49 protein-coding genes and 3 tRNA genes (1 of these 52 running past the window's edge) are annotated in these 57,671 nt (G+C 56.1%); 11 read left to right on the plus strand and 41 right to left on the minus strand.

The features are described from left to right. Positions 1 to 44: 44 nt before the first annotated feature. From QGM61_RS14740 to prmB, 16 genes are all read right to left on the minus strand, one after another. Positions 45 to 1,250 carry a DUF418 domain-containing protein gene (locus QGM61_RS14740; RefSeq protein ID WP_281133445.1) on the minus strand — a complete coding sequence of 402 codons (1,206 nt, stop codon included), beginning with the start codon at positions 1,248 to 1,250 and terminating at the stop codon, positions 45 to 47. A 56-nt stretch (positions 1,251 to 1,306) separates the two neighbouring features. After that, complete coding sequence (gene purF, locus QGM61_RS14745) at positions 1,307 to 2,815, minus strand: amidophosphoribosyltransferase (RefSeq protein WP_281133446.1); 1,509 nt, start codon at positions 2,813 to 2,815, stop codon at positions 1,307 to 1,309. A 30-nt stretch (positions 2,816 to 2,845) separates the two neighbouring features. Next, the gene (locus QGM61_RS14750) at positions 2,846 to 3,322 is read right to left on the minus strand and encodes a CvpA family protein (RefSeq protein WP_281133447.1); all 477 of its coding nucleotides are present in this window, start codon (positions 3,320 to 3,322) and stop codon (positions 2,846 to 2,848) included. A gap of 3 nt (positions 3,323 to 3,325) precedes the next feature. After that, a complete protein-coding gene (locus QGM61_RS14755; RefSeq protein WP_281133448.1) occupies positions 3,326 to 4,039 on the minus strand; it encodes an SPOR domain-containing protein in 714 nt (237 codons plus the stop codon). Positions 4,040 to 4,104: 65 nt separating this feature from the next. Continuing rightward, complete coding sequence (folC, locus tag QGM61_RS14760; protein ID WP_281133449.1) at positions 4,105 to 5,556, minus strand: bifunctional tetrahydrofolate synthase/dihydrofolate synthase; 1,452 nt, start codon at positions 5,554 to 5,556, stop codon at positions 4,105 to 4,107. Positions 5,557 to 5,559: 3 nt separating this feature from the next. Further along, complete coding sequence (accD, locus tag QGM61_RS14765; protein ID WP_237134410.1) at positions 5,560 to 6,438, minus strand: acetyl-CoA carboxylase, carboxyltransferase subunit beta; 879 nt, start codon at positions 6,436 to 6,438, stop codon at positions 5,560 to 5,562. 82 nt (positions 6,439 to 6,520) lie between these two features. Further along, positions 6,521 to 7,333, minus strand: coding sequence for a tryptophan synthase subunit alpha (gene trpA, locus QGM61_RS14770; RefSeq protein ID WP_237134411.1), 813 nt, complete (start codon positions 7,331 to 7,333; stop codon positions 6,521 to 6,523). Between the two features lie 26 nt (positions 7,334 to 7,359). After that, positions 7,360 to 8,535, minus strand: coding sequence for a tryptophan synthase subunit beta (trpB, locus tag QGM61_RS14775; RefSeq protein WP_272907336.1), 1,176 nt, complete (start codon positions 8,533 to 8,535; stop codon positions 7,360 to 7,362). Positions 8,536 to 8,590: 55 nt separating this feature from the next. Then, positions 8,591 to 9,259: a phosphoribosylanthranilate isomerase gene (locus QGM61_RS14780; RefSeq protein WP_411268769.1), complete on the minus strand. Its 669-nt coding sequence runs from the start codon at positions 9,257 to 9,259 to the stop codon at positions 8,591 to 8,593. Between the two features lie 240 nt (positions 9,260 to 9,499). After that, positions 9,500 to 10,291, minus strand: a complete 792-nt coding sequence (gene truA / locus QGM61_RS14785) for a tRNA pseudouridine(38-40) synthase TruA (RefSeq protein WP_281133450.1) — start codon at positions 10,289 to 10,291, stop codon at positions 9,500 to 9,502. Positions 10,292 to 10,306: 15 nt separating this feature from the next. After that, a complete protein-coding gene (locus tag QGM61_RS14790; RefSeq protein ID WP_281133451.1) occupies positions 10,307 to 12,841 on the minus strand; it encodes a FimV/HubP family polar landmark protein in 2,535 nt (844 codons plus the stop codon). A 42-nt stretch (positions 12,842 to 12,883) separates the two neighbouring features. Beyond that, complete coding sequence (locus QGM61_RS14795) at positions 12,884 to 13,903, minus strand: aspartate-semialdehyde dehydrogenase (protein ID WP_237134415.1); 1,020 nt, start codon at positions 13,901 to 13,903, stop codon at positions 12,884 to 12,886. A gap of 97 nt (positions 13,904 to 14,000) precedes the next feature. Next, positions 14,001 to 14,654, minus strand: coding sequence for a 3-isopropylmalate dehydratase small subunit (leuD, locus tag QGM61_RS14800; protein WP_237134416.1), 654 nt, complete (start codon positions 14,652 to 14,654; stop codon positions 14,001 to 14,003). Between the two features lie 2 nt (positions 14,655 to 14,656). Continuing rightward, entirely contained in the window at positions 14,657 to 16,087 is a 1,431-nt protein-coding gene (gene leuC / locus QGM61_RS14805) for a 3-isopropylmalate dehydratase large subunit (RefSeq protein WP_237134417.1), read from the minus strand. Positions 16,088 to 16,160: 73 nt separating this feature from the next. Beyond that, positions 16,161 to 17,246, minus strand: coding sequence for a chorismate synthase (gene aroC, locus QGM61_RS14810; RefSeq protein ID WP_281133452.1), 1,086 nt, complete (start codon positions 17,244 to 17,246; stop codon positions 16,161 to 16,163). Between the two features lie 36 nt (positions 17,247 to 17,282). After that, on the minus strand, positions 17,283 to 18,173 hold the full coding sequence (prmB, locus tag QGM61_RS14815; RefSeq protein ID WP_281133453.1) for a 50S ribosomal protein L3 N(5)-glutamine methyltransferase: 891 nt from the start codon (positions 18,171 to 18,173) through the stop codon (positions 17,283 to 17,285). A gap of 135 nt (positions 18,174 to 18,308) precedes the next feature. Here prmB and folE point away from each other — a divergent pair, with 135 nt between their 5' ends. Further along, complete coding sequence (folE, locus tag QGM61_RS14820; protein WP_237134420.1) at positions 18,309 to 18,875, plus strand: GTP cyclohydrolase I FolE; 567 nt, start codon at positions 18,309 to 18,311, stop codon at positions 18,873 to 18,875. Between the two features lie 11 nt (positions 18,876 to 18,886). Here the strand turns inward: folE and QGM61_RS14825 are convergent, their stop codons facing one another. The 13 genes from QGM61_RS14825 to QGM61_RS14885 all read right to left on the minus strand — a co-directional run bounded on the left by QGM61_RS14825 (position 18,887) and on the right by QGM61_RS14885 (position 32,262). Beyond that, a complete protein-coding gene (locus tag QGM61_RS14825) occupies positions 18,887 to 19,855 on the minus strand; it encodes a DUF4892 domain-containing protein (RefSeq protein ID WP_237134421.1) in 969 nt (322 codons plus the stop codon). After that, on the minus strand, positions 19,845 to 20,630 hold the full coding sequence (locus QGM61_RS14830; protein WP_281133454.1) for a DUF4389 domain-containing protein: 786 nt from the start codon (positions 20,628 to 20,630) through the stop codon (positions 19,845 to 19,847). Before QGM61_RS14830 ends, QGM61_RS14825 begins: the two co-directional genes overlap by 11 nt. Beyond that, entirely contained in the window at positions 20,612 to 21,670 is a 1,059-nt protein-coding gene (locus QGM61_RS14835; protein ID WP_237134423.1) for an NAD(P)H-dependent glycerol-3-phosphate dehydrogenase, read from the minus strand. The genes QGM61_RS14830 and QGM61_RS14835 overlap by 19 nt, the downstream gene beginning before the upstream one ends. A 29-nt stretch (positions 21,671 to 21,699) precedes the next feature. After that, positions 21,700 to 23,091 (minus strand): Si-specific NAD(P)(+) transhydrogenase, encoded by a 1,392-nt coding sequence (gene sthA, locus QGM61_RS14840; protein WP_237134424.1) that lies wholly within the window; start codon positions 23,089 to 23,091, stop codon positions 21,700 to 21,702. After that, positions 23,088 to 23,270, minus strand: coding sequence for a (Na+)-NQR maturation NqrM (nqrM, locus tag QGM61_RS14845; protein ID WP_237134425.1), 183 nt, complete (start codon positions 23,268 to 23,270; stop codon positions 23,088 to 23,090). Before nqrM ends, sthA begins: the two co-directional genes overlap by 4 nt. Continuing rightward, a complete protein-coding gene (locus tag QGM61_RS14850) occupies positions 23,267 to 24,343 on the minus strand; it encodes an FAD:protein FMN transferase (protein WP_281133455.1) in 1,077 nt (358 codons plus the stop codon). The genes nqrM and QGM61_RS14850 overlap by 4 nt, the downstream gene beginning before the upstream one ends. Before the next feature lie 120 nt (positions 24,344 to 24,463). Next, positions 24,464 to 25,690, minus strand: a complete 1,227-nt coding sequence (gene nqrF / locus QGM61_RS14855; RefSeq protein ID WP_237134427.1) for an NADH:ubiquinone reductase (Na(+)-transporting) subunit F — start codon at positions 25,688 to 25,690, stop codon at positions 24,464 to 24,466. A gap of 44 nt (positions 25,691 to 25,734) precedes the next feature. Next, the gene (gene nqrE / locus QGM61_RS14860) at positions 25,735 to 26,343 is read right to left on the minus strand and encodes an NADH:ubiquinone reductase (Na(+)-transporting) subunit E (protein ID WP_237134428.1); all 609 of its coding nucleotides are present in this window, start codon (positions 26,341 to 26,343) and stop codon (positions 25,735 to 25,737) included. After that, positions 26,343 to 27,011 carry an NADH:ubiquinone reductase (Na(+)-transporting) subunit D gene (locus QGM61_RS14865; protein WP_237134429.1) on the minus strand — a complete coding sequence of 223 codons (669 nt, stop codon included), beginning with the start codon at positions 27,009 to 27,011 and terminating at the stop codon, positions 26,343 to 26,345. Before QGM61_RS14865 ends, nqrE begins: the two co-directional genes overlap by 1 nt. Positions 27,012 to 27,022: 11 nt before the next feature. After that, positions 27,023 to 27,814: a Na(+)-translocating NADH-quinone reductase subunit C gene (locus QGM61_RS14870; RefSeq protein WP_237134430.1), complete on the minus strand. Its 792-nt coding sequence runs from the start codon at positions 27,812 to 27,814 to the stop codon at positions 27,023 to 27,025. Then, positions 27,804 to 29,021 (minus strand): NADH:ubiquinone reductase (Na(+)-transporting) subunit B, encoded by a 1,218-nt coding sequence (locus QGM61_RS14875; RefSeq protein ID WP_281133456.1) that lies wholly within the window; start codon positions 29,019 to 29,021, stop codon positions 27,804 to 27,806. Before QGM61_RS14875 ends, QGM61_RS14870 begins: the two co-directional genes overlap by 11 nt. 14 nt (positions 29,022 to 29,035) lie before the next feature. Further along, positions 29,036 to 30,394: a Na(+)-translocating NADH-quinone reductase subunit A gene (locus QGM61_RS14880; RefSeq protein ID WP_281133457.1), complete on the minus strand. Its 1,359-nt coding sequence runs from the start codon at positions 30,392 to 30,394 to the stop codon at positions 29,036 to 29,038. Positions 30,395 to 30,801: 407 nt separating this feature from the next. Next, positions 30,802 to 32,262 (minus strand): glyceraldehyde-3-phosphate dehydrogenase, encoded by a 1,461-nt coding sequence (locus tag QGM61_RS14885; protein ID WP_317622202.1) that lies wholly within the window; start codon positions 32,260 to 32,262, stop codon positions 30,802 to 30,804. A gap of 154 nt (positions 32,263 to 32,416) precedes the next feature. Between QGM61_RS14885 and mfd the strand changes: the two genes are divergently transcribed. Continuing rightward, the gene (mfd, locus tag QGM61_RS14890; RefSeq protein WP_281133459.1) at positions 32,417 to 35,869 is read left to right on the plus strand and encodes a transcription-repair coupling factor; all 3,453 of its coding nucleotides are present in this window, start codon (positions 32,417 to 32,419) and stop codon (positions 35,867 to 35,869) included. Positions 35,870 to 35,888: 19 nt separating this feature from the next. Here the strand turns inward: mfd and QGM61_RS14895 are convergent, their stop codons facing one another. Next, positions 35,889 to 37,283, minus strand: a complete 1,395-nt coding sequence (locus QGM61_RS14895; protein WP_237134435.1) for an alanine/glycine:cation symporter family protein — start codon at positions 37,281 to 37,283, stop codon at positions 35,889 to 35,891. 166 nt (positions 37,284 to 37,449) lie between these two features. Here QGM61_RS14895 and QGM61_RS14900 point away from each other — a divergent pair, with 166 nt between their 5' ends. Further along, positions 37,450 to 38,235 carry a CsiV family protein gene (locus QGM61_RS14900; protein WP_281133460.1) on the plus strand — a complete coding sequence of 262 codons (786 nt, stop codon included), beginning with the start codon at positions 37,450 to 37,452 and terminating at the stop codon, positions 38,233 to 38,235. A gap of 30 nt (positions 38,236 to 38,265) precedes the next feature. Here the strand turns inward: QGM61_RS14900 and QGM61_RS14905 are convergent, their stop codons facing one another. Next, the gene (locus QGM61_RS14905; protein WP_237134437.1) at positions 38,266 to 39,033 is read right to left on the minus strand and encodes an S-methyl-5'-thioinosine phosphorylase; all 768 of its coding nucleotides are present in this window, start codon (positions 39,031 to 39,033) and stop codon (positions 38,266 to 38,268) included. Between the two features lie 200 nt (positions 39,034 to 39,233). On the opposite strand from QGM61_RS14905, the gene earP reads away from it, so the two are divergent. Both earP and efp read left to right on the plus strand, forming a co-directional pair. Next, entirely contained in the window at positions 39,234 to 40,418 is a 1,185-nt protein-coding gene (gene earP, locus QGM61_RS14910) for an elongation factor P maturation arginine rhamnosyltransferase EarP (RefSeq protein ID WP_281133461.1), read from the plus strand. A 32-nt stretch (positions 40,419 to 40,450) separates the two neighbouring features. Further along, complete coding sequence (efp, locus tag QGM61_RS14915; protein ID WP_237134439.1) at positions 40,451 to 41,017, plus strand: elongation factor P; 567 nt, start codon at positions 40,451 to 40,453, stop codon at positions 41,015 to 41,017. 40 nt (positions 41,018 to 41,057) lie between these two features. On the opposite strand, the gene QGM61_RS14920 is transcribed toward efp, so the two are convergent. The 6 genes from QGM61_RS14920 to QGM61_RS14945 all read right to left on the minus strand — a co-directional run bounded on the left by QGM61_RS14920 (position 41,058) and on the right by QGM61_RS14945 (position 45,789). After that, a complete protein-coding gene (locus tag QGM61_RS14920) occupies positions 41,058 to 41,747 on the minus strand; it encodes an SOS response-associated peptidase family protein (RefSeq protein ID WP_281133462.1) in 690 nt (229 codons plus the stop codon). Between the two features lie 416 nt (positions 41,748 to 42,163). After that, a tRNA-Arg gene (locus QGM61_RS14925) sits at positions 42,164 to 42,240 on the minus strand. Between the two features lie 77 nt (positions 42,241 to 42,317). Then, positions 42,318 to 42,393 (minus strand) — tRNA-His (locus QGM61_RS14930). A gap of 21 nt (positions 42,394 to 42,414) precedes the next feature. Continuing rightward, positions 42,415 to 42,491 (minus strand) — tRNA-Pro (locus QGM61_RS14935). Positions 42,492 to 42,595: 104 nt separating this feature from the next. Then, on the minus strand, positions 42,596 to 43,993 hold the full coding sequence (gene cysS, locus QGM61_RS14940; protein WP_237134441.1) for a cysteine--tRNA ligase: 1,398 nt from the start codon (positions 43,991 to 43,993) through the stop codon (positions 42,596 to 42,598). Further along, on the minus strand, positions 43,990 to 45,789 hold the full coding sequence (locus QGM61_RS14945; RefSeq protein WP_281133463.1) for a glutamine--tRNA ligase/YqeY domain fusion protein: 1,800 nt from the start codon (positions 45,787 to 45,789) through the stop codon (positions 43,990 to 43,992). Before QGM61_RS14945 ends, cysS begins: the two co-directional genes overlap by 4 nt. A gap of 86 nt (positions 45,790 to 45,875) precedes the next feature. On the opposite strand from QGM61_RS14945, the gene QGM61_RS14950 reads away from it, so the two are divergent. Continuing rightward, complete coding sequence (locus QGM61_RS14950; protein WP_237134442.1) at positions 45,876 to 46,379, plus strand: peptidylprolyl isomerase; 504 nt, start codon at positions 45,876 to 45,878, stop codon at positions 46,377 to 46,379. Positions 46,380 to 46,419: 40 nt separating this feature from the next. After that, the gene (locus QGM61_RS14955) at positions 46,420 to 47,226 is read left to right on the plus strand and encodes a UDP-2,3-diacylglucosamine diphosphatase (protein WP_237134443.1); all 807 of its coding nucleotides are present in this window, start codon (positions 46,420 to 46,422) and stop codon (positions 47,224 to 47,226) included. Here QGM61_RS14955 and QGM61_RS14960 read toward each other — a convergent pair. Beyond that, positions 47,202 to 47,657, minus strand: a complete 456-nt coding sequence (locus QGM61_RS14960; protein WP_237134444.1) for a DUF1289 domain-containing protein — start codon at positions 47,655 to 47,657, stop codon at positions 47,202 to 47,204. The two genes, QGM61_RS14955 and QGM61_RS14960, sit on opposite strands and share 25 nt — an antisense overlap. A 138-nt stretch (positions 47,658 to 47,795) precedes the next feature. Here QGM61_RS14960 and acnB point away from each other — a divergent pair, with 138 nt between their 5' ends. Next, the gene (gene acnB / locus QGM61_RS14965; RefSeq protein WP_317622203.1) at positions 47,796 to 50,390 is read left to right on the plus strand and encodes a bifunctional aconitate hydratase 2/2-methylisocitrate dehydratase; all 2,595 of its coding nucleotides are present in this window, start codon (positions 47,796 to 47,798) and stop codon (positions 50,388 to 50,390) included. Positions 50,391 to 50,481: 91 nt separating this feature from the next. Next, positions 50,482 to 51,633 (plus strand): L-lactate dehydrogenase, encoded by a 1,152-nt coding sequence (locus QGM61_RS14970; protein WP_281133464.1) that lies wholly within the window; start codon positions 50,482 to 50,484, stop codon positions 51,631 to 51,633. 76 nt (positions 51,634 to 51,709) lie between these two features. Here QGM61_RS14970 and QGM61_RS14975 read toward each other — a convergent pair whose 3' ends face one another. Next, complete coding sequence (locus QGM61_RS14975; protein ID WP_237134447.1) at positions 51,710 to 52,063, minus strand: hypothetical protein; 354 nt, start codon at positions 52,061 to 52,063, stop codon at positions 51,710 to 51,712. Between the two features lie 462 nt (positions 52,064 to 52,525). Here QGM61_RS14975 and QGM61_RS14980 point away from each other — a divergent pair, with 462 nt between their 5' ends. Beyond that, positions 52,526 to 53,707, plus strand: coding sequence for a PQQ-dependent sugar dehydrogenase (locus QGM61_RS14980; RefSeq protein WP_281133465.1), 1,182 nt, complete (start codon positions 52,526 to 52,528; stop codon positions 53,705 to 53,707). A 142-nt stretch (positions 53,708 to 53,849) separates the two neighbouring features. After that, positions 53,850 to 54,425: a hypothetical protein gene (locus QGM61_RS14985; RefSeq protein WP_237134449.1), complete on the plus strand. Its 576-nt coding sequence runs from the start codon at positions 53,850 to 53,852 to the stop codon at positions 54,423 to 54,425. A 49-nt stretch (positions 54,426 to 54,474) separates the two neighbouring features. On the opposite strand, the gene pepN is transcribed toward QGM61_RS14985, so the two are convergent. Continuing rightward, a complete protein-coding gene (gene pepN / locus QGM61_RS14990; RefSeq protein WP_281133466.1) occupies positions 54,475 to 57,189 on the minus strand; it encodes an aminopeptidase N in 2,715 nt (904 codons plus the stop codon). A gap of 21 nt (positions 57,190 to 57,210) precedes the next feature. Further along, positions 57,211 to 57,671, minus strand: the 3' portion of a protein-coding gene (locus QGM61_RS14995; protein ID WP_237134451.1) for a DUF2797 domain-containing protein. Its footprint extends 367 nt past the window's final position; the window shows 461 of its 828 coding nt (coding positions 368–828); the start codon falls outside the window, past its right edge — the gene reads right to left on this strand; it ends in the stop codon at positions 57,211 to 57,213.

Genomic DNA, 57,671 nt, shown 5'->3' on the forward strand with positions numbered 1-57,671 from the left:
CGATCTGACACCCACCTCTCGGCCCGCTCCAGAATCAAGAGTACTTAAGAGCGGCGGAGCGGTTGCAGTTGGCCGTAGGTGAGCGATCTCCAGAGCCACTCCAGCGGACCGAACCGGAACGACCGCAACCAGATGGGCGACAGCCACAGTTGCAGCGCCCACACCCCAAACACAATGCTCAACTGCCCCCATCGCTCCACCTGCCCTATCAGCCCCAGCCCGTGACCGTAAAATATGAAGCCGCAGATCAGCGTCTGCATGATGTAGTTGGTGAAAGCCATCCGGCCGGTGGCTGCCAGCCTGTTGGTCAGCGTGCTCATCCTGTGTGATTTGAGCAGTAGCACGATGATGGCCATCCACATAAGGCTGACCAGCACACTGCCCCAATAGTTGAACTGCGAGCCGATAAACATGGATGTGAGTTGCCAGTTGTTGTTGAAGTTCCAGAAAATGCCGAATATGACCAGTGGCAGACCGACGGCAAGGCCCAGCCATATCAGGCGCAGGTAGACGACACGCTCTGCTCTGCCCGTTATGATGTCAGTCCTGAACAGCGCCATGCCCAGCAGCATCAGGGCACCGGCACGCCAGAAACCCCACATCAGCATGGCCAGTCCCTGCATTTCCTGTGTCATGGGAACACGCATTGCCATCTGGCTGATCCAGCCGCCCTGATAGGCCGCCAGCTCTGCTTGCATCTGCTCGGTCGTAGGTCGCCACTGAGGCATGATCTCGGCTGCGATCTCGTCGCCGGACATCGACTGCAGTCCAAGGCCGGTTAGCAGGTACAGGATGGAGGAAATCGCCAGGAAAAACACCGACAGCTTGATCAGGGTGCGAACTGGTTTGTTACGCAGGGGGTACAGCAGGCAGGCACAGACGGCATACAAAAAGAGGATGTCGCCAGACCACAGCAGATAGCCGTGCAGCAGGCCAAAAACCAGCAGCCAGAGGTTTCTACGGTAATAGTATTTGGCGACTGATCGCCCGGCAGCGTTGGCACGCTCACAGAACAGGACAATGCCCGCACCGAACAGCATGGAAAACAGCGCCATCATCTTCTGGTCGGTCAACAGATGACTGACACCCCAGACCATGCCATTGAGGCCATCCAGTGAGCCATAAGCGGAGGGATTGAGATAGGCAGCCATGGGCATGGCAAAGAACTGGATATTCATGACCAGAATACCCAGAACCGCCAGGCCCCGCAGGACATCAAGTGTGTCTATGCGTTGCGCCGTTGGTTGCATCGTCTAGAGCCCCTTTTTCCTTGAGTCTCTGTTTTATAGCACAAACGGCGCCGTTGTCACGACTCTTCGTTGGCAGGCTCGGCCTTGGTGTTGGCGCGGGCTTTTTTAGCAGCGTCATTACGGGCGGCTTCCAGTGCCTTGAGGTACTGCTGATCGACATCACCGGTGATGTATTCGCCGTTGAAGACCGCACATTCAAACTGCTTGATCTTGGGGTTGCCTTCATGGGCAGCGGCGATCAGATCAGGCAGATCCTGGAACACCAGCCAGTCGGCACCGATCAGTTCCTGCACCTGTTGTTCGGTGCGATCGTGGGCAATCAGCTCGGTGGCGGCAGGCATGTCGATACCGTAAACGTTGGGGTAACGCACGGGTGGTGCCGCGGACGCGAAGTAGACTTTTCGGGCACCGGCTTCGCGGGCCATCTGGATGATCTGGCGGCAGGTGGTGCCACGCACGATGGAGTCATCGACCAGCAACACATTCTTGCCGCGGAATTCGAGTTCGATGGCATTGAGTTTCTGGCGCACGGATTTACGACGCTCACTCTGACCCGGCATAATGAAGGTACGGCCGATGTAGCGGTTCTTGACGAAACCTTCGCGGTATTTGACGCCCAGATGGTTGGCCAGTTCCAGCGCGGAGGTGCGGCTGGTGTCGGGAATCGGAATGACCACGTCGATGTCGTGGTCCGGACGCAGGCGTTTGACCTTGTCGGCGAGGCGCTCACCCATTCTCAGTCGAGCCTTGTAAACCGAGATTCCGTCCATCAGGGAGTCAGGTCGCGCAAAATAGACATGTTCGAAGATACACGGGGCATAGGGCGCGGGCTCGGAGCAGATACGGGTGTGCAGATTGCCCTTGGAGTCGATGTACACGGCCTCACCAGGTGCCACGTCTCTCACCAGGTCAAAACCCTGCGAGTCCAGCGCGACGCTCTCTGACGCCAGCATGTATTCGGTCTGGCCGCCTGCCACTTCTTTCTTGCCAAACACCAGTGGACGAATGCCGTTTTTGTCACGGAAACCAACAATGCCGTAACCGGTGATCATGACCAGCGCGACGTAACCACCCCGACAGCGACGGTGCACACCTTCCACTGCCTGGAAAACATCTTCAGCAGTCGGCGCAACGCGGCCAACCTGCTGCAGTTCGTGGGCAAAAATGTTGAGCAGGACTTCGGAGTCGGAATCGGTGTTGATGTGACGCAGGTCTTCGGAATACAGTTCTTCGGAGAGTTTGGCGGAGTTGGTCAGGTTGCCGTTATGGGCCAGGCAGAGGCCGTAGGGAGAGTTTACATAAAACGGTTGCGCCAGCGCCGGACTGGAGCTGCCGGCGGTGGGATAGCGGACATGGCCAATACCCATCTTGCCGGTCAGGCGCCGCATATGTCGGGTTCGAAAGACATCTTTAACCAGGCCGTTGTCTTTGCGCAAATTCAGCTTGCCGTTATCGCAGGTTGCAATACCTGCCGCATCCTGACCGCGATGCTGCAACACCGTCAGTGTATCGTAGAGTGAAACGGCCACATCTGAGTTGCCAACGATGCCAACTAAACCACACATGCAAAATACTCCATAAACCAGCGTAAAAAATCAGACTGCGGCAGGATCGCTGCCGAGCATGGATTGTCCCCATTCGATAACACGTTCAATGTAAGGAATGGCAACAGACTCCTGCCACCAGAGCTCCAGGCTGTAGGAGCTGGCAGCAAAATAGACAACAATGGCAACAATGATCACACCGCGCGCCACCCCAAACACAGTGCCCAGCAACCGGTCGGTCATCTGCAGACCCACCATGCTGACCAGTCGCGCCATGAAATGATTGATGATGCCGCCGACGATCAGAGTAAGCAGACACAGCACGGCAAAGGCCAGCGCGTAACGGGCGGTTTCATTGTCAGTAACTGTAAAAAACGGTGCCAGATGCGGGCTGTAAAGCCGCGCCACAACGATGGCGGCGATCCATGCCAGCACGGACAGTACTTCGCGCACAAATCCGCGCGAGATACCAAAGACTGCGGAGATGCTCACCACGATCAGGATTGCTACATCGACCCAGTTCAGCATCTGTTACTCCTCAATCTGGTAGCGCACCACCAGCCCATTGAGCTCGTAATCGGAGCGCAGCATTTCCAGCAGACTCTGGGCTGCGGCACGGTCTACCAGTGGCCCGACAAACACAGCTGTCAACGGCCCCTGACTTGAATCGATCTGCCGTGTGTAGGCACGATGCCCATCTCCCACCAAGCGGTTCAACAGATTGCTGGCATTAGCCTGGCTGGAAAACGATGCCAGTCGCACACTCCACGCTTCGGGCAGTCCTCGATAATCAAGCGCCGACGTCACTTCTGCCTGCTGATCGGCCGGTGTCGCTTGTGTAGTTTCAGCAGCGGCCTGTGCAGTTTCTGGAGCGGCTTCAGCAGTCTGCGGCTCGGCTTCGGCGGTGTCGCTCGTTGTTGAGCCGGAGTCAGCCTGCGCGAGGCCTGCGTTGTCAGTGCCCGCTTCAGTCTGTTCGCTGACTGAAGCTGGCTCGTCCGTTGCTTGGGCGGGTTCTTGTTCAGGCTCGGTCTGTGGCCTTATGCGGATGGCATCCGTATCGGCTGTAATCACCGGTCGAGTCGGCATCTCCCGGGTAACATCGGGACGAGCTGGCTCTGCAGGAATATTGGTTTGCAGTGGTGGTTGGTAACTGCCTTCGCCGTCGAAAATCATCGGCAGTAATATCAGGGCGAGCAGGCCCAGTACCAGCGTGCCAATCAGTCGTTGACGGGTGTTCTGATTCAAAGCGGCAGGGCCTCTTTTTTAACAGTTGCTGTCACTGTCTGTCTCTGTGTTCCGGGCGACGCTGATCAGGTCTTCGGCGATAACCAGTGCAGCGCATCGGATACGGTGAAAAAAGAACCACATACAACAAGCAGATCATGCGGCGACGCTTCACGACAGGCTGAGTCGAGTGCACTGCCGACATCCGTAAAGGCACGAATGCTGGCGGTATCAGCGGTCTCACCAATACCCGCTTCGCGCAGCCGCCCGGCGAGTTGTTCGGCACCGATGCAGCGCGGCATATCGACGTGCGCAATATACCAGAAATCGACATGCTTTTCTAAAGGCGAAACGTATCCAATATGATCTTTGTCCTGCATCATCGCCAAAATCACCCGGATGCTGGGGCTGTGCCCGACCGCTGGAGTCTCGCTACCCTGCCCCGCCTGTCCATCCCGTTTGCGCCAGCTCGCCAGCTCTGCTGCCAGCGACAGTGCCGCCTGGGGGTTGTGGGACACATCCAGCAGTACTGTTCTGCTTTTGTTTTGTGCCGGATCTGCGGTCTGATCAAAGGCAATTGTCAGGTACTGCAGTCGTCCGGCCAGTTGCAGCGTCGGCAACATGGACAGCAGGACTGAGTTCAGCTGTTCCTGGTCAGTAATCAAGCCGCTCAGCACCGCGGCCTGCAAAGCACCAGCAACATTGCGCGTCTGCAGGCGTGGCATGGGCAGATTGTTCAGTTGCCACCGGGGCCCGCTCACGCGGCTTTCACCCCCCGCACTCGTCAGGGAGTCTGCCGCCGTGCCGGCGACGCCGGAGTGCATGCTGGCAGCCGTCAATTCACAGCGCCACACGGGACCGTCGTCGATCGCATTAAATTCCCGACCAATCAAATAAAGCGGGCTAGCCAGCGATTCGGCTATGTCCAGCAGATTGGCTGGCGGATTGGCATCAACACAAACAACCGGTTTGGCGGCGCGCATGATGCCGGCTTTTTCGCGCGCCACTGATTCGCGGCTGTTGCCCAGGTATTCCTGGTGATCCAGGCCGATGCTGCTGATGATGGCGACGTCGGCATCGATGATGTTCACAGCATCGAGTCGACCACCCAGACCGACCTCCAATACCACGACATCCAGCGGCGACTGCTGAAAAATCATCAGTGCTGCCAGCGTACCAAACTCAAAATAGCTGAGAGAGATATCACCGCGCATCTGCTCGATGCGCTCGAAAGCATCGATCAATGGCTGGTCAGTGATGTCCTGACCGTTGAGTCGCACACGTTCGTTGTAGTTCAGGATGTGCGGGGAGGTATAAGTACCGACACGGAGCTTCAGGGCCAGCGACAGCGCCTCCAGCGCCGCCACGTGGCTGCCCTTGCCGTTGGTGCCGGTAACCGTGATTACGGTAGGCGCCGGTCGGGTGACGCCAAGTCGCTGGGCGACCTGTCGCACCCTGTCCAGGCCCATGTCGATCTCTGAGGGATGTAATTGCTGGATGTAGTCCAGCCATTGCGCCAGGGTGGCGGCCTGCGTCATTTATCAGGCAGCCGGCGGCAGTTGCATCAGCTTGGAAACCAGACCAGCGACGGTGCGGCGCATATCCTTGCGATGCACGATCATATCTATAGCGCCATGCTCCAGCAGGAACTCGCTGCGCTGGAAACCTTCCGGCAGTTTGACGCGAACCGTCTGACGAATCACGTCGGGACCTGTGAAACCTACCAGAGCGCGAGGTTCGGCGACGTTAATGTCACCCAGCATCGCGAGACTGGCCGAGACACCGCCGTAAACTGGATCGACCAGCACGGAGATGAACGGCAGACCTTCGCCACGCAGACGCTCCAGTGCAGCAGAAGTTTTTGCCATCTGCATCAGGGATACCAGTGCTTCCTGCATACGGGCGCCACCACTGGTGGAGAAACAGATCAGCGGCAGGCGCTGCTGGATGCAGGTGTTGATCGCCTGCACAAATTTCTCACCCACCACGGCACCCATGGAACCACCAATAAAGCCGAATTCGAAGGCTGCTACAACTGCCTCGACATCGCATACCTTGCCCTGCACAACCACCAGGGCATCCTTCTCACCGGTGCTTTTCTGCGCGGCGGACAGACGATCTTTGTACTTTTTGAGATCCTTGAACTTCAGGATATCTACGGGCTCGATATCCTCGAACAGCTCCTGTGCGCTGTCATCGTCCAGAAACAGGTCCAGACGACGCCGTGCGGTAATACGCATGTGATGGTCGCACTTGGGGCAGACATCGTGATTACGCTCGAGGTCGGGACGATACAGGACTGCCTCACAGCGTGGGCATTTCTTCCAGAGCCCTTCGGGCACACTGGATTTCTGTTTGGCACCATCGGGCGCCGCACTGCTGTTGCGAATGGAGGGAAGGATTTTGTTAATCCAGCTCATACCTGATTCCTGTCAATCGATTCCTGATGTTTAAAGCCCAAGTTATGGCCTCGGGTCGGGTACTATAACATTTTCCGCCAATCTATGCGTCAAGCGCCTTGCGCAGACGCCCGATCAGCTCGCAGGCCTGCGCTACAGCGGCCTCATCACGGGCGCCAGAGTCAGTCAGCTCGCCGATTTTCTGGACCAGTGCACTACCCACGATAACCCCATCACTGATAGCTGCCATTGATGTTGCGCTGGCCTCATCCTTGATGCCAAAGCCCACCACGACGGGCAGCTCAGTGCGCTCGCGAAGCGCTTTAACACGCTCGGCAATTGAGTCTGCGTCAGTGATGGCAGCCCCGGTGACGCCCTTCAGCGACACATAGTACAGGTAACCTGAACTGTGCTCACAGATACCCTGGAGGCGCTTTTCGGTTGTCGTGGGAGCCACCAGGAAAATGATATCCATCTCGGCCGGTTGCGTCAGTGCCAGCAGTTCTTTCGCCTCACTGACCGGCAGATCCACCACCAGCACGCCGTCAACGCCTGCCGAGCTGGCCTGGCTGACGAAGTTCTCATAACCCATGACTTCCAGTGGGTTCAGATAACCCATCAGCACAATTGGCGTTTTGTCATCTTTCTGACGAAACTCGCTGACGATGGACAGCACGGTCTTCATGCCCACGCCCTGCCGCAGTGCGCGCTCGGCGCCCAGCTGAATCACCGGACCATCAGAGGATGGGTCGCTGAATGGCACACCCAGCTCGATGATGTCAGCGCCGTTGCTGACCAGCTGGTGCATCAGGGTCACCGTGGTGTCCCGGTCGGGGTCACCAGCCACCAGATAAGGTACCAGAACCTTGCGGCCTGCCTGTTTGGCGGCCGCAATCGTTTTGCTGATTCTACTCATGTTCGCTTGCCTCTCCCTGTGCTCTGCTAGACGGTAATGCCATCAATGCCGGCAACCGTATGGATATCCTTGTCGCCTCGACCGGACAGATTGACCAGAACCGTCTGATCAGGCGACATGGTCGCTGCCAGCTTAATAGCATAGGCTATCGCATGCGCCGACTCGAGGGCCGGGATGATGCCTTCCTTGCGTGTCAGCAAGCGGAATGCATCCAGTGCTTCGGTATCTGTGACCGACACATAGTTGGCGCGACCGGCATCTTTCAGCCAGGCGTGTTCAGGGCCCACACCCGGGTAGTCCAGACCGGCTGAAACCGAATGCGTCTCCAGAATCTGACCGTTGTCATCGCTCATGATGTAGGTACGGTTGCCGTGCAATACGCCGGGCTTGCCCGCCGACAGCGGCGCCGCATGACGGCCGGTCTCGACGCCGTCACCACCAGCTTCGACACCATAAATCGCCACATCTTTGTCGCGCAGGAAGGGATGGAACAGACCAATGGCATTGGATCCACCACCGACACAGGCAACCAGCGCGTCCGGCAATTTACCGTACTCGGCCAGCGACTGCTCACGGGCTTCGCGACCGATGATGGCCTGAAAATCTCGGACCAGCATGGGATAAGGGTGTGGGCCGGCCACGGTACCAATAATGTAGTAGGTGTTATCTACGTTGGTTGCCCAGTCGCGCAGTGCCTCATTCATGGCGTCCTTCAAAGTGCGGGACCCGGAAGTCACAGACACTACATTGGCACCCAGCAGTTTCATGCGGTAGACGTTTGCTGCCTGACGTTTGACGTCCTCGGCTCCCATGTAGACATGACACTCCAACCCCAGCCGGGCCGCTACCGTGGCGCTGGCCACTCCGTGCTGACCGGCACCGGTTTCGGCGATGATGCGCGGCTTGCCCATGTATTTGGCCAGCAGTGCCTGCCCGATAGTGTTGTTGATCTTGTGCGCACCGGTGTGATTGAGATCTTCCCGCTTGAGAATGATCTTTGCGCCGCCGGCATGTTCGCTCAGTCTTTCAGCGTGATACAGCGGCGATGGCCGGCCAACGTAATGCGCCATGTCGTAGTCGAAGTCACGCCAGAACTGCGGATCGCCAGACAGTTGACGATAGACGCGATCGAGCTCTTCTACAGCTGCCATCAGCGTTTCGCCAACAAAGATCCCGCCAAATCGACCAAAATGGCCGGTCAGGTCGGGACCACTGAACGGATCCTGCGCGGTTGCCGTAGTGGCAACATGTTCTGACTCAGATACGGACACGGTTAACCTCTTCAAAAAATGCCTGCAGTTTATCCGGGTCTTTGATACCCGGCTCGCTTTCCACCCCGGAGCTGAGATCCAGCGCCCAGGGTCGAACCTCGTTGATGGCACGGGCAGCATTGTCAGCGCTCAGCCCCCCGGCCAGGACAATCGGTGCGGCAATCTGCTCTACACAGCGCCGCGCCAGCGTCCAGTCAAATTGTTTACCTGTCCCGCCGCGCTGCTGCGGGTCGTAGGTGTCCAGCAATATGGCACTGGCCCCGGAAAATTGCGCAGCCTGCTTTTCGACCTGCTGCAGAAGCTTCCCGTGGCCGCTGTCGTCAGCTTCTGCCGGCACGCGCACAACCTTGATGTAGGGTATGGCAAATGACTCACAGAACGCGGGGTCCTCATCGCCATGAAATTGCAGACAGTCCAGATGAACCGCCTGCAGGGTGGACTCCACATCAATACGCTGCGGGTTAACAAACAGACCCACAACACTGACAAATGCTGGCACTGCGGCGCGAATTTCGGCAGCCTGCCTCAGTGTGATGGCGCGTTTACTGCCGGCATAGAACATCAGACCCAGTGCATCCGCACCCAGTCTGGCGGCCAGCACGGCATCCTGAGGACGGGTTATGCCGCAGATTTTTACGCGTGTTCGCAATGTCATGCTCATCCTGAGGGTCGTTCAGTTGTTTTCCGGGAGCAAATCGACGCTGCCATGCGCCGTCATTCAGGTCCTGCCTGATTGCATCAAGCTCTGTTTCGACACAAGGCAGGGGCCCGGATTTTACCAGAGAACACGCGTTCATGTGTGAGTATAACCGGGACTGAGGGGAAAAATGCTCAAGGGATGTTGCTGTGTACACTTTGCGTCAGCGCAATTGCAGCCAGCGCCACAGGCGAGAATCTACAGAAAGCATGGCCCCAGCGGCAACTGCGGCAGATCCGGGTAATCGGGATAGCCAACATGAACCAGGAACAGGCCATCGGGACGCGCCGTATCGCCACCCTTCTTGCGGTCCCGGCTCATCAGCACTTCGCGCACCCAGTCTGTTGGCTGTCTGGCGAAGCCCACCTGCAACAATGTACCCGTGATGTTGCGAACCATATGCAGCAGAAAGGCGTTGGCCTCGACTTCAACAATGATAAAACGGTTGTGCCGGTAAACAGCGATTGAGCGAATCTCCCGGAACGGTGAATTGGCCTGACAACCAGAGCCCCGAAACGAACTGAAATCATGTTCGCCCAGCAGATGCTGGGCCGCCTCATGCATCATCGCAACATTCAGAGGCTGACGCACGTGTGTCAGCTGACCCACCAGTACAGTTGGTTTGACTGGCTGATCATAGATGACATAACGGTAGCGGCGGCTGCGGGCCGAATGACGGGCATGGAAATTATCATTAACCGGCGTGGCCCACTGCACGCGAATCTCAGGTGGCAGATGGGTATTGGTGCCCATTACCCAGGCCTTGGCGCCCCGGTCTATGGCTGTGTCGAAATGGATGACCTGGCCCGTGGCATGGACACCGGCGTCAGTGCGGCCCGCGCAACTGATCGCCACTTGCTGGTTTGCGATACGCGAGAGCGCCGTTTCCAGTTGGCCCTGGACTGTCGGCAGTGGTGGCGAGGCCTGGCGCTGCCAGCCGGAAAAGCGGGCGCCATTATATTCAACGCCCAGAGCAATACGGGTAGTCAATTCGATTCCTGCAGATTATTCCAGACGGTCAAGCAATGACTGGGCTTCCTGGCGCTGGGTCTCGGTTCCCTCGTCCAGCACTTCACCCAGAATTTCTCTGGCACCCGCTTCATCGCCCATGTCGATGTAGGCACGCGCCAGATCAAGCTTGGTTGCAGCTTCATCGCTGTCCGACAGCAGCGGGAAGTCGTCTTCGTCTTCCGCCGCATCGTCTTCGGTCATTTCTTCACTGGGTATGAAGGCCAGATCATCAAACTCATCGGTACTGGTGGAGCTGGCATCAGCTTTGACGTCCGGCTCACTGAGGTCGTAGTCATCTGCAATGGCAGTTGTTTCTGGCTCAGGCTCTGGTTCGGGCTCAGGCTCAGGCTCAGGCTCAGGCTCTGGCTCAGGCTCTGGCTCTGGCTCTGGCTCTGGCTCTGGCTCCATGACAGTTTCGGGTTCCGGTTCTGGCTCAGCGAAAGGCTCCGGTTCGGACTCAAACGACTGCTCCTGCTCCTGCTCCCGCTCCTGCCCCGGCCACTCCAGCTCGGCATCAAGTTCTGACTCGAAGTCGGACTCCGACGGCGACGCCGGCTCGGCCTCAACTGTCGACTCATCAGGCTGGTTGAGGTCGAATTCATCATCGAGGTCATAGGCAGACGCATCAGTATCATCCCAGGCGCTGTCCGCATCACTCAGGTCGTCGCCACTGAAAACCTGGGTTTCTGAACTCTGTGACTGGGCGATGGCGTCTTCTGGTGCCGATTCGTCATCGAAGACCATAGCCTCGTCGGTGTCTTCTTCTGGGGTCTGCCACGGGTCGCTGTCAGCCTCGTCAGTTTCCTGCCGTTCCGACTCGACCTCTTCATAGGCCTGCGCCATGGTTGCCGCGGCGGTACTGGGCGTGTAGACAACACCATCGTCGTCATCATCGCTGTCTTCCTGTTCGGCTGCCGCTTCGCCATCAGCGTCAACAACTGAGTCGGCCTGCCGGCTGGCATCCGCCTCGGCTGCCGCGGCGGCGACACCGGCAAACAGCATCTCATCGGAATCCTCATCGCCCAGCTTCATCTCGTCATTGCTGCGCTGTGATTCCTGCTCAGCTGCCCTTGCGGCCCGGTTGCGCCATACCAGGAAGGCCACAATCGACAGCACCAGTGCCGCCAGCAGGCTCAACAGCAACCAGGTGTTGCTGATCATCATATTAAGGAACTGCTGAACCGGTCCGCCTTCTGGCGCCATGGTGACAACCGTATCCGGCTGATCCGCCTGATCGGCTCGTGCAGAGTCCTGATCGGCCAGTGACTCCTGTAATTGCGCCAGTTCCAGGTCGCGCAGGCGAATGATTTCCTGGGCGGAGGCAATCTGTTGCTGCAGCATGTCCAGGCGCGCGTTCAGCTCGTGATTCTCTGAGTCCAGCTCGTCAAGCTCTTCCTGACGAACGGCGAGTCGATCTTCCAGCTCATTCAGACGACGTTCCCGCTCAGCATCCTGGTTTCCGGCGGCACTGGTGTCAGGTTGATCATCGGATTCTTCATCTTCATCGACGGCGACCACGCGCAGTTCACCCTGATTGGTGCTGCCGCTGGCCGTTGACGTGGCCGGCTGCGTCGGCTGAGGCGCGGTTCCCCGATTGGCAAACGCCTGATTCTGGCGCTGAACTTCCTGCACCGCCTCAGCATTGGCAAGACGACGTATCTCGTCCAGTTCGGGCACGCGCAACACGGCGCCACGTTGCACCTGATTGATATTGCCGCCTATGAAGGCTTCAGGATTCAGTCGCTGCAGTGCCAGCATGGTCTGCTGCACGCTGACCGAACTGTCGGGACGCGCTCGCAGTGCAAGCTCCCACAAGGTATCGCCCGCATTGACTGTCAGGGTGCTGGCGTTGGCCAGAAGTTCCGGATCGGGTGTGCTGGCCGCATTTGATGTTGGTGTCGCTGGCTCTGAGCTTACGTTATTGGCAGAAGTCTGCTCGTCTGGCTGTGCGACAGCATCAGTGGGAGCAGCCGTCTCGACGGTGCCGGATGTCTCAGCAAGGGTTTGAGCCGGAGCGGTTTCGGCCTGCTCCGCGGAGTCTTCAACGGGAGCTTGTGATTCCTCTTCCGGCACATCCAGCACCACGGAACGGACTGGCGAAAACTCGGATATATTGCCGGTCTGGGCGGTGAACGCCGGGGCTTCCAGTCGCAGGGTATATTCGGTCAGCACACGGCCGCTGGGCCAGCGGGTGTCCAACAGGAGGCTGATGAAGGGTTCATCAATGGTAACGGGAGCGCTCAGCGTGACGATTGGTCCGCCAGCAGCGTTAAGATTGACGTCAAACTGCAGATTGTCCAGGACCGGGTCGCGCTCCAGGGACAGACGTTCGAAATCCTCAGATTCCGCCACCATAACCCGGATGGCCTCTGCATCCAGACCTTCGATATCCAGCAGACTGATGGTGGCGACCAGCGGTTCGTCACTGTTACTGGTCAGTGTCAGATCACCCAGCTCAACGGCTGCCGCCCGCCCGCCTGCCAGCAGTGCCAGCGCGGTAATTAGTGGGAGCAGCCGTTTTACCATCATTGCATCCTTTTCGACAGCGTGCTGAGAAACAGGCTCAAGTATTTATGATAAATAGTCTTTTATCAACACTTCAGCAATCTGGATGGAGTTCAATGCCGCGCCTTTGCGGACATTGTCACCCACCACCCACAGATCGATACCGTTAGGATGTGAGATATCTTTGCGGATTCGACCGACCAGAACTTCGTCCTTGCCAGCGGAGTCGCCTACCGCTGTCGGGTAGCCACCGTCTTTGCGCTCATCCATCAGTTTGGCGCCAGGTGCCTTGCTGATCAGTTCACGCACTTCCTCGACAGTGATGGGCTCGCGAGTCTCCAAATGCACCGCTTCGGAATGGCTGAAGAACACTGGAACGCGGACGCAGGTTGCGTTCACTTCAACGCTTTTGTCGAGGATCTTTTTGGTTTCCCACGACATCTTCATTTCTTCTTTGGTGTAACCGTTTTCCAGGAACACATCAATGTGCGGCAGCGCATTAAAGGCGATCTGCTTTGGATACACATTGCATTCGGCTTCTTTGCCATTCAGCAGTGCAGCTGTCTGGGCCGCCAGCTCTTCGATGGCCTCTTTGCCAGTGCCGGAAACTGCCTGGTAGGTCGACACGTTGATACGGGTAATGCCCACTTTATCGTGAATCGGCTTTAATGCCACCAGCATCTGAATGGTGGAGCAGTTCGGATTGGCAATGATATTGCGGTTGGTGTAGTTCGCGATCGCCTCCGGATTGACTTCCGGGACAACCAAAGGAATGTCGTCGTCGTAGCGGAACTGCGAGGTATTGTCGATCACGATACAGCCTGCTGCGCCCGCCTTGGGGGCGTAGACTTCGGAGATGCTGCCGCCAGCTGAGAACAGGCCAATATCCGCCTTGCTGAAATCAAACTCGGCCAGATTCTGAACTGTCACAGGCTTGCCATGGAACATGACCGTGCTGCCCGCAGAGCGCTCGCTGGCCAATGGGAACAGTTCGTTTACCGGAAAATTACGCTCTTCCAGAATGCTGATCAGAGTTTCGCCGACGGCGCCGGTGGCTCCGACCACGGCCACATTGAACTTTTTCATATCATCTCCCTTCAGTGGTGAGGATCATTGCTGTCAGGTCTGCGTTTGCCTGAGTGCCAGCTGTCAGCGGCTGGCACTTCGGCTATCACTTGTACGTTCAGGACTTCGCTGGTGTGCCAAAGTACCAGGGCGATTTCTCACGCCACTGGGATTCAAACGCGCTGATGGCGTCGGCATCTTCCAGCGTCAGCCCGATATCGTCCAGACCGTTCAGCAGGCAGTGCTTGCGAAACGCATCAACGTCAAAACTGATGGTGCTGCCATCGGGCTTGGTAATGGTTTGCGCAGGCAGATCAACCGTCAGTTGATAGCCCTCATTGGCCTCAACTTCCTTGAACAGCTGATCGACAGTTTGTTTATCTAAAACAATGGGTAATATGCCATTCTTAAAGCAATTATTGAAAAATATATCCGCGAAGCTAGGTGCGATGAGTACGCGAAATCCATAATCATCCAGCGCCCAGGGGGCGTGCTCGCGGCTTGATCCGCAGCCAAAATTGTCGCGTGCCAGCAGCACACTGGCATCTTTATAACGAGGCTGGTTCAGCACGAAGTCGTGGTTGATTGGACGCTTGCTGTTGTCCGCATCAGGCTCGCCTTTGTCCAGGTAGCGATGTTCATCAAACAGGTTGATACCAAAACCGCTGCGCTTGATGGACTTCAGAAACTGCTTCGGGATGATGAAGTCAGTATCTACGTTGGCCCGATCCAGTGGCATGGCCAATCCAGTGTGTACAGTAAATGCTCTCATGATCAGTGCTCCAGCAGAATATCACGCACGTCGACAAAATGGCCGTGGATGGCCGCCGCAGCCGCCATCGCCGGGCTGACCAGGTGGGTCCGTCCACCGAAACCCTGGCGACCTTCGAAGTTACGGTTGGAGGTAGACGCGCAATGTTTGCCAGCAGGCAGCTGGTCGGCATTCATGGCCAGACACATGGAACAGCCCGGCTCACGCCATTCAAGGCCTGCTTCGATGAAAATCTTGTCCAGGCCTTCCGCTTCCGCCTGCTGCTTGACCAGACCAGAGCCCGGTACAACCATTGCCAGCTCGATATTGCTGGCGACCTTGCGGCCTTTGACCACAGCCGCCGCAGCGCGCAGATCTTCGATGCGTGAGTTGGTGCAGGAGCCAATGAAGACGTACTCCAGCTTGATATCACGAATCGGTGTGCGCGGTTTCAGACCCATGTACTTCAGCGCCTGGCGAATATTGCTGGCACGTGAGCTGTCAGTTTCCAGATCCGGGTCTGGCACCTCGCCAGTAACCGGGGCAACCATCTCAGGTGAGGTTCCCCAGGTAACCTGAGGGATGATGTCAGCAGCGTCCAGCACCACCACACGGTCAAAGTGCGCATCAGCATCACTGACCAGCGTGCGCCAGTAGTCGGCGGCACGATCAAACATCTCACCCTGCGGAGCAAACGGACGCCCCTTGATGTAGTTGACGGTGGTCTCATCAACCGCGATCAGACCGGCACGCGCACCCGCTTCGATAGCCATGTTGCAGACTGTCATGCGGCCTTCCATGCTCAGTGACTGAATCGCTTCGCCACCAAATTCAATGGTGTAGCCCGTGCCACCAGCCGTACCAATTTCGCCAATGATTGCCAGCACGATGTCTTTGGCAGTCACGCCCGGGTTGAGCTGACCGTCGACACGGATCAGCATGTTCTTCATTTTGCGCTGTATCAGACACTGGGTTGCCATGACGTGCTCGACTTCCGAGGTCCCGATACCGTGTGCCAGTGCACCCAGCGCACCGTGCGTTGAGGTGTGCGAATCACCACAGACAATGGTCATGCCGGGCAGGGTTGCACCCTGCTCCGGGCCCACGACGTGCACAATGCCCTGACGGATATCGTTCATGTCCAGCTCGGTAATACCAAACTCCAGGCAGTTGGCGTCCAGGGTTTTTACCTGGATGCGTGATACCGGATCGATGATGCCTTCCAGACCCCGGCTGCGCTCCGCCTTGGTGGTCGGGATATTGTGATCCGGCGTTGCCAGATTGGCATCGGCACGCCAGGGTTTACGGCCAGCCAGGCGCAGCCCCTCGAAGGCCTGCGGCGAGGTCACTTCGTGTATCAGTTGCCGATCGATATAGATCAGCGCCGTGCCATCATCGCGCTGTTTGACCAGGTGCGAATCCCAGAGCTTGTCGTACAGAGTTTTTCCAGCCATGAATCATTCCCGCCTTGCATGCTTCCCGGATCAGGAAGCCTTGTTAAGATCTGCCTACAATTATATGAATTTACTAAATTTTTGGAGTCGTGCAACGCACATCGGCGTTTTGTGCACGATGCCGCATCAGGTGATCCATCAACACGATGGCCAGCATGGCCTCGGCGATGGGCACTGCACGGATTCCCACACAGGGATCATGCCTGCCGGTTGTCACCACCTCGACTTCATTGCCATCCACGTCAATGGAGCGGCCCGGTAATCGCAGGCTGGACGTTGGTTTCAGCGCGATATGCGCAACGATGTCCTGCCCGCTGGAGATACCGCCCAGCACGCCGCCAGCGTTGTTGGAGAGGAACCCACCGGGTGTCATCTCATCACGGTGTTCGGTGCCCTTCTGGGTGACCGATTCAAAGCCGGCACCGATCTCTATGCCCTTGACGGCATTGATGCTCATCAGCGCATGAGCGATGTCCGCGTCAAGTCGGTCGAAAACCGGCTCACCCAGACCTACCGGCACACCGCTGGCAACCACAGAGATGCGCGCACCAATGGAGTTACCTTCCTTGTTCAGCGCCGACATGTAAGCTTCCATCTCCGCCACCTTGCTGGCATCCGGACAGAAGAATGCATTCTGTTCGACCTGATCCCAGTCCAGGGTCTCTGCCTTGATGGGACCGAGCTGGCTGAGATAGGCACGTACCTGCACACAGCAGTGCTGCTGCAAATACTTTTTGGCAATTGCTCCAGCCGCGACGCGCATCGCAGTTTCCCGTGCCGAGGAGCGACCACCGCCACGATAATCGCGCATGCCGTACTTTTGCTGATAGGTATAATCAGCATGAGCAGGCCGGAATATATCTTTGATTTTACTGTAATCTTTTGAGCGCTGATCGGTATTTTCAATCAGCAGACCAATAGGTGTACCAGTGGTCCTGCCCTCGAACACGCCCGACAGAATTTTAACCTCATCGGCCTCTCTGCGCTGCGTTGTAAAACGCGATTGACCCGGTTTGCGGCGATCCAGATCGCGCTGCAGATCCTCGGCGGACAGCTCCAGGCCCGGCGGACAGCCATCAACGATGCAACCCAGGGCCAGGCCATGGCTTTCGCCAAAACTGGTCACAGTAAACAGACTTCCCAGGGTGTTGCCGGCCATTGCTCAGGTTTCCATTACCTAGTAAAAAGGCGAGCATTATACACGAATCACATCCATGGCACGAATCAGGCTGGCTCGATCTATTGCCAGTACCCCTTCCCCGCCATTGTCGAACTCAAGCCAGGTCACGGGCAGTTGCGGGTAACGTTCGGCCAGTACAGACCAACTATAACCCAACTCAAGAATCAGCACGCCCTGCTCGGAGAGAAAGTCAGGTGCCTGCCTCAGAATCTGCAGAGGAATGGCCAGACCGTCGTCATCGGACAACAAACCCAGCGCGGGCTCCTGATGATATTCGGCTGGCAGCTCGGCCACTTCCTCCGCGGATACATAGGGTGGATTGCTGACAATCAGATCGTAGCGGACTCCTTTACCTGTCAAACCCTGGAAAAGATCGGACTGAATGACACGTACGCGATCTTCAACACCGTGGCGCCTGATATTGCTGTCAGCCACGGCCAGTGCATCCTGACTGATATCAGCCAGGTCGACCTGACAGTCCGGAAAGGTCAGTGCAGTGGCGATACCGATACAGCCGCTACCGGTGCACAGATCAAGCGCGCGACGCGGCGATGCATCCAGCATGGGCTGAAACCCATTGTGAATTAACTCGGCAATCGGCGAGCGCGGCACCAACACTCTTTCATCAACATTAAACGGCAGACCGGCGAACCAGGCCTCGCCAACCAGGTAGGCCACCGGTATACGCTGTTCAATCCGGCGTGCCACAAGCAGCTCGATCTGTTGCTGCTGCGCTGCGCTGAGCTCCTGTTCAGGGTCAATGTCTTCGCGATCAAAGGGCAGCCCCAGCACCGAGAATATCAGGTAGACGGCCTCATCCCAGGCGTTATCTGTCCCGTGCCCATAAAACAGCCCGGCACCATCAAACTGCTCGGCCGCATAAGCCACACAATCACCCAAAGTCACTCAACACTCCTTTATCTTTCGTTTTAAGCCTATAATTGTCTGGAATTTCGCTTTACGCCCGCCTACCAATATCGTACCGTAGCGGTCCTTTTTTGAGCGTCCCTTTTTAGCTTACCCAAACGAGAGTACCCCGTTATGAGCAAAGCCCCCCTGGAAAACATGGAGCAGGCCTTCCGTGACATCATCCAGTCCGTCGGTGAAGACCTTAATCGCGACGGACTACGGGATACTCCGCTGCGTGCGGCCAAAGCCATGCAATTCCTGACGCGGGGTTATCAGCAAAACATTGACGAAGTCATCAACAATGCCATGTTTCCGTCTTCATCCGAAGAGATGGTGATTGTCAAAAACATCGAATTATATTCCATGTGTGAGCATCATATGCTGCCGTTTATCGGCAAATGTCACGTGGCCTATCTGCCCAAGGGCAAAGTCATTGGTCTGTCAAAGATCGCCCGCATCGTCGACATGTACGCCAGACGACTGCAGATTCAGGAAAATCTGACCAAGGAAATTGCTGAGGTGATCATCCAGAAAACCGGTGCCGCCGGTGCTGCCGTCATCATTGAAGCTCAGCACATGTGCATGATGATGCGTGGGGTTGAGAAGCAGAATTCGGTGATGACCACATCGTGCATGCTGGGTGGCTTCCGTACCAGTCAAAGCACCCGCAATGAATTCCTGTCACTGGTGCACCGCTAGTACGACCGGATTTAACGCACTACGGCTTCGATACGCTGCTGACAGGGCCCCGGTCGGCAGTAGGGTGCCAGTGGCCCCACGCCGTGCGCCTCAAGGCGATCCTCGTCGACACCCAGTTCAACAAGTCGCTGTCGCACTGCTTCGGCGCGCTGTAATGAGCGCTGCTGCAGTAACTGTAGCTGTCCCTGCCCGTCTCCCTCCTCCTGCATGTGTCCCACCAGGTGGAGTTCCAGCAGTGCGTCGCGCTGAAGCACATCGGCCAGCAGGGTCAATCCCTGGTCTTCGGTCAGCACATCGTTGTCATCAAAGCTGATGCCCGGAATCACAATGACGCCACTGTCTTCCAGGCGCAGCTGCATGGCCTGTGCGGTGGTCAGCACATCGGCGCGCTGCTGTTCGGCCTGAGCTCCCGCCAGTTCCAGAAAATCCAGGTGTGCATACAGGCGGCGGTTACCGCGCCTCACCACGTACAGCGCAGCGTAACCCAGCACCTCCTCACCATTGCTCTGGCTTTGAAAGGTGCTGGCCATGTAGTACTGACCGGCCTCCGGCCCATAAAGTATGCGATTATTGAAGTGATCGTTGGCCCAGTAGTTGCTGCTGCCGCAGCCCCGCCCCTGGCATGCAAACAGCTCGCGCTGACCAGCGCTCAGCAATTGACTGCGAAAGTGGTTGTAGACTTCCTCGGCGCCAAACCCGTCCGGAATGGCATAGGTTATCCGGCGCAAATGCCCCTGCAGCCGCTCTGATTCGCTGGCAGACACCGAACCGGTCACTCGCTGCATGCGGCCGAGCGCCAGCGGATAGATTGTGCTGTTCTCGGTTCGGTAATCAACGATTTCCGAACCTGGAAAGCGCTGAAAACCTGCATAGTCGGAGGAACCGGCGACATCGGCAGTCAGCGAACCGCTGCACAGAATCAGCAGCGAGGCAACAAGCCATAAACATCTATGCCGGACTACACGCACGTCAGCTATCACTGTTTGGCGTATCCGGCGTGGCGCCTGTTTCAGAGCTTGACTGGGCTGCTGCCGCAGTGCTGGTGGATTCTGCCGCAGTCTTTTTGCTGCGCGGTTTTTGGGTGGCCTTGGATCTGCTGCTGGTTTTGGCCTGCCCACTGGCAGCGGCTGTTTTTTCAGCCTTGACCGCCTTACTGGTTTTTGTTGATCTGGCAGCTTTGCTGGCCTTGGCTGGCGCAGCTGAATCAGGTGCAGACGCTGGTTTAGCGGCATCGGCTGCCTTGGCCGCTTTTACCGTTTTGGTCAACGCAGATTCGTCACCATTCACAGGGGCTGCGTCCACTGGAGCTGCATCGTCTTTCTTCTTGTCTGCTGCCGCAGTAGTGGAGTTTTCTGCAGTACTGGTTTTTTCTGAAGGTGTTGACGAACTGGCCGGACTGGCGACTGGCTGCTCACTGCCGGTGAACTCGGTAGCTGGCATGTCCGCATCGTCTGACTCGGAATCATTGACCTCTTGATCATTGATTTGGGGAAACGCGGCAAAGGGAAACGGCCGCAGTTCAGAGTTATAGGTCAGAAAGGCAAGAATCTGTGCCACGTATTCGGAGAGACTGGCACCTACCCGGCGGAGGTTGGCATTGCTGTCACCGGTTATCAGCGAGAAGAGTATCTGTGCCAGTGTGATCACCAGCAGCACAACACCGGTCACGTAAAGGGCGACTGCGAATCCCGCCATCAGCAGAATGCGCACCCAGGTGGATGATTCTTTCAGGTTATCTACGACGTCGTCGGACATGCTCGCGCTCCTGTCAGCTTCTTGCTCTGGTTGGCTTCATATTCGACATCCAGGGCACCTTCGCCGTGCATCAGTGCTGCAATGACCTGCTCTACGGCCATGCCCTCGTACACGATGCGATAAAGCCCCGTGGCCAGTGGCATGTAGATACCCAACTGGTCGGCCTTTTCCTTGACCTGTTTCAGCGTGTTGACACCCTCGGCAACTTGACCCAGTTCTGCCACCGCTTCTTTCAGCGATTTTCCCTGCCCAAGCGCAAAGCCTACACGAAAATTGCGGCTCAGCGAAGAAGAACAGGTCACGATAAGATCGCCCACACCCGCCAGACCAAGAAATGTCATGGGGTCGGCACCCAGCTCACGGCCAAACCGCGCCATCTCGGTAAGACTGCGGGTGATCAGCATGCTGTTGGTGTTCTGCCCCATACCCATGGCCGCTGCCAGACCCGCGATGATGGCATAGATGTTTTTCAGGGAGCCGCCCAGTTCAACACCAAACATGTCATCGTTGGTGTAAACGCGGAAGTATTCTGACCGCAGCACTTCGCGCACACGTTCACGCACGGCCTCACTCGCGCTGGCGATTACGGTTCCGGTAAGGCTTTTCTTGGCAATCTCTCCCGCCAGGTTGGGGCCGCTGAGCACGCCTATACGGGCGTCTGGCAGCTCCTCTCTCATCACCTGACTCATCAGCAGGAATGTACCTGCTTCAATGCCTTTGGTGGTGCTGACCAGCATGGTGTCATCGGTGACCGCGTGTTTCATTTTGCGGACCACCGTGCGGAAGTAGGCACTGGGTACGGCTACAAACACCAGACGACTGCCGGCCACAGCAGCTTCAATATCATGGGTCGCGGTGACCTGATCATGCAGTCGGTAGCCGGGCAGATACTGGGGGTTTTCGCGCTGGATATTAACCTGCTCGACCAGGGCCTCATTGCGCATCCAGAAGTTCACCCGGAATCCATTGCCGGCAACGATATTTGCCAGCACGGTGCCGAAACTGCCGCCACCAAGCACACATACTGTCTGGGTTGGCACAAACACTCTCCTTGCTATCTGTCAGCTGGTCAAAATACCCGGTTCAGGCCGTCCAGGGCAGCGATTCGATACGCTTCCGCCATGGTGGGGTAGTTGAATGTCGTATTCAGAAAATACTTCATGGTATTGGCCGAGCCCTGCTGCTCCATGATGGCCTGACCAATGTGAACAATCTCCGAGGCCTGGTCGCCAAAACAGTGAATGCCCAGAATCTCCAGCGTATCAAAGTGGAAGATCAGCTTGAGCATGCCCACCTGCTCTCCCGTGATCTGGCCGCGGGCGGTGTTCTGGAAAAAGGCTTTGCCGACTTCGTAGGGCACCTGCTCCGCCGTCAGTTCCTGCTCGGTCTTGCCAAGTGTGCTGATCTCGGGGATCGTGTAGATACCGGAAGCGACACGGTTGATGGCAACAAACTCCTCAGGGTCGACTATCGCATTACAGGCGGCACGGCCCTGATCATAGGAGGCACTCGCCAGAGATGGCCAGCCAATGATATCGCCAGCGGCATAGATATTCTCGATGGCAGTCTGGTAACGCTCATTGACTTCAATCTGGCCTCGGCTATTGGCTTTTACGCCCAGCTCAATCAATCCGAGTCCGTCTGAGTTGCCCGTGCGGCCGTTAGCCCACAGTATGATGTCGCTTTTTATTTTTTTTCCTGACTCCAGGTGCGTGACCACATAGTCATCGTGGTATTCGATCTTGGCGAATGATTCTTTGTGGCGGCTGCGAACACCGATATCTTTCAGATGGTAGCTCAGGGCATCGGAAATTTCCCAATCCAGGAATGACAGCAGGGACTCCGCCGGATTGATCAGCTCGACCTTGCAGCCCAGGCCACCAAATATCGAAGCGTACTCACAACCGATCACACCGGCACCGATTACCGTGACTTTTTTGGGTGTGTGGTCAAGGCTCAGAATCTTGTCGCTGTCAAACAGACGCGGGTGATCGAAGTCCACTTCTTCCGGACGATAGGGGCGTGAGCCGGTTGCTACGACAAAGTAGTCGGCAGTCAGAGTCGGGCCCTTCGTGCCCAGCTTGATGGTGTGCGGATCGAGAAACCGTGCATGCCCGTGAATGACCTCGACATCATTTTTTTCGTAGTAATTGGCGCGCAGGTAGACCTGTTCTTCGATCACGCGATTGGCGTGACACATGATCTCCTGAAAGCCGGGTTTGTGCAGTGACGCAAACTCGCGCAGCAGCGGGTTGGAGCGAAACTGCATGACCTGTTTGACATAATGCCTCAGTGCCTTGGACGGGATGGTGCCAAGGTGTGTGCAGTTACCGCCCACCTTGTCGCGATCGGCGATCAATGCCACCCGCTTTCCATGCTTGGCAGCGTTAATTGCGGCCGACTCGCCCGCCGGACCACTGCCAACCACTATAATATCGTATCGATTGGCAGCCTTGCTCATCGGGCGGTCTCTTCACACTTGTTGGGATTGCCACCGCACAGCTCACAGGTTTCATCAACACCTGCCTTGTTGAGGCCGCCGCAGGAGCCCTTGATCGGCTCGCGACCGAAAATAACGCCAATGGCCATGCCGGCGACCACCAGTAATAAAATTACGAAACTTGCCAGCACTGTACTCATGGTGTTTCCTCCAGATATTGGGCAAACTGCGACGAATGAACCTGTTCAAATCCGTCTTCGTCTGCCGATTTTACTATAAAGTAGGCCGCCAGTCCGAGCTGTTCGGCTAATGCCAGTGACCGCACCTGGCCCATGACCATAAACGCCGTGGCCAGCGCATCTGCAGTCAGCGCATCGTCGGCAATCACATAGGCCGCAGCCAGATTGTGAGTGATAGGCCGCCCGGTAAACGGATCAATCTCATGCGAATAGCGCAGACCGTCTTCCACAAAATAGTTGCGGTAGTCACCCGAGCCGGCCAGGGCTATTGATTCGCCCTGCGTGTCGATGATGGCCCAGACTTCGGGTGCACCATCAGTGGGTTTTTCAATGGCCGGTACCCAGGGCGAACCATCGGGCTTTTGTCCCTGAATCCGCAGCTCACCGCCAATCTCAATAAAATAGTCAACCTGACCCACGTCTGCAAAATATGCTGCGATGACATCGGCGGCATATCCCTTGGCTATGCCACTCAGGTCTACTCTGACAGGCGCTGTCTTCAAAAGACGCGGTGGTTGCAATGAAGCCTGCAGATGCTGATATCCCGTTTGCGCCTGTAAGGATTCAATCTCTGACTGATCCGGCACCCGTGACCATTGCATCGCTCCATCCTGATCCGGCCCGAATCCCCAGCGATCAACCAAGGGTCCCACGGTGACATCAAAATAGCCATCCGTCATCTGGCTGAAGTCGATCGCCCTGCTGACCACAAATGCCAGTTCCGGGGACACATCAAACCAGTCGCCCGGCTCGCTGCGATTGAAGCGGGACAATTCTGAATCCGGCGCATAGGTGGACATCAGCTCCCTGTCCAGCCTGTACAGACGCTGCTCGATACCCTGAGCCAGCTCGGCATCCGACAGGCCGTCCGGAAATCCGGCCACCATTACCTGATAGCTGGTACCCATGGTGGCGCCAGTAAGCTGATAGACCTGGGCAGCCGGCTCCGGACGCAGCCAGACCCACAAAAAAAATAACGCCAGGAAGCCTAGCGTGAATCTGTAACGAGACAACCATCCAGCGAGTTTTGCCATCAACTACCCCGATGTCACTCCAGAAAAGCCAAACCAGAAACTAACAGGGGAGCCCATGCCGATAGTCGGCATCGTGGCTCCCCTTTTGTTTTGCTTATTGCTGAAACCTTTATCCTGGAATCAGGAGAACTCGTCCAGTGCGATGTTCTCGTCTTCGACACCCAGATCCTTGAGCATCTTGATCACAGAGGCGTTCATGATGGGCGGACCGCACATGTAGTATTCACAGTCTTCAGGCGCCGGATGATCCTTGAGGTAATGGTCATGCACGACGTTATGAATGAAACCTGTGTAGCCTTCCCAGTTGTCTTCGGGCTGCGGCTCTGACAGGGCCACATGCCACTCGAAGTTGTCGTGCTCTTTGGCAAGCATGTCGAAATCTTCTACGTAGAACATTTCTTTTTTGCTTCGTGCACCATACCAGAAAGTGATCTTGCGCTTGCTGTTCAGACGACACAGCTGATCGAAGATGTGCGAGCGCATTGGCGCCATACCGGCACCACCACCGATAAACACCATCTCGTTCTCGGTTTCCTTGGCGAAGAACTCACCAAAGGGACCAAATACTTTGATCTTGTCACCCGGCTTCATGTTAAAGACGTAGGATGACATGATACCCGGCGGATGATTGGTCCGCGGCGGAGGCGTGGCAATACGGATGTTGAACTTGATGATGCCCTTCTCATCCGGGTAGTTTGCCATTGAGTAGGCACGGACGGTTGTCTCGCTGACTTTCGATTTCAGATCGAACAGCCCGAATCGTTCCCAGTCTCCGCGGAATCGCTCTTCGATATCAAAGTTCTTGAACTCGACTTCGTGAGGACCAACTTCCAGCTGCACATAACCACCAGCGCGGAAATCTACACTCTCGCCCTCAGGGATCTTCAGCACCAGCTCTTTGATGAAGGTCGCAACGTTGTGATTGGAGATGACTTCGCATTCCCATTGCTTGACTCCGAAGAACTCCGGATCAACCTCAATTTTCATATCCTGTTTGACGGCCACCTGGCACGACAGACGCCAGTGCTCTTTAGCCTCACCCATGGTGAAGTGGCCCGCTTCTGTTGGCAGCATGGAGCCACCGCCATCAACGACTTTACACTTGCACTGCGCACAGGTGCCGCCGCCGCCACAGGCAGAGGACAGGTAAATGCCGGCATCAGCCAGCGTGTTGAGCAGTTTGCCGCCGGCCGGCACGGTGATGGATTTTTCGGGGTCACCGTTGATTTCGATTTTCACATCACCAGTACTGACCAGACGCGAACGGGCAGCCAGGATCAACACGACCAGCAGCATGACCACGACGGTAAACATCAATGCGCCGGCAACAATCGTTGTGATATCCATTATTTCTGAAACCTTCTCACTTCAAAGTGGTGAATTAACGTCGGTTAAAGTGTCAGACCGCTGAAGGACATAAAGCCAAGCGACATCAGACCAGTGGTCATGAACGTGATACCCAGTCCACGTAGACCGGCTGGCACGTCGCTATACTTCATTTTTTCGCGGATGGCTGCCAGCAGCACGATGGCCAGTGCCCAGCCTGCGCCCGCACCTACACCGTAGGCCAGACTCTCCGGGAAGGTGTAGCTACGCTCTACCATGAACAGTGAGGCACCCAGAATCGCACAGTTCACAGTGATCAGAGGCAGGAATACACCCAGTGCGTTGTAGAGCGCCGGGACAAACTTGTCCAGGAACATCTCCAGAATCTGCACCATCGCTGCAATCACACCGATGTAACACAGGAAACCCAGGAAGCTCAGATCCACATCAGGCATGCCAGCCCAGGCCAGCGCGCCGTCTTTGAGCAGGTAATTATAGATCAGGTTGTTGACCGGTACCGTGATGGTCTGCACTACTATAACGGCGATACCGAGACCGATCGCTGTATCCACCTTTTTGGATACCGCCAGGAAGGTACACATCCCCAGGAACAGCATCAATGCCATGTTTTCGACAAAAACGGCACTGATGAAAAGGCTCAGATAATGTTCCATTAGTGGGCCCCCTTCTCGATGGTGTGCGGCTTCATTTCGAATTCGTTCTTCTCAACCTGCTCATCGTACTTGTTACGCAGTATCCAGATGAAAAAGGCAATGATGAAGAAGGCGCTTGGCGCAAGCAGCATCAGACCGTTGGGCTGATACCAGCCGCCATTGGCCACTGTTGGCAGGATGGTGATACCCAGCAGGGTGCCCGATCCGAACAGCTCGCGCAGCGTACCCACCACAATCAGCACCACACTGTAACCCAGGCCGTTACCGATACCATCCATGAATGACGGTATGGGCGGGTTCTTCATGGCGAAGGCTTCCGCCCGGCCCATGACGATACAGTTGGTGATGATCAGACCCACAAACACGCTGAGCTGCTTGCTGATCTCAAAGGCGTAAGCCTTCAGGACCTGGTCCACCAGAATTACCAGCGAGGCAATGATGGTCATCTGAATGATGATCCGGATGCTGCTGGGCATGTAGTTGCGGATCATCGAGATAAACAGGTTGGAGAATGCTGTCACGGTGGTCAGCGCCACACACATGACCAGCGTTACCTGCAGACTCGTGGTAACCGCCAGCGCCGAACAGACCCCGAGGATCTGCAGCGCAATCGGGTTATCCATGAAGATCGGTTTGATCAGAATCGTTTTAGTGCTTGCCGTTGCCATAATAAACCTCGTCAGCCCCGTACTTCGTTATCCAGATAGGGCCCGAAACCGTTCTCCCCCAGCCAGAATCGCATCATGTTTTCTACACCACGGCTGGTGAGCGTCGCGCCAGAAAGCGCATCGACCTGGCTTTCGCCAGAACCACCGCCTTTAACTACCTGGAAAGCAACATCACCATCGTCGCCATACACTTCCTTGCCAGGCCACTGGGCCTGCCAGCGCGGGTTGCTGATCTCGCCGCCCAGACCGGGTGTTTCCTGGTGGTCGTAGAAACCGATACCGCGAATGGTGTTGCCGTCGCTTTCCAGCGCCAGATATCCGTACATGATGCCCCACAGACCGTAGCCGCTGACCGGAATCACAACGCTCTCATAACCGCCTGTCTCGTTCTGTATCACGTAGACCGTTGCGTAGTCAGCCCGACGACGAATGGAAGCAACATCGTCAGCACCACTGAGTGCTATCGACATGCTCGGATCATTGCGTGCTGTCTGCTGATCGTAAGTTTGTGGATCAATGCCGAGCTGCTGCTGCTCTTCCTCGGTCAGGTAGCGACCTTCATCCAGATCGACCAGTCGCGGTGTGAACTGCTCAAACATGGCATCCACGTCGGCGTTGCTGTGCACCTCGGGGTCAAACATGCCAGCCGCAATCAGAATATTCTTGTTGCGATCCAGCAGTTCGTTGGCCGTCTGCATGGGTTTCAGCATGACAGCCGCACTGGAGATCACGATGGAGCAGACCACACAGAGGCCCAGAGCCACCTTGATGGTATTGGCAACGGAGTTGATGTTAGACGACATTGCGAGCGATCCTCCGTTTGATATTGGCTTTCACGACAAAGTAGTCGATCAGCGGAGCACACAGGTTAGCAAACAGGATAGCCAGCATGATGCCCTCAGGATAGGCCGGGTTGAGAACCCGGATCATGACCGTCAGCATGCCAATCAGTATGCCGAATATCCATTTGCCGGTATTGGTCATCGATGCGGAAACCGGATCAGTCGCCATGAACACCATACCGAAGGCGAAACCACCCAGCACCAGGTGCCAGTACCAGGGCGTTGCGAACGCCGGGTTGGTATCAGAGCCTACCAGGTTCAGGAAGGTCGAGAAAATCACCATGCCCAGGAAAACACCCGAGATGATGCGCCATGAGGCGATGCGGGTAATCAGCAGAATGGCTGCACCGATCAGGATAGCCAGGGTCGACACTTCGCCCACGGATCCCTGCATGCGACCGAAGAATGCATCCAGCCAGGTCAGCTGTTCGCCGGTCGCCGCCATCATTGCCGGCAGACCGTTAGACGCAACCTGACTCAGCGCAGTCGCGCCACTGAAACCATCTACCGCTGTCCATACGGAGTCACCGGAGATTTGCGGTGCGTAAGCAAAGTAAAGGAAGGCACGACCTGTGAGCGCCGGGTTCAGGAAGTTCTTGCCAGTACCACCAAACACTTCCTTACCAAGAATGATACCAAAACTGATACCCAGTGCGGCCTGCCACAGTGGCAGTGTCGGCGGCACGATCAATGAGAACAGGATGGAGGTAACGAAGAAACCTTCGTTGATCTCGTGCCCCCGCTTGACAGCAAAAAGCACTTCCCAGAAACCACCCACAATAAACACTGTGGCGTAGATGGGTAGGAAGTAGGCAGCGCCGTGCCAGAAGTTGTCCCAGATGCTGCTCGGGTCATGCCCGGCCAGCAGGCCAATCAGCGCGCCACGCCAGCCTTCGACTGACTCGATACCCATGCTGGCCATCGCCATGTTCGCCTGGTATCCCACGTTGTACATACCGTAGAACATGGCAGGGAACGTAGCAAACCAGACGGTGATCATGATGCGCTTGAGGTCAATACCATCGCGCACATGCGAACCGGACACGGTCACCTTGCTGGGGGAATAAAAGATGGTGTCCACCGCTTCATACAGCGGGTACATCTTTTCGTATTTGCCGCCTTTTTCGAAATGAGGCGCCAGATCATCTAAAATTTTACGCAGACTCATGTTTCAGCTTTCCATCAAGTCTCTTTTTCGATACGCGTAAGGTTGCTACGCAGAATCGGACCATATTCGTATTTACCCGGACACACGTAGGTGCACAGTGCCAGGTCCTCTTCGTCCAGTTCCAGTGCGCCGAGACTCATGGCAGTTTCGATGTCTCCGACGATCAGCGAGCGCAGTAATTGTGTCGGCAGAATATCCAGGGGCATTATTGTTTCATAGGACCCGACTGGCACCATTGCGCGTTCACTACCATTGGTAGTTGTGGTCATGTCCAGCTTTTTGCCCTTGAACAGACTGGTCAGATAGATGCCCAGGTTCGAGTGGCGATTGGTACCTGGCGACAGGTAACCAAACAGCGGACGCTCGCGGCCTTCTTTCAACACAGTAATCTGCTGATGGTAGCGGCCCAGAAAGTTTTCAGGATCTGCGACCTTGCGACCGGCAAGCACCGAACCGGACACTACCCGGTTCTCACCGTCATGCAGCTCGTCGGCCAGCAGTTCGTTCAGGTTGGCGCCAACACGGGTGCGCAGCAGACGCGGCTGCTTGACCTGCGGACCACCCAGCGCCACTACGCGCTCGTTCCAGATTTTGCCGGTGGCAAACAGCTTGCCATAGGCGATGACGTCCTGAAAGCCTGCAGTCCAGACCCATTTGTTAAGACTGACCGGATCCAGGAAGTGGATATGCGTTCCAGTCAAACCGGAAGGATGCGGACCGGCGAAATCATTGACAGACACATTGCTGGCAAAGGCTTCATTTTCCAGGCCCTGGAAGCTGCCTGCCCGGCGACAAAGATAAACATTGCGCTGGGTCAGCCGTGCCAACAGATTGACACCTCGCACCAGATCCTGAGAGTGCTCGCGGGCCACCAGCTCCGGATCCATGGCCAGCGGATTGCTGTCCATCAGATTGACGAATATGGCGGCCGGTGTCTGCTCGGGGCTGGGCACACGGCTGAAAGGGCGCGTGCGCAAGGTAGTCCAGAGGCCTGACTCAACCAGATTCTCGACGATTTTGTCGCGGTCCAGTGAAGCGATATCGGCATCGCTGTAGCTGGCAAACGTTTCCTGTTCTGACTCATCGTCATCCAGATCGATAACCAGGGACAGAAACACGCGCTTCTCACCACGATTAATGGCGCGCACAGTGCCTGTGCCAGGCGCGGTGTATTTTACGCCTTCAGTTTTCTTGTCTGTGAAAAGTAGCTGACCGAGGCGCACTTTGTCGCCCTCGCTGACTTCCATGGTGGGCTTCATGCCCACGTAGTCTCTCCCCAGAATCGCTACCGAGCGCACGGCCCGGCCTTCTGCGATTGTCTGCTCAGGAGCGCCACTGATGGGTAGGTCCAAACCGCGCTTAATTCTGATCATTCATCAGGCCTAGTCTTAGATTTCAGGATAAACGTTTGTTTGTTACGTATTTCACGCCATTCTGATTCAGCGTACGCTTACAGCACCACTGCGGCCTCGCGCCGCTTTTGAGAGATGTTACCTGCACTGTCGATCTTGCGCCTTCAAGCTGGCTGGATCGTGATTCTGGACATGACGCCCAGGCTGGTCAGCGCTGGCAACCCGGTGTGGCAGCCTGGTATCGGCTGGCGCCGTGAAAACGCGCACAATTATAGAGATAAGCAGCCTGATTTGCCACCGGTTTTTGAATTTTTATGAAGAGATTCAGTTGTAGAACTCAGGTCGCGCCGCCGGACAGAATGACGTCAACGCACGACAAACGGAGTGCAATACAGGGGGCGGAGCAGCTGCCCCGCCCCCTGTAGCGATCAGCCCTCTACCGGATAGGTCCGGTAGTTGACGCCCGCCATTCGGTAGACCATGCGAACGACCTGATTGCAGTAGCCAAACTCATTGTCATACCACAGATACAGGACACAGCGGTTACCTTCCACAATTGTGGCGGTGGAGTCGACAATAGCGGCCTCTCGGGTGCCGACAAAGTCACTGGAAACAGCATCCGGATCCTGCGTGTAGCTGATCTGGTTCTGCAGGGGTGAGTGCAGCGCCAGCAGACGCAGGAATTCGTTAATCTCTTCCTTGGTCGTGTTCTTTTCCAGGTTCAGCATCAGGATGGCCATTGACACATTTGGGACCGGCACGCGCACAGCATTGCCGGTCAATTTTCCTGCCAGCTCTGGCACGGCTTTAACCACGGCCTTGGCGGCCCCAGTTTCGGTCAAAACCATGTTCAGCGCCGCACTGCGGCCACGACGGTTGCCTGAGTGATAGTTGTCAATCAGGTTCTGGTCATTGGTATAGGCGTGGACAGTTTCCACGTGACCACTGACCACACCAAACTCGTCATTCAGAACCTTGAGCACTGGTGCAATGGCGTTGGTCGTGCACGATGCCGCCGTGATGATCTTGTCATCAGGCGTGATCTGCCGGTCGTTGATACCGTAAACGATGTTCTTGAGGTTGCCCTTGCCCGGCGCCGTCAACATGACCTTGCTGGCACCCTTTGATTTGAGGTGTCGCGACAGGCCGGCCTCGTCGCGCCAGCTGCCCGTATTGTCGATAATCAGCGCATCATCGATGCCGTACTGCGTGTAGTCGATCTCATCCGGGTTGCTGGCGTAGATAAACTGAACCTTGTTGCCGTTGCAGATCAGGCAGTTATTCTCTTCATCGATCCGGACTGTGCCCTGGAATGTGCCGTGCACCGAGTCAGAAGTGAACAGACTGGCGCGCTTGATCAGATCCCCTTCCTTGCCAGGTCTGACCACGACCGCGCGCAGTCGCATCACTTCACCGGTGCTGGTGCGCTCAATCATCAGGCGCGCGATCAGACGACCAATACGGCCAAAACCGTAAAGCACTACATCCTGGGACTTTTTGCTCGGTGGGGTCTTGTCACCTACCAGCGAACCCAGTTCGGCAGCGACGTACTCATCCACGGATGGCGCCTTGTTGGCCTGCTGAAGCTCCATATATTTGACCGTGAGCTTGCCGAGGTCGATCTGGCAATGCCACAGATCCAGCTTGGCCAGTGCCATCAGCACGGGATGGGCTTCAAATTCTGACATTTCATTGCGGCCTACCTGACGCACAAATCGATGTGACTTCATGATATTGGTCACAGAGCGGTTGTGCAGCGGACGACCGTATATGAACACACCAACATTGCGCTCACTGTACAGCCGCCCCACCACAGGAATCATCTCCTGGGCCAGGGCTTCCCTTGCTTTCCAATCGCTGAAATAGTCATCCGGGCTGGGTCGGTTCACGTAAGTTACCTGTCTGTCATGTGGATTGAGTAAAGTGTGAGGGCGCATATTATCTTGTGATTGGCGCGTCGGTGCAACTTTATCCGGACTATGCCAGAATACGCCCCCATCAATCGCGCGATAAAGTCGCCCACAGCTATCCAACCTGACTCACATGGCTCCAACTCCGGTTCGTAATCCACCCATCCCAGATATTGCCCATTCCCTGCAGTGGCGTGACCTGTCAGACAGCCAGTTGTCGCTGGCTCTGGTGCATGCCGCCCGCGAGCTGGCAAAGCAGCGCTCAGCACCCCTGGTGATGCTGACCAACAGCAGTGAAGAAGCCGAGCAGTTGCGCCGCGAGCTGGTATTTTTTGCGGGCAGTGATGCCGCACTGCCAATCTATACCTTCCCAGACTGGGAGACGCTGCCCTACGACAGCTTCTCGCCGCATCAGGATATCGTCTCCGAACGATTGAGCGCGCTCTATCATTTGCCTGCGATGCGCGCCGGCATTGTCATCGTGCCGATCAACAGTGTGATGCACCGACTGCCGCCAGCCGAATACGTGCTGGGCAACAGTCTGATGGTGAAAACAGGCGAGACGCTGGATACCGAATCGCTGCGTGAGCGGCTGATAGCTGCCGGCTACCAGCACGTGGACTCGGTTTACGAACACGGTGAGTTTGCGGTGCGCGGTGCCATCCTGGATATTTTTCCGATGGGCAGCAAACATCCCTACCGGATTGACCTGTTCGACGATGAGATAGAGTCACTTCGGGTTTTTGACCCGGAGACACAATTGTCTCTGGACAAAGTGGACGACGTGCGGGTGCTGCCGGGCAAAGAGTTTCCGTTAAACGAAGCTGGCCGCACCCAGTTCCGCAAGCGCTTTCGCGAAACCTTCGACGTCGATACCCGCAACTGCAGTCTTTATCAGGACATCAGTGACGGCATCGCGGCGACTGGTGCCGAATATTATCTGCCATTGTTCTTCGACACGCTCAGCGACCTGTTTGACTACCTGCCCGAGCAATCTGTCATTGTCCGCAGTCGCCAGCTTGAGCAGCCTGCGCAACGCTTCTGGCAGGATATCGAAACGCGCTATGAGGATAGACGTTACGACCGGCAGCGCCCGGTTCTGTCGCCGGCAGAGGTGTTTCTGACACCAGAGGAAGTATTCCGGCACATCAAGCCATTCGCCACCATAACGCTGGAAGCGGCCGCCCCGTCGATGTTTCCTGAATTGGACAATAACCCTCAGGCATCCCACCCGATGCAGGCGCTGCAACACTTTCTGGCTGATCATCCCAGTCACAGAGTGCTGTTCTGTGCCGAAACAGCTGGCCGACGCGAGGTCTTGACCGAACTGCTGCGCACTATTCCGCTGCCAGTTCAGGAGGTAGACGGCTGGCAGGCATTCGCCGACAGTCAGATATCGCCCGCGATTACCGTCGCCTCGCTGGACAAAGGCCTGATCCTGCCGGATCAGCAGCTCATCATGATCACCGAGACGCAGCTGCTGGGCCGCAAGATCGCTCAGCGCCGTCGACGTCAGCGTAAAGCGCAGGACAACACCGATTTTATTATCAAGAGTCTGACCGAGCTGCGTCCGGGCGCGGCGGTTGTGCATCTCGATCATGGTGTTGGCCGCTATGTGGGCCTGCAGAACCTGACCATTGAAAATGAGCAGACTGAGTTCCTGACACTGGAATATGCCAACGCCGCCAAGCTGTATGTGCCTGTCGCCAACCTGCACCTGATCAGTCGCTACGGCGGCACTGATCCGGAGCTGGCACCACTGGATACACTGGGCAGCGACACCTGGCAGAAAAACAAGCGCAAGGCGGCTGAAAAGATTCGCGACGCTGCCGCTGAATTGTTGGATATCTACGCCAAACGCGAGTCCAAAAAAGGCTTCCCCTACCGGGTTGATGATATCGACTACCAGCAATTTGCCGACACCTTCCCGTTTGAAGAAACGCCAGATCAGCTGGATGCCATCAACGGTGTGATTGCAGACATGCAATCGGCACGCGCCATGGATCGGCTGGTTTGCGGTGATGTGGGTTTTGGTAAAACAGAAGTTGCCATGCGCGCCGCCTTTATTGCGGTACAGAACAACAAACAGGTGGTGATGCTTGTCCCCACTACTCTGCTTGCACAGCAGCATTTTGAAAGTTTCCGCGACCGCTTTGCCGACTGGCCTGTCACCATTGAACTGATCTCACGATTTCGCAGCGGCAAGCAACAGGAAGAGACCCTGAAACGCATCGCCGATGGCAAGGCCGACATAATCGTTGGCACCCACAAGCTCTTACAGAACTCGATCAAGTATAAAGATCTGGGCCTGCTCATCATCGACGAAGAACATCGATTTGGTGTTCAGCAAAAAGAGCGCATCAAGGCTCTGCGCGCAGAGGTCGACATACTGACCATGACGGCAACACCCATCCCGCGCACACTGAACCTGGCCATGTCGGGCGTACGGGATCTGTCGTTGATAGTAACGCCACCCGCCAAACGCCTGTCAGTTAAAACCTTTGTGCGCGAACACCAGGACAGTCTGGTCAAGGAAGCCATTCTGCGTGAGCTTTTGCGAGGCGGCCAGGTCTTTTACCTGCACAACGAAGTGAAAACTATCGAGCGTACCGCAGAGCAGCTGCGTGAACTGGTGCCAGAAGCGCGTGTGTCTGTGGCTCACGGCCAGTTGCCCGAGCGCGAACTGGAAAGCATCATGGCCGACTTTTACCACAAGCGGCACAATATTCTGGTTTGTTCGACCATCATCGAAACCGGCATCGACATACCCAATGCCAACACCATCATTATTGACCGTGCAGACAAATTGGGCCTCGCACAGCTGCATCAGTTGCGTGGCCGCGTCGGACGATCACACCACCAGGCCTACGCCTATCTGTTGACGCCGCCTCCCAAGGCTCTGAGCACCGACGCCCAGAAACGCCTGGAAGCCATCATCGCGGCCAGCACGCTGGGCGCCGGTTTTACACTGGCCAGTCACGATCTGGAGATACGTGGTGCGGGTGAAATACTGGGCGAAGAACAGACCGGCCATATGCAGAAGATTGGTTTTACACTGTACACCGAAATGCTGGACGAAGCCGTCAAGGCCATGCGGGAAGGACGCACGCCCAATATTGATCTGGTGTTGCAAAGTGGCAGTGAAATCAATCTGCGCGTCCCGGCACTGATTCCGGACGACTACTTGCCGGACATCCATACCCGGCTGATTATGTACAAGCGTATTGCCGGCGCTGAGGATGATGATGAGCTGCGGGATCTGCAGATCGAAATGATCGACCGCTTTGGTCTGCTGCCGGAGCCGGTAAAGATTCTGTTGTCGGTGACACAGCTGAAATTACGTGCCGAGGCTTATGGTATAAGCAAGATCGACGCCAGCGCCCAGACCGGCCGCATTGTGTTTGGCCAGCACACCAAAGTCGACCCCTTATCAATCGTTCAGCTGATCCAGAAACAAAGCCGCATCTACAAAATGTCCGGCCCAACTCAGCTGGGATTCACGCATGGCCAGGAAAAAGCTGCCGCGCGCATTGAGTTCATCAACAAGACACTGGATCAGCTGCGGCTCAGCGCCGATAAACGCTGAGCCCTGCTCCGCTGATTACCTATGCCGAGCGGTCGGATTGCTGATCAGCGTCTTTGTTCATACCCGCGAAGTAAGTGCGTGCGGCCGCCATTACCCTGGGTGCCAGAATGAAGGTGGAGACCATGGTCGGTATCGCCATCAAGGCATAGGCACTGTCAATCAGCCCGAAGACTGCCTCCAGTGGCGCGATGGCGCCAAGCACCACAAGCAGTATGTAGAAGTAGCGGTAGTGATGCTGATGCTGGGCACCAATCAGGAAACCAAGACACTTGGCGCCGTAATACCAGAATGTGAACATGGTGCTGGATGCGAATATCAACACAACAAACGAAACCACATAGGCACCCAGTCTACCTGGCAGCACTTCGGCAAATGCCATCGCAGTCAGACTGACGCCGTCGGCATCACCACTTTCCCAGACACCGGTCAGCAATATCACCAGCGCAGTGCAGGTGCAGACAATCAGTGTATCGATCACCGGCCCCATCATGGCGACCAGCCCCTCCCGCACAGGTTCTGTGGTCTTGGCTGCGCCGTGCGCCATTGATTCAGTACCAATACCCGCCTCATTGGAGAACGCGCCACGCATTACACCAATGGTGATGACGCCGACCAGACCACCGCCAACCGATGCCGCACTGAAAGCGTCGGTGACAATCAGCAGCAGGTAACGCGGCAGCTCAGTGATATTGGCGACCAGCACCAGCAAGGTCATGCTCATGTAAAGCAGAACCATGGCCGGCACAAGGCGCACAGCCGTGTAACCCACACGCTGAATACCACCAAAAATCACACCGCCGACCAGTGCTGCGGCAAGCAGCCCAAACACAAGATTGAAGACAAAAGGCTCAGCTGGATCGACCAGCCCTGCGGGCACAAAGACCATCTCACGCACCACCTGGGTCAACTGATTGATCTGCACCGAAGGCAGTGTTCCGAACAGCCCGGCCAGTGCGAACATCACCGCCAGCCAGCGCCAGCGCGGCCCCAGCCCCTCGCGAATGACGTACATGGGACCACCCTGAATGTGGCCGTTGCTGTCGGGTCCGCGATACATGACAGCCAGTGTGCAGGTGAAAAACTTGGTAGCCACACCGACCACTGCCGTCACCCACATCCAGAACACGGCGCCAGGTCCACCGATACCAATGGCCAGGGCCACACCGGCGATGTTGCCCATACCCAGCGTTCCGGACAGCGCGGCTGCCAGTGCCTGGGCATGGCTCAGGTCACCAGGATCATCGTCTTTGTCGTATTTGCCGCGCAGGATGGCAATCGCGTGGCCAAAATAACGGTAGGGTTGAAACCGACTGTAAAAGGCAAAGAACAGTCCACCACCCACGACCAGGAAAATCAGCGGCATTCCCCACAGGAATCCGGACAGGGCCTGCAGGCTCTGTGCAAGTGCGTCCATGTTGTTCTCCGTTTTATGTTCGGGCACTGCTATCGGAGCTTAACAGCTCACCGCAGCGCTGTCCTGCCCGATTGACCCTGGCCCGGCGCTTTACATTGACTCCGCCAGGGCCCTGCGCAAGAATACCGAATTCTACGTTACGGCACCTGCATCTGGATCCCGACGCATGTCTCACGCATTAAACTTATTACGACTGCCAATTATGACAATGGCCTTGCTGACCCTTGCATTGCTGGCATCACCCTCTGACTCAATCGCGCAGAGTGGTGAACGCTGGTATCAAGTGGAAGTGACGCTGTTCCTGCACGAAACTGGCAATTTTGATGAGGAGAACTGGCTGCAGGAAGAAGCGTACTTTGCTGTGCCGGGGAACGCCCGCGCCCTGTCATCCATGCTGGACGTGCTTACACTGACAGACTGGGACCAGCTGGCCGATGCGCCATTGGCGCTGGCGAACAGCGAAGGTGCGGAAGCACCGGTACAGCAGCGAAATGCGGATGAAGCATTTCGCCTGCCTGACCTTAGCCGTGACGCGTTTCTGCAATTACCCGTTGAACAGCACGATTTCCGGCAGACCAATCAGGCACTGGAACGCGCGTCGGGATACAGAGTGCTTTATCATGCCGCCTGGCGTCAGCCGATGACGCAGGCCAGTCGTGCAACGCCCATCATCATCAATGGTGGTCGGCAGTTTGGTGAAACCGCGCATGAACTGCAGGGCAGCCTGAGGCTTTTCTTCAATCGCAATGAGACACGTGTCGTGCTGGAATCGGCTCTCTGGTTTAATCAGTTTGCCGGTGAGAACATCACCCGCCGTATCCCGGTGCAAAGTTCACGCGACATGCGAAGCAATGAATTTCACTATCTGGATCATCCGGTGGTAGGCATTCTGGTTCAGGTGTTTCCTTACGAAGTGCCGCCGGCCGTTTCGTTGGCGAATCCGCAGTTCTGAGCAGCCCCCTTTTTCGTTTGACAGGCAGTGTCAGTTTTCTGCAGCAACAGCCAGAACGATTTGCTGGATACGATCCATCCCCTCGGAAAGTACCTGCCGAATCCCGTCCATGGTAATGACTTCATCCGTAATCCCTGCTGCCCAGTTGACTGACAGCGCCAGGCACGCGTACGGCAGGCCGATTTCTCTGGCCAGCGCCGCTTCCGGCATGCCGGTCATTCCCACCAGATCACAACCATCCTGTGCAAGGCGCCTGACTTCTGCCGGGGTCTCCAGTCGTGGCCCCTGGGTGGCGCCGTAAACACCACCGGCGATTGCTGACAGGCGCAGCTTGCCCGCAGCATGCAGAATCAGTGTCTGCAGGTCGTCGTCATAGGGTCGGGTAAAATCAATATGCGCTACCGTCGACGTAAACTGGTCGGGTGACAGCAGACCCGTCTGATCGCCGTCAAAAAAGGTATGATCACGACCCCATGTGTAATCAATGATCTGGTCGGGAAGTACAATAACACCTGGCGCCATTTTTTCCGAGATACCACCCACCGCGTTAACGGCAATGACGCCTGACACATTCAACTTATGCAGGGCGAATATATTTGCCCTGTAGTTGATTCTGTGCGGTGGCAGCACATGGCCTTCACCATGTCGGGGAAGAAACACCAGCTCCCTGCCATTTTCCAGTGTTGCCACTGATACAGAGACCGGTACCTGTTGATAGGGTGTCGACACCTGTTCGCGGCGAAGCTCCCGCAACCCTGTCAGGGAATTTAGCCCACTCCCGCCAATAACCGCCAGCATGCCCCTATACTCCTCAGTAAATTTGCCGGCAAGTATAAACGCAGACGGGCAATTGTGGCGACCACCGTCAGTTACTGGCTGGTCGGGCGGCATTGTCAATAGGAATCAGGAGTGCCAATATTTGCGTACTGCAGGTTCGTGTCAGACAACACAGGCTGGTTAATACAGTGTCACATCTTTCTTCCAGGACATGCTGGTCCGTGTTCTGCCGCATCATCGACAATTTTGGTGATATTGGCGTGAGCTGGCGGTTATGCCAGCAGTTGGCAACTGAACATGGGTTTGTCGTTACGCTGTGGGTTGATGACTGGCGAGCGGCGATGCGTTTTCTTGATCCGCTGCTGGGCAGTGAACCCGATATCGCGTCCCAGGCACTGCAATTGCAGGGCGTCTGCATTCGTCACTGGCCAGAAGATGAACAGTCATGTGTCGAAGCAGCCCAGGCGGCGGTCATTGTCGAAATGTTTGGTTGTGAGCTGCCGGAAACGACCCTGCGGAGCATGGCTGCGCAACAACCTCACCCCTGCTGGATCAATCTCGAATATCTCAGTGCCGAACACTGGGTTGCGGAATTGCATGGACTGCCTTCTCCACAGACCATTCAGGGCGCCGATCAGACAGTCACACTGCAAAAACAGTTTTTCCTGCCCGGATTTACTGACAACACCGGCGGCCTGCTTCGCGAGCGCCCACTGATTACGCAACATCAGACCTGGCAGAACGAGCAGGACGTTCTGCGTGACAAGCTCAGCAATGCCTACGGCCTGGACAGCACCCCCCCATTGTGGCTATCACTATTCTGTTACTCGGGTAACTCGCTGGCAAACCTTGTCGAAGCCCTCATTCAGGATGCGGAACCTGCGGTTTGTATTATCCCGACCGGCAAACTGGCGAATCAGCTGGCCAGCGAGCTTGGCCTATCCAGCGAACCGGCACCTGGCGAATGCCTGTCCCACGGCAACATCCAGTTTATTGTTCACCCCTTTGTCAGCCAGGCGGACTATGACCGGCTGCTGAGCATCTGCGACATCAACATCGTTCGCGGCGAAGACTCCTTCGTCCGCGCCCAGTGGGCCGGCAAACCCTTGCTGTGGCACATCTACCCGCAGGATGATGGCGTGCATCTGGACAAACTGCAGGCTTTTCAGTCCCTCTACGCTGGTGAGGCAGGCCCGGCCAAATCAGGGGCAGAGGCAGCAGCGCTGGCCTGCTGGCAGGCGCTGAATTTTCGATGGAATTGTGGTGACGGAATTGAAAATTTGTGGCATGATCTGCGCCCCCACCTTCCGGCGCTACACAGCCATGCCCGGAACTGGCAGCAAAAGCTGGCAGAGTTGCCCGATCTGACCTCAAGTCTCGTGCGCGCTACAGGCTTTGCAACTTAACCCGATTGTTTTGCCTTACAGAGTGTTTAACTATGAAAACCGCTCAGGAAATCCGTGCCGGACAGGTCATCATGATTGACGGCTCACCCTGGAAAGTTCAGAAGAACGACTTTCATCGCGCTGGCCGCGGCTCTGCCGTCAACAAGATGAAACTGAAGAACCTGCTCAACGGTGTTGCCACCGAGACTGCGTTCAAATCTGACGACAAACTGGAACAGATCGTCCTGGAACAAAAGGAAGTTACCTACTCCTACTTCGCCGACCCCATGTATGTCTTCGTGGACAGCGACTACGAGCAGATCGAGATCGAGAAAGACGATCTGGAAAACGTCATCGACTTCATTGAAGATGGCATGGAAGATGTCTGCCAGGCCGTATTTTACAATGGCAAGGTGATCTCCATTGATCTGCCTAAAACCATTGTTCGCGAAATCGCCTACACTGAGCCTTCTGCTCGCGGTGACACAACAGGCAAAGTCATGAAGACCGCTCGACTGAAGTCCGGCTACGAACTGAAAGTATCCGAGTTCTGCGACATCGGCGACCTGATCGAAATCGACACCATCGCCTGTGAATACAAGGCACGCGTCAAGCGTTGATCTTTATGCAGAATTGAGGGGCCCGATGGGCCCCTCAATTCTAATCCTCTGGCAATAACTTCTTACTGTTGCCAATCGGACGCCAGGTAGATGGCCTGTCGATTGGTGTCGCAACCAGCGGCGCGCGCAATTTGGGCTCCAGCAGCCAGCGAAACTGCTCTACATCTTTTTCTCCTCTATCCAGCCAGGGGTCCATTACATCAGTTTGTGTTGGCAGCAGCAAAGGCATGGACTTAGGATGCACATGCGTTTTCCAGTAGGCGTCGTGCAATGGCGGCAAGGTAATAATGCTGACTGACAGCGCCGTTTCTCCAGTGTCTTTGTTCACCCACTCACGACACAGTCCCCCGAACGCCAGCGCCCCTTCCGCGGGTTCCAGCTTGTGGTAAGTCTTGCTGTCTCCCAGCCCCTCCACAAAGGCGGAAGCAGGGATTATGCAGCGTGACTCGCGGTAGGGTTTAAAGCCGGCCGCGCGGGGCTCATCAAGTTTGTCAGAGCGGGTATTAAAAGACGCGTACTTGTAGTTGGGCTTCAAGGTCGCGGGATCCAGCAGCAGCCACCAGGTGGCGTCGCTGACGATACGTTCACCACCCACTTCGCGGATGATGCTGACGGTTGCGCCTGGAGCAATGTCTGGAGAGAAGCGGAAGCCTTTGCCGAGATCAACGCCTAGTAGCGTGAGAAGAGCTCTTACTTCGAGGCTGTCGACGATGTTGTAGCGTCCGCACATGGGTGGGGTCCTGTGGGGGTATTGGGTGATAGGGAGTATACGTGAGATTGGGGGGGTTGAGGGGACGGAGGGATTTAGCGGGCTAAATTCCTCCGTCCCCTTAAACCCGAATTGGAGCTTCCGGCACCAGCCGTCGCGGGACAGATCTCGGCTAGAAGCTTCCAGCATCACGATCAGCGGGACAGTCCTCGGGTACACCCTCGCTCCTTGTCCCGCTACTCCTGATGCCTCGATGGACGAAGGTGCCTGTTGCGGCCCATTCCAGGCAGTGCTTTCGGAGGTGGGAGCGTGAGCGACGAAAACCTGAGGAGGAACACTCCCACCTTCGGAAGCACTGTCGGTAGGTGCGGCAGGTTCTCGTCCTGCCGGGCATAGCAAATAAAAAAGGGCCACCCTGCGGGTGACCCTTTTTGATTTGGCGCGCCCGGCAGGACTCGAACCTGCAACCCTCGGCTTAGAAGGCCGATGCTCTATCCGGTTGAGCTACGGGCGCGGAACTGGTCCTGCCGCGGCAGATACTGGTTTGCTGGGGCAGCACTGGCGGAGTATTACCCGCCAGGCTTTTGAATATGGGGTGGCTGATGGGGCTCGAACCCACGACAACCGGAGTCACAGTCCGGGGCTCTACCAACTGAGCTACAGCCACCATAAATCCGCGGTAAAAAAGTGGTCGGGGTAGAGAGATTTGAACTCCCGACATCCTGCACCCAAAGCAGGCGCGCTACCAGACTGCGCTATACCCCGACAATCGCCTATTGTCAGAACGTCGTTTTACAGACGTCCCCCAACCGCGAGGACGGCATAATACTCATGCGGGCCGTCTCCGTCAACGATTGATTGCAGTGAATCTACCTTTCTATGCGCCAGCGGCTGCCATCGGTCCCGTCTTCGACAACCACCTTCATTTCATTGAGCCGATCGCGGATTTGATCGGCCAGCGCCCAGTCCTTGTCCGCACGGGCCTGCTTGCGTTGAGCGATAAGCGATTCTATCAATTCGGCGTCAACCTGATCCTCGCCACGACGCAGGAACTGCTCGGCAGAGCCTTGCATCAGCCCCATTACCCCGGCCAGTTTCAGCATCAGCTTGCCCAGCCTGGCAGCCTGCGCCGGTTCGGTCTCCTTGACTCGGTTTATCTCTCTGGCAATATCAAACAGCACGCTGATTGCCTCAGCAGTGTTGAAGTCGTCATTCATCGCCTCCCGGAACGATTTCTCGAACTGGCTGTTGACGAGATCGTTGGCATGGTCGGTGTCCAGACCCCGCACCGCAAGGTACAGACGCTCCAAAGCAGAGGCAGCCTGATCAAGTCCTTTATCCGAGTAATTGATAGGACTGCGATAGTGGCTGGCGACCAGCAGATAACGGACAACATCGGCCGGGTAGCGCTGCAACACATCACGAATAGTGAAAAAATTGCCCAGCGACTTGGACATTTTTTCATTATCGACACGAACTGCTCCGTTGTGCATCCAGTAGCTGGCAAAGTGTTTTCCGGTCGCCGCCTCTGACTGAGCAATTTCATTTTCGTGATGAGGGAACATCAGATCGCTGCCGCCGCCATGTATGTCAAAACTGTCACCCAGGCAGCAGGTGGACATGGCAGAGCACTCGATGTGCCAGCCCGGACGACCATATCCCCATGGCGAGTCCCAGCCCACCTCTTCGTCGCTGGCGGCTTTCCAGAGAGCAAAGTCACGTGGGTCACGCTTCAGCTCACCCACTTCGATTCGCGCGCCGGCCAGCAGCTCTTCCGGATTCTTGTTGGAGAGTTTGCCGTAAGCTTTGAACTGACTGATTGCATAATACACATCGCCGTTCTCCGCCCGATAAGCGTAGTCAGCGGCAATCAGGCGTTCGATCATGCTGATGATTTCACCGATGTGCGCAGTCGCCCTGGGCTCCTGATCGGGTGGCTGTATAAACAGTGCGGCTTCATCCTCATGCGTCGCTTCGATAAAGCGCTCAGTCAGATCCGCAAAGTATTCTCCGTTCTCTTTTGCGCGCCTGAGAATCTTGTCGTCAATATCGGTGATATTGCGGACATAGGTAACCTGATAACCGCAGTAACGGAAATAACGCTGGATTACGTCAAAGGCCACCAGCATTCGCGCATGGCCAATATGTGCATAGTCGTAGGTGGTCAGACCACAGACGTACATGCGGACCTTTCCGGCTTCGGCCGGATTGAACACTTCCTTGCGTCGGGTCAGCGTGTTGTAAAGCGTAATCTCAGGTAAAGTCATCCGTTCTGTTTTCCCCATGAGTCCCGCAGACTCACTGTGCGATTGAATACCAGTCTGTCAGGCCGGCTGTCGTGGCGATCCACACAGAAATACCCTTCCCTTTCAAACTGAAAACTGGCTTCCGGTGCCGCAGACGCCAGTGACGGCTCCACGAGGCAGCCAGTCAGGATCTGCAGCGAGTCAGGGTTCAGGCTGTTCTTGAAGTCTCCGAGCGATTTATCGTCCGGATTCTCATTATTGAACAGTCTGTCATAAATCCTGACTTCGGCAGCTAATGCGGATTCCGCTGGCACCCAGTGAATCACACCCTTGACCTTGCGTCCTTCCGGGTTCTTGCCAAGCGTATCCAGGTCCGCATGGCAGTGGAGCTCAACAACCTCACCACTGTCATCGGTAATAACTTCGTCGCAGCGGATGACATAGGCACCGCGCAGACGGACCTCGCGCTCGGGGCTCAGACGTTTGAACCCCGGCGGCGGCACCTGCTCAAAATCACTGCGGTCAATGTAAAGCGTTTTACCAAACGGAATTTCACGGTGCCCCATGTCATTCTTGGGATGGCATGGCAGTGACAGCGTTTCCTGTTTATCGTCTGGATAGTTGGTCAGAGTCACCTTTAACGGCCGCAGTACACACATGGCTCTGGGTGCATTGGTATCAAGATCATCGCGAATGCTGTGCTCCAGCATGCCAACATCAACAATGCTCTCACTGCGACTCATGCCGATAATGTCGCAGAAATGACGAATCGCGGCCGGCGTATAACCACGCCGGCGCAGACCCGAAAGCGTGGGCATACGCGGATCATCCCAGCCTGAAACCAGGCCCAGCTCTACCATTTCCTTCAATTTACGCTTGCTCATCACGGTGTAGTTGATGTTCAGGCGTGCGAATTCGGTCTGCTGGGGCAGCACGTAAGGCTCATCAGCGCCCATATTGCCCAGTGCATGGCAGGCCTTTCGCAATGACTCCGGTTCCAGATTAACCAGAATCCAGTCGTAAAGCGGACGATGATCCTCAAATTCAAGCGTGCACAAGGAATGTGTGATGTGCTCCAGCGCATCGGAAATACAGTGCGCGTAGTCATACATCGGATAGACATTCCAGCTGTCTGCCGTCTGGTGGTGGCGCAGTTTGCGGATTCGGTAGATTACCGGGTCACGCATATTGATATTCGGCGATGCCATATCAATCTTCGCGCGCAGGCTGTGCTCGCCATCAGCGAACTCGCCTGCCTGCATGCGCTGGAACAGGTCCAGGTTTTCGTCAACACTGCGCTCGCGATAGGGGCTGTTGCGACCCGGCTCGGTCAGGGTGCCGCGATACTCGCGAGCCTCATCGGGTGTCAGGCTGCACACATAGGCCTTGCCATTGCGGATCAACTGCAAAGCAAAATCATACAGGTGCTGAAAATAAGACGAGGTGTAACGTACTTCGCCGTTCCACTCAAATCCCAGCCACTCAATGTCAGCCTTGATGGCATCGATGAACTCCTGGCTTTCCTTGGCCGGGTTGGTATCGTCAAAACGCAGGTTGCAGGCCGCTCGGGCACGATCCTTAAACTGCTGTGCCAGACCAAAGTTCAGGCAGATGGACTTGGCATGTCCGATATGCAAAAAGCCGTTGGGCTCAGGTGGAAAACGCGTCTGCACCCGACCATTGTGTTTGTCCAATCCCAGATCCTGCTCGATCATGTGGCGAATGAAGTGCGACGGCGACTTTCCGGCGGCTTCTGCGGAATTGTGGCTCTTGTCAGCGTTTCCGTGCTTAGCGTTTGGCGGGCTGCTTGCGGTCATAGTGGCGAATCTGCTTTCTCGAAGGACATAAAGTCATTATTATAGCGGCTCTGACCATTAAGCAGAACCGACGAGTAGCGTGAATTATGATTGTTTTTAAGACCAACTACGGTGATATTCAGATCGAACTGGATTTCGACAAGGCCCCTGCCTCCGCGGCCAATTTCCTGAAGTACGCCCGCGACGGCTTTTATGACGGTACCATCTTCCACCGCGTCATCGACAACTTCATGATTCAGGGTGGTGGATTCACTTCAGGCATGAGCCAAAAGGACAACGGCAGCCCCATCCAGAATGAAGCTGACAATGGCCTCAGCAACGATGTTGGCACTGTCGCCATGGCGCGCACTTCCGACCCTCACTCTGCCACATCCCAGTTTTTTATCAACGTTGCCGACAATGGGTTTCTGAATCACAAGAACAAGACTCCACAGGGCTGGGGTTATGCAGTATTCGGCAAGGTGACTGACGGCATGGATGTGGTTAATCGCATCAAGGCCTGTCGCACTGGTTATGTTGCCGGTCATCAGGATGTGCCGCTGGACGAAGTAATCATCACCAGCACCGAGGTCACCTACCCGGAGTCGTGATACGCTCGACCAGGAAATAATAATTATCCCAGGGAATGCTATGACTGACGTACAGGCAAGCCATGAGCAGCCAAACGGTGACCAGCCCGGCAAAAAAACGCTGTTCATCTCGGATCTGCACATAGAAACCCCGGAAGGTCCCATCATCAATACCTTTCTGCAGCTGCTGAAAACGCGGGCAAAGGGTTGCGATGCCGTCTATATTCTGGGAGATCTGTTTGAGGCCTGGATCGGCGACGACGACGAAAACCCGGCCGCCGACAAGGTGGCCAGCGCCCTGAGCGCCCTGGCGGGAGACGGTACCCGGATATTCCTGATGCATGGTAACCGCGACTTCCTCATTGGTGAGGATTACGCACGTCGCTGTGGTGCCAGCATCCTGCCGGATCCCACCATCATAGATTGTTATGGCCATAAAGTGGCATTGATGCATGGCGACAGTCTATGTACGCGCGACACTGCCTACATAAAGTTTCGCGAACAGTTGCGTGATCCCAAATGGCAGCAGAATTTTCTGGCGCGACCACTGCTGGAGCGCCTGATGGTTGCGCAGCAGATGCGCCAGCAAAGCAAGGAGGCCAACAGCAACAAGGCCTCCGACATCATGGATGTCACCCACGAGGAAGTGGTCCGTCAACTGGATAAACTTCAGGTCAACCTGCTGATACACGGGCACACACACCGCCCCGGCATCCACACCATCCGTTTACCCGATCCGATAAATGGCCGCGATGAAGCACACCGCATTGTGCTTGGCGCCTGGGACCAGAAAGCCTGGGTACTGGAATTTACGCCGGATGGCTATGAGCTGAAGCCACTGCCTCACGTCACCAGCTCTGGGAAGTAGCGCATTTGATGCGCCTCGCAAAGCAGCAATAGCTGGCTGTCCATCTCCTCAGCCAGCTGCGCAGGCGACAGTTGCTTGAAGTCATCGCGCACTTCCACGCCAAATTCGGCAAAGTCTGTTACTGCCTGATGACGCTTTTTCAGCAGGTTGTGCAACCAGCAGCTCGGTGACAGGGTCGCGTTGTAGGGCACACCGTGACGTTTAAGGCCCATGGCCAGCGTGCTGGGCGAGCGGATAATAAAGCGCGTTTCCACAATGGGCTGGATCAATTGCTCCAGCCGATCAACAACAGCCTGCTTCTGACTCTGAGTGAAGGCATTCCATTCAATGACCTCAAAGGCAAAACGCTTGCATCCACGGCAGATGGTATCGCCCACTGATGTTGTGGAGCAGATGCCAATACACGGGGTTTTAACGGGCTGTTCAGGCATTAAGTGATCCTGTCATCGAGTTATGCGGTATCTTGCAAGTGACTGCGAACTGGAAATTTTCTGCATTTTACACTAAAATCGTGGCCCATTTTTCACCGCTTACCCTATTTGTTTCACCATTACCTGAAGGGGATTACTGTGTTAGAAGCCTATCGTAAACACGTGGCCGAACGGGCTGAACTGGGTATCGTGCCCAAACCTCTGGATGCGGCGCAGGTTGCCGAGCTGGTTGAGTTGCTGAAAGTACCGCCAGCTGGCGAAGAAGACTTTATCCTCGATCTGATTACCAATCGCGTCCCTGCGGGTGTGGACGAGGCAGCTTATGTTAAAGCCGGATTTCTGTCGGCCATCGCCAAGGGTGAAGCCACATCCCCTCTGATCGACAGGAAGCACGCGGTAAAACTGCTGGGCACCATGCTCGGCGGCTACAACATCACCACGCTGGTGCAACTGCTGGATGATGCCGATCTGGCCGAAGCAGCCGCTGAAGAGTTGAAACACACCCTGCTGATGTTTGACGCCTTTCATGACGTTGAAGAAAAAATGCAGGCCGGCAATGCCCACGCCAAAGCACTGATCGAGTCCTGGGCGGAGGCCGAATGGTTCCTGAACCGTCCCGAAGTCCCCAAAAAGCTGACTGCCACTGTTTACAAAGTCCCCGGCGAAACCAATACCGATGACCTGTCGCCTGCTCCTGATGCCTGGTCCCGTCCGGATATCCCGTTGCATGCGCTGGCCATGTACAAGATGCCTCGCGAGGGCGTCACCAATGCAGCCGAACAGATTGCCGAGCTGAAGAAAAAAGGTCACCCGGTGGCACTGGTCGGCGATGTGATGGGTACCGGCTCGTCACGCAAATCCGCCACCAACTCTGTACTGTGGAATATCGGCAATGATATCCCCTACATTCCCAACAAGCGTGATGGTGGTATCTGTATTGGCGGCAAGATTGCTCCAATTTTCTTCAATACCATGGAAGACGCCGGCGCCCTGCCCATCGAGTGCGATGTGGACAAGATGGAAACCGGTGATGTCATTGACATCTATCCCTATGAGGGCAAAGTACTGAAGCATGGCAGCGACGAGCTGGTATGCGAATTCGAATTAAAAACCGATGTACTGCTGGACGAAGTTCGTGCCGGCGGCCGGATTCCTCTGATTATTGGCCGCGGACTGACGGATAAGGCACGCACAGCGCTGGGGCTGCCTCACTCGACTGTATTCCGCAAGCCCTTCACCGTGGCTGACTCCGACAAAGGCTTTACGCTGGCTCAAAAAATGGTTGGCAAAGCCTGTGGTGCCAAGGGCGTTCGTCCGGGCAGCTACTGCGAGCCCAAAATGACCACGGTCGGCTCTCAGGACACCACCGGTCCGATGACTCGCGACGAGCTGAAAGATCTGGCCTGCCTGGGCTTCTCTGCCGACCTGGTGATGCAGTCCTTCTGTCACACGGCGGCTTACCCCAAGCCAGTCGATATCGATACCCAGCACACACTGCCTGATTTCATCCAGACCCGCGGTGGTGTAGCGCTGCGCCCGGGCGATGGCATCATTCACAGCTGGCTGAACCGCATGCTGTTGCCTGACACCGTGGGCACCGGCGGCGACTCGCACACCCGCTTCCCGATTGGCATTTCCTTCCCGGCCGGTTCCGGTCTGGTGGCCTTTGCTGCCGCCACCGGCGTCATGCCGCTGGATATGCCGGAATCCGTGCTGGTGCGCTTCAAGGGAGAGATGCAGCCTGGCATTACTCTGCGGGATCTGGTCAATGCCATTCCCTACGCTGCCATTCAAAGTGGTGACCTGACGGTCGCCAAGAAAGGCAAAAAGAACATTTTCTCCGGCCGTATCCTGGAGATCGAAGGTCTGCCAGATCTGAAAGTCGAGCAGGCCTTCGAACTGTCAGACGCATCGGCGGAGCGTTCTGCCGCAGGTTGTACCATCCGCCTGGGCAAAGAACCCATCATTGAATACTTCAAGTCCAATATTGCCCTGCTGCGCTGGATGATCAGTGAAGGTTACGGCGATCCTCGCACCCTGGAGCGTCGTGCGCAGGCCATGGAAGCCTGGCTGGAAGATCCGCAGTTGATGGAGCCGGACGCCGATGCCGAGTACCACAAGATTATCGAAATCGATCTCAATGAGATCAAAGAACCGCTGCTGGCCTGCCCGAACGATCCGGACGACGTCAAAACGCTGTCTGATGTGCAGGGCGCCAAAATCGATGAGGTGTTTATCGGCTCCTGTATGACCAACATCGGTCATTTCCGCGCCGCCAGTGAAGTGTTAAAGCAGGTCAAGGGCACATTGCCAACGCGTCTGTGGGTGTCTCCTCCCACCAAGATGGACCAGCACCAGCTCACCGAAGAGGGCATTTACAGCGTCTTTGGCGTCGCCGGCGCACGGACCGAGATGCCCGGCTGCTCGTTGTGCATGGGCAACCAGGCGCGAGTGGCACCCAACTCAACAGTGATTTCAACCTCAACCCGTAACTTCCCCAACCGCCTGGGCGATGGTGCCAATGTGTATCTGGCCTCATCCGAACTGGCCGCTGTGGCGGCAGCGCTGGGCAAGATACCAACCATGGAGGAATATATGTCCTACATGGGTGAGGTGAAGACTATGTCGGACAGCATTTATCGCTATCTGAACTTCAATGAGATCAAAGAGTACATGGAAGCAGCGGAGCGTCAGAAGGCGATTCCGGTCACCAACGTGGTTGAGGTTGCCTGAGCGTAGCCACTGCCAGCAATACCATGCGCCAGAGCGCACAGAATGACTGTGCCTCTGGCGATGTCTTAATGATCCACCATCAGGGGGCAATATGGTTGCTGTAACGGTTTCCGACTACCGCCGGGCTGCCCGGCGGCGATTGCCACCTCTTTTTTTCGAGTATCTGGACGGCGGCTCCTACAGCGAGCTGACCCTGGCGCGCAATGTCGCCGACATGCAGGCACTGGCGCTGCGTCAGCGTGTCATGTGTGATGTCTCCGAACTCTCCACTGAAGTTGAATTGTTTGGCCAGAAACTGGCCCTGCCACTGGCACTCGGGCCTATCGGGTTTGCCGGTATGTTTGCGCGACGCGGAGAAGTGCAGGCTGCAAAAGCGGCCGCCCGCGCCGGCGTACCATTCTGTCTCTCGACAGTGGGGATCTGCAGTGTAGAAGAAGTCACCCGGGAGGCTCCTGTCCCGCCCTGGTACCAGCTTTACATGATCCGTGATCGCGGCTACATGGAGCAGCTTCTGCAGCGGGTTGCCGCCTGTGGGTGCCCGGTTCTGGTGTTTACCGTGGATCTGCCGGTAGCCGGCGCCCGCTACCGTGATGTGCATTCCGGCATGTCATCCGCGCCCGGTCTGATGACCAGTCTGCGGCGGGTCTGGCAAGGCGTCACGCATCCGCGTTGGCTCTGGGATGTACAGCTCAATGGTCGCCCCCACGTATTTGGCAATATTGTTGATGCGGTGCCCGATAATAGCGGTTTCGGCTCGTTCGCTGGCTGGGTTCAACGCAACTTCGATCCGACCGTAACCTGGGATGACATCGCCTGGGTTCGCGAGCGCTGGAAAGGCCCCATCGTGATCAAGGGAATTCTGGACCCGGAAGATGCGCGATCTGCTATCGCGGCTGGAGTCGACGGGCTGGTCGTGTCAAATCACGGTGGGCGTCAACTGGACGGCGTCCCCGCCAGTGTCACTGCCCTCCCCGATATTGTCGAAATTGTTGATGGCAAAATACCCGTACTGATGGACGGTGGCGTCCGGTCCGGGCTGGATGTCTTGCGGGCCCTGGCGCTGGGTGCCGATGCCTGTCTGCTGGGAAGAGCCTGGGCTTATCCGCTGGCTGCTGGCGGTGAGCAGGCAGTGGCAAAGATGCTCAGCCTGCTGCGCGCAGAACTCAAGGTCGCCATGTCACTGACCGGTTGTACCGATGTGCGCAAGGCCGGCCGGGAGCTGCTGGTTCAGCGAAAACTCTGATGTAATGCACGACACCGTGTCTGGAAACCTGTTGCTCTGCAGACTTACCCAGACAGCGGTGCCGCGCATAACCCTGTCAGCGGCGCTCGACCCAGTGATCGACTACAACGCCATCTTTAATTTCCAGAGCCAGTGTTTCGGTTTCTTCGCGCTCCACGTCAATGTGGAACAGCAGGAACAGACCGATCTCTGACTCAGACGACTGCGTATTGCGATAACGCCACACTTCCGAACCGTCGTCGTAGCGGGAAACGCGATCCGGGCTGCCAAATGTCTGCCTGATCCACTCGCTTTCTGTTTCACCTGTCACCAATCGTTCCCGGTCCGCCGAATGCCACTGTGTCTGTGACTGGCTCTGTTTGGAATCCACTACAAACAGACATCCCATCAGCCCAGAACACAGTACTGCCACGCCCAATAATTTCCACATAGTCCCTCCAGAATCCCTGTTCTTTTTTCACTGTTGCCAGCAGCTTTATTGCTGCCCCGGCCAACGTGGATAAAGCAGATTTCATGCCAGCGCAAAAAAGAAACATAGATAATTGATTTTTATATACATTTAATTTCAAACCCAAAAAGTCATGTGGCCAATTACACAACTTGATCGTTTTAGTCACCATCTGTTGGTGATAAATGCCACCAAATCATTGCCGACTGCGCGACCGCTTCAGGTACCAGCCTGGAGTGTCAATGCCAGCAGACAGGACACGGCGTGCGATAGACACGTCAGATGGACATGACGCTCTGGCGGACTGATCCTATACTTGCTGCGATGAACGCCGCCTTAACCGGCACTTCAAGGACCCGTCCTTTAAAGCAGGAATTTTTTATGACGCGATTAGCCAGCCTACTTAAACAAACCATAGCGCCGTCCGTAATGGCTTGCGCTCTGATGACTGCATCACTGCATGTCACCGCACAAAACGAAATCATCCGTGGCGAAATCCCCGCCATGCCAGAGATTACCTGGATCGAGTCACCAGAGGGTTATCAGGTCGAAGAATTTGCCAGCGATCTTCAGGTAGTCTGGACCATTCGTTTTACACCGGATGGCGAGCGTATATTCGTCACAGAGCGCCCCGGCCGTGTCCGCATCCTGTCACCCGATGGCAGCATGCAGCCTGAACCATGGCTTTCTCTGGAAGATCAGATTTTTTTCCAGGGCGAGAGTGGCCTGACCGGACTGGCCCTGCATCCGGACTACCCTGCCGTGCCCTGGGTTTACGTTATGTACACCTATATGAGCGATGAGGGCCCGTACAACCGCATAAGCCGATTTACAGAAGTCGACGGCAAGGCCGGTGACGAAACCATCCTGTATGACAAGCTGGCCGCGCAGGCACGAGGCGGCAGTCACAGCGGCGGCACCCTGCAGTTTGGTTCCGATGGCATGCTGTATGTGGCTACCGGTGATGCTTTCGAACGACAGCGCTCAAATGATCTTGAAGATCTGAGCGGTGCGGTGCTGAGGATTACACCAGAGGGTGAAGTGCCTGCTGATAATCCCTGGCCGGACAACCCCATCTGGGCACATGGCATGCGCAATCCACACGGCCTCAGCTGGCAACCTGGCACCGGCAAGTTGTTCACCGGCGATCATGGTCCAACCGGCGAAGACCAGCTGATGGCACATGATCGCATCGTGGTTCTGGAAGGCGGTCGACATCACGGTTGGCCTGTAGGTGTAGGTGCCATGAACTCACCGGATTATGTTGACCCTATTCTGACTTTTATACCGTCGTCTCCACCGGGCGACGTGCTGTTCTATACCGGTGATCTGATGCCAGAACTGAAAAACAACCTGTTTGTGTCGGTGCTGGGTTTTCAGCCCCAGGACCGCCAGAACCTGATGCGTATCAAGTTTGAGGATCCTCAGGACCCCTCGCGCCCGACAGCAATTGAACGCTGGTTCAATGACGGCGCCGGCAACAGTGTCTATGGTCGCTTGCGCGCGCTGGCAATTGGCCCTGATGGCGCTCTTTACGTGGGCACCAGCAATCACGATGGACGGCAGATGACTGCAGAACAGCGCGAGCAGCCCGACCGCATTCTGCGTATAACGCCTGCCAACTAAACGCAGCCCCGACCTTCCCACTGCGTGTGGCTGGCGTCACACGCAGTGAAATTTCACAAATTGTCTATTGACCTCATGTCGCACGAATTGTTATCCATCAACCGTGGAATTCATTCTATGCGTATTTAACAGGAGGTTAGCCATGAAATTCCATTCACCTGTCATTGCATCCGCTGTTCTTGGCCTGGGAGTCGCCTGTGCGGCCAGCGCAGCCGATCGACCCGTGCCATTATATGCTGAAGGAACCGGTGAACTGACCGTCCCCATGGCGGATGTCAGTGGCACACCGGGCCACTTTCAGGACATCAAACTGGTGCCTGCTGGCGAAGACCTGTGGGAGCTTACTGAGTTCAAGGAAGGCAAATTGCTGGACGTCATCACTGAAGTGACGGCCGTTCAGAGTAACGAAACTCCTGCGCAGGTGCTGCTGCGTATAGATGGTCAGTTTCCCACTGGATGCGGTCAGATTGGTTACGTCCGCGAGACACGCTCTGATAATCAGATCAACGTCAGCATCTTTTACCTGAACGACCTGTGGTTGGAGAATCCGGCCGTTGTGCTGTGTACCCAGGCAGTCAGACCCTTTACAGAAGTTATACCACTGTCCGTTTACGGCCTTGAAGCCGGCACCTACACCTACGAGGTTAACGGTGAGTTCAGCGGGCAGTTCACCTTGCAGCAAGACAACGTCATCCCGGCCGACACAACCGCGCCCTGATCATGACATTGTCTGACTGTGCCGAAAATTGCCGGTTGCCAAAAGCCTGTTAAAGGCTTTTGGTAACCACTTCGTACACATCCTTGGACAGGTCGGCCTGGCTGGCAATGCGTTGCAGCTGGGCCTTCATCAATGGCTGGCGATCAGCGTCGTATCGGCGCCAGCGCGTCAGCGGCGTCAACAGTCGCGCAGCAATCTGGGGATTGAGCCTGTCCAGAGTGATAACCTGATCAGCAAGGAATCGATAGCCTTCACCATCAATCTGATGGAAATTGACCGGATTGCCGTTGCAGAACGCGCCAATGACTGCGCGCACCTTGTTCGGGTTACGGATATCAAACGCGGCATGCTTCATCAGCGCTTCAACCCGCTGCAGTGCGCCAGCGCGGGTGGCCGTAGCCTGTATGGTGAACCACTGATTCACGACCAGCGATTCATGGCGCCACTTGTCATAGAACGCGGCAAGTGCCTTCTCGCGGATTTCATCAATGCCAGTCTGCTCGCCATTGACCAGCAGCCGCAGCGCCATATCGATATCCGTCATATTGCTGCTCTGTTCAAACTGCGCGTGACAGATCCGCAGGGCTTCTTCACCCTTGCCACCCTGCAGGCGCATCAGATACGCCAGGCACAGGTTCTTCAGTGCACGGCGGGCGATGGCATCTGCTGTTGGCTGATACGGCTCATCAGACTGACACAAATGATAAAGCCGGGCGAAGGAAGTGGCATGTTCAATGGCCAGTGTATCGGCAAGCGCCTCACGGACAGCATGGATACCGTCCACATCGATCGTTTCATTCTGTTCGGCCAGGTAGGCCTCAGAGGGTAACGCGAGAATCCTGGCAACCATGGCCTGATCCAGCTCCCTGACACTTTCCGCATCGCTGATGGCAGCCGCAAGAATATCACCATAGGCCTTGATCAGACGCTGATCCGGCGTGGCCGACTTCTCCTTCTGCCGGGCAGACAGCAGATCATCAATCACACCCGTGGCCAGTTCCTGCGCTGCATTCCAGCGATTGAAGCCATCGGTATCGCGTGTCATCTGAAACAGCAGCTGATCACGCGTGTATTCAAATTTCAGTTTGACCGGCGCTGAAAAACCGCGCAGCAAAGACGGGAAAGGCTGCTGCGAGAGACCGACAAATTCAAAGGTCTGCTCTTCTTCTGTGACATCGAGTACAAGTTCGTCTGCTGGCTGCTGATCGGTGGCTTTCAGGCGCAGCGGCAGGTGCTGTCCCTGATCGTCCAACAGTGCAATACGGAGTGGTATGTGGAATGCCGGCTTGTCTGCACATTCGGGAGTTGGCGGGCAGCTCTGCCGCACGGTGAGGCTGTAGACCTCACTCTCTGCATCATAGGCACCAGAGACACTCAGCACGGGTGTGCCGGCGTAACTGTACCAGCGCCGGAACTGCGTAAGGTCGACGCCGCTGGCATCTTCCATGGCTTTTACAAAATCTTCGGTCGTAACTGCCTGACCGTCGTGACGCTCGAAGTAAAGATCAGATCCTTTGCGGAACATTTCCGGCCCCAGCAGCTCACGTATCATACGCACCACTTCTGCGCCTTTTTCGTAAATGGTCAGCGTATAGAAATTGGAGATCTCCATATAGGAGTCGGGTCTCACAGGATGTGCCATCGGGCTGGCATCTTCAGCAAACTGCAAAGTGCGCAAGAAGCTGACATCCTCGACCCGTTTGACGGTCCGTGATCCCATGTCTGCAGAGAACTCGGCATCCCGGAAAACAGTAAAGCCTTCTTTCAGACTTAGCTGGAACCAGTCGCGGCAGGTGACGCGATTGCCAGACCAGTTATGGAAATACTCGTGAGCAACAACGGCTTCCACACGCTGGAATGCCGTGTCCGTAGTGGTCGACGCATTGGCCAGCACACAGGAGGTATTAAAGATGTTCAGTCCCTTGTTCTCCATGGCCCCCATATTGAAGTCGTCGACGGCAACGATCATGAAAATGTCCAGATCGTATTCTCGGCCATACACGTCCTCATCCCAGCGCATTGCATTCTTCAGTGACTGCATGGCATGGTCACACTTGTCCAGATCCTTTTCTTCAACAAAGATACGCAGGTCAATTGTGCGGCCAGAGCAGGTAGTGAACGTATCATCAATTGACTTGAGGTCACCGGCTACCAGCGCGAACAGATAGCAGGGTTTACGGAACGGATCCTCCCAGGTCACCCAGTGCCGACCATCAGGCAATTCTCCGCGCGCGATATCGTTGCCGTTCGACAACAGAACCGGATACTTTGTCTTGTCCGCAACGATAGTTGTGACAAAGCTGGACATCACATCAGGGCGGTCCAGGTAATAGGTGATCTTGCGAAAACCCTCGGCCTCGCACTGTGTGCAGAACATACTGCTGGAACGATAAAGTCCTTCCAGACTGGTGTTCTCCTGCGGCCGGATGCGGGTTTCGATGGCCAGCTCAAACGACGCATCACTGTCTCCTGCCAGGAGTCTGTCCAGTGACAGCAGCGTCAGCGTCTCGTCTTCCAGTTGATAGGCATCCTGGGTCAGCTGCCGGCCATTGATGGCGACCTTCAGCAGCTCCATGTCCTGCCCGTTCAATGTCAGGTTTTGCCCACTGCTGTCTCCACATTCCGGGTTTCTGCGCATGGTCAGCTGTGACTTTACCAGCGTTTCATTATCACCCAGTTCGAATCGCAGTTCGGTTCTGTCAATCAAAAACGGCGGCAGCTGATAGTCCTTCAGATAGACGGTACGCGACTGTGCATCTCTCATGGTGTTTCAAACCTCTTTTGTTTACTGGGCCACTTCAATTTCGTAGCCACCAAAACGGCGCATGTTGATGACGCCATTGTCGAACATCAGGTATTGACCGCGAATACCCAGCAACTTGCCTTCGACCAGTGGGTCCTTGTCAAAATTGAAGGACACAATCTTCTCAGGATGACCGGATATCGGATATTTAATTTCTATTGGATCCACACCGTTGATGGTACTGATGGCGTGAAAACCAAAACGCTGCTGCGCTTCGTCGATGTCTTTTTTGCACAGCTCGAGCAGGTGATCGCGTTCTGCAGGCAGGTCAATGATCTGGTCACCTTCCCGCAACATGTCACGCCAGTTTGTCTTGTCGGCGACATGCTGTTTGAACATCACTTCCAGCACACCACTTTGCAGGCGGCTGCGCACGCGCAGAATCGGCAGGGCCTGCACGGCACCCTGATCTATCCAGCGTGTCGGAATCTGCGTGGCACGTG

The organism is Pseudohongiella sp. SYSU M77423 (genome assembly GCF_029911965.1).
Classification (GTDB): domain Bacteria; phylum Pseudomonadota; class Gammaproteobacteria; order Pseudomonadales; family Pseudohongiellaceae; genus Pseudohongiella.

Coding starts and splice junctions, on each gene's coding strand:
- QGM61_RS14740 (WP_281133445.1), bottom strand. CDS start 1,250: ATGCAACCAACGGCGCAACGCATAGACACACTTGATGTCCTGCGGGGC.
- purF (WP_281133446.1), bottom strand. CDS start 2,815: ATGTGTGGTTTAGTTGGCATCGTTGGCAACTCAGATGTGGCCGTTTCA.
- QGM61_RS14750 (WP_281133447.1), bottom strand. CDS start 3,322: ATGCTGAACTGGGTCGATGTAGCAATCCTGATCGTGGTGAGCATCTCC.
- folC (WP_281133449.1), bottom strand. CDS start 5,556: ATGACGCAGGCCGCCACCCTGGCGCAATGGCTGGACTACATCCAGCAA.
- accD (WP_237134410.1), bottom strand. CDS start 6,438: ATGAGCTGGATTAACAAAATCCTTCCCTCCATTCGCAACAGCAGTGCG.
- trpA (WP_237134411.1), bottom strand. CDS start 7,333: ATGAGTAGAATCAGCAAAACGATTGCGGCCGCCAAACAGGCAGGCCGC.
- QGM61_RS14780 (WP_411268769.1), bottom strand. CDS start 9,259: ATGACATTGCGAACACGCGTAAAAATCTGCGGCATAACCCGTCCTCAG.
- QGM61_RS14790 (WP_281133451.1), bottom strand. CDS start 12,841: ATGATGGTAAAACGGCTGCTCCCACTAATTACCGCGCTGGCACTGCTG.
- QGM61_RS14795 (WP_237134415.1), bottom strand. CDS start 13,903: ATGAAAAAGTTCAATGTGGCCGTGGTCGGAGCCACCGGCGCCGTCGGC.
- leuD (WP_237134416.1), bottom strand. CDS start 14,654: ATGAGAGCATTTACTGTACACACTGGATTGGCCATGCCACTGGATCGG.
- leuC (WP_237134417.1), bottom strand. CDS start 16,087: ATGGCTGGAAAAACTCTGTACGACAAGCTCTGGGATTCGCACCTGGTC.
- aroC (WP_281133452.1), bottom strand. CDS start 17,246: ATGGCCGGCAACACCCTGGGAAGTCTGTTTACTGTGACCAGTTTTGGC.
- folE (WP_237134420.1), top strand. CDS start 18,309: ATGAGCAAAGCCCCCCTGGAAAACATGGAGCAGGCCTTCCGTGACATC.
- QGM61_RS14830 (WP_281133454.1), bottom strand. CDS start 20,630: ATGTCCGACGACGTCGTAGATAACCTGAAAGAATCATCCACCTGGGTG.
- sthA (WP_237134424.1), bottom strand. CDS start 23,091: ATGAGCAAGGCTGCCAATCGATACGATATTATAGTGGTTGGCAGTGGT.
- nqrM (WP_237134425.1), bottom strand. CDS start 23,270: ATGAGTACAGTGCTGGCAAGTTTCGTAATTTTATTACTGGTGGTCGCC.
- QGM61_RS14850 (WP_281133455.1), bottom strand. CDS start 24,343: ATGGCAAAACTCGCTGGATGGTTGTCTCGTTACAGATTCACGCTAGGC.
- nqrF (WP_237134427.1), bottom strand. CDS start 25,690: ATGGATATCACAACGATTGTTGCCGGCGCATTGATGTTTACCGTCGTG.
- nqrE (WP_237134428.1), bottom strand. CDS start 26,343: ATGGAACATTATCTGAGCCTTTTCATCAGTGCCGTTTTTGTCGAAAAC.
- QGM61_RS14865 (WP_237134429.1), bottom strand. CDS start 27,011: ATGGCAACGGCAAGCACTAAAACGATTCTGATCAAACCGATCTTCATG.
- QGM61_RS14870 (WP_237134430.1), bottom strand. CDS start 27,814: ATGTCGTCTAACATCAACTCCGTTGCCAATACCATCAAGGTGGCTCTG.
- QGM61_RS14875 (WP_281133456.1), bottom strand. CDS start 29,021: ATGAGTCTGCGTAAAATTTTAGATGATCTGGCGCCTCATTTCGAAAAA.
- QGM61_RS14880 (WP_281133457.1), bottom strand. CDS start 30,394: ATGATCAGAATTAAGCGCGGTTTGGACCTACCCATCAGTGGCGCTCCT.
- mfd (WP_281133459.1), top strand. CDS start 32,417: ATGGCTCCAACTCCGGTTCGTAATCCACCCATCCCAGATATTGCCCAT.
- QGM61_RS14895 (WP_237134435.1), bottom strand. CDS start 37,283: ATGGACGCACTTGCACAGAGCCTGCAGGCCCTGTCCGGATTCCTGTGG.
- QGM61_RS14900 (WP_281133460.1), top strand. CDS start 37,450: ATGTCTCACGCATTAAACTTATTACGACTGCCAATTATGACAATGGCC.
- QGM61_RS14905 (WP_237134437.1), bottom strand. CDS start 39,033: ATGCTGGCGGTTATTGGCGGGAGTGGGCTAAATTCCCTGACAGGGTTG.
- efp (WP_237134439.1), top strand. CDS start 40,451: ATGAAAACCGCTCAGGAAATCCGTGCCGGACAGGTCATCATGATTGAC.
- QGM61_RS14920 (WP_281133462.1), bottom strand. CDS start 41,747: ATGTGCGGACGCTACAACATCGTCGACAGCCTCGAAGTAAGAGCTCTT.
- cysS (WP_237134441.1), bottom strand. CDS start 43,993: ATGACTTTACCTGAGATTACGCTTTACAACACGCTGACCCGACGCAAG.
- QGM61_RS14945 (WP_281133463.1), bottom strand. CDS start 45,789: ATGACCGCAAGCAGCCCGCCAAACGCTAAGCACGGAAACGCTGACAAG.
- QGM61_RS14950 (WP_237134442.1), top strand. CDS start 45,876: ATGATTGTTTTTAAGACCAACTACGGTGATATTCAGATCGAACTGGAT.
- QGM61_RS14955 (WP_237134443.1), top strand. CDS start 46,420: ATGACTGACGTACAGGCAAGCCATGAGCAGCCAAACGGTGACCAGCCC.
- QGM61_RS14960 (WP_237134444.1), bottom strand. CDS start 47,657: ATGCCTGAACAGCCCGTTAAAACCCCGTGTATTGGCATCTGCTCCACA.
- QGM61_RS14970 (WP_281133464.1), top strand. CDS start 50,482: ATGGTTGCTGTAACGGTTTCCGACTACCGCCGGGCTGCCCGGCGGCGA.
- QGM61_RS14975 (WP_237134447.1), bottom strand. CDS start 52,063: ATGTGGAAATTATTGGGCGTGGCAGTACTGTGTTCTGGGCTGATGGGA.
- QGM61_RS14980 (WP_281133465.1), top strand. CDS start 52,526: ATGACTGCATCACTGCATGTCACCGCACAAAACGAAATCATCCGTGGC.
- QGM61_RS14985 (WP_237134449.1), top strand. CDS start 53,850: ATGAAATTCCATTCACCTGTCATTGCATCCGCTGTTCTTGGCCTGGGA.
- pepN (WP_281133466.1), bottom strand. CDS start 57,189: ATGAGAGATGCACAGTCGCGTACCGTCTATCTGAAGGACTATCAGCTG.